This window comes from Xanthomonas sp. F14, from assembly GCF_014199865.1.
Window position 1 is genome coordinate 369,908 of sequence record NZ_JACHOM010000001.1, and the last position, 57,671, is coordinate 427,578.

Consider the following 57,671-nt stretch of genomic DNA (forward strand, 5'->3'; position numbering starts at 1 on the left):
TGCGCTTGTCGCTGTGCAGATCGGGCGCGTCCTGCACCAGCAGGCCGTGGCGATCGGCCAGGCGTTGGCGCAGCCGCAGCGGCAGGTTGTCCGAGGTCAGGCCGAGTTCGGCATACAGCGCCTCGGCGCGCTCATCCAGTTCCGGCAGATAGTTGTGCGCGCGGTTGAAGTAATCGCGCACCTGCTCGCCCGGCGACAGCGAGGGTAGTGCGGCGTGGTCGGCGCCGATCTGTATTTCCAGTGCGGCGGTGCGCTCGAGCAGGTGCTGGTGGGCGCGGTGCAGGTCCAGCAGGGCCTGGGCCACCTGCGGCAGGTTGCCGGTGAGCACGCGCAGTTCGGCGGCCGAGAGGCTATGGCCCAGGCTGCGCAGCGATTCGTCCAGCGGCTCGACCAGCGCGGCCGGGTCGTCCAGGTCGAGCAGGCCGTCCAGATCGCCCAGGGTGGCCTTGAGCCGCTGCTGGATTGCCAGGGTCAGGGGGCGCTGGTTGCGCTCGATCTGGTTGAGGTAGCTCGGCGACAGCCCGAGCCGGCGTGCCAGCTCCGCCTGGGTCAGGCCGTGGCGCTGGCGCAGCCGCTGCAGGCGCAGGCCGAGCTGGTGGCGGAGCGGGAGGGACGACTGCGGCATTCGCAAGATTCGCAAAATAGTGGCGGCAGCTTAGCGCGATTAAGCAGTCTCGGGCTGGGAATGCCAGGTCCCGGTGCGAACAATGCGAAGCATCCGTAGCGACCTTCTGCGAGCGACCCTGCAATGAGTGATTCCGTCCCGCGCGTTTCCCTGTTGATCGACGGCCAGTTCGTCACCTCCGCCAGCACCCACTGGCAGGACGTGGTCAACCCGGCCGATCAGTCGGTGCTGGCACAGGTGCCGTTCGCCACCACCGGCGAAGTGGCCGCGGCGGTGGCGGCGGCCAGCCAGGCCTTCGTGAGCTGGCGCAAGACCCCGATCGGCACGCGTGCGCGCATCTTCCTCAAGTACCAGCAGCTGATCCGCGAGCACATGCCCGAGCTGGCCGCGCTGCTCAGCGCCGAGCAGGGCAAGACCCTGGCCGATGCCGAAGGCGATGTGTTCCGCGGGCTGGAAGTGGTGGAACACGCCGCGGCGATCGGCAACCTGCAGTTGGGCGAGTTGGCCAACAACGTTGCCAACGGCGTGGACACCTATAGCCTGCTGCAGCCGCTGGGCGTGTGCGCGGGCATCACCCCGTTCAACTTCCCGGCAATGATTCCGTTGTGGATGTTTCCGATGGCCATCGCCACCGGCAACACCTTCGTGCTCAAGCCATCCGAGCAGGACCCGATGGTGACCATGCGGCTGGTGGAATTGGCGCTGGAGGCGGGCATTCCCAAGGGCGTGCTCAATGTCGTGCACGGCGGCGAAGACGTGGTCAACGCGTTGTGCGACCACCCGGACATCAAGGCGCTGTCGTTTGTCGGTTCGACCAGGGTCGGCACGCACGTCTATCGGCGCGCCTCGCTGGCAGGCAAGCGCGTGCAATGCATGATGGGTGCGAAAAACCATGCCGTGGTGCTGCCGGACGCCAATCAGGAGCAGACGCTCAATGCGATGGTCGGCGCCGCCTTCGGTGCGGCCGGCCAGCGCTGCATGGCGGCGTCCACGCTGGTGCTGGTGGGCGAGGCGCGGCAATGGATTCCGGCGCTGGTGGCCAAGGCCAAGGGCCTGACCCTGGGCGCGGGCAATGCGCCGGGCACCGAGGTCGGGCCGCTGATCTCCTGCGCGGCGCGCGAGCGTGTGGAAGGCTTGATCGCCTCCGGCGTCGAGCAGGGCGCCACACTGGAACTGGATGGGCGCGCGCCCAGCGTGCCGGGCTTCGAGCAGGGCAACTTCGTCGGCCCGACGATCTTCTCCGGCGTGCGGCCGGGCATGCGCATCTACGACGAGGAAATCTTCGGCCCGGTGCTGGTGATCCTGGAGGCGGCCACGCTGGACGAGGCCATCGCCCTGGTCAATGCCAACCCCAATGGCAATGGCACCGCCTTGTTCACCCAGTCCGGCGCGGCGGCGCGACGTTTTCAGGAAGACATCGACGTGGGCCAGGTCGGCATCAACGTGCCGATCCCGGTGCCGGTGCCGCTGTTCTCGTTCACCGGATCGCGTGCCTCAAAGCTCGGCGACCTGGGCCCGTACGGCAAACAGGTGGTGATGTTCTACACCCAGACCAAGACCGTGACCGCGCGCTGGTTCGACGACGAAACGCTGGGCCACGGCGTCAACACCACCATCTCCCTCAAGTGACACGATCGCCATGAATGCAGCCATCCAGCTACACGCCAATACAGCCGATTTGAGTGACGAGCAGGAAGCCTTCCGCGCTGCCGCGCGCGACTTTGCCGACAAGGAACTCGCACCGCACGCCGCGCAGTGGGATGCGGAAAGCCACTTCCCGCGCGAGGCGATCGCCAAGGCGGCCGAGCTGGGGTTCTGCGGCCTGTACACCGATGAGGGCGTGGGCGGCCTGGGCATGCGCCGGCTCGATGCCGCGGTGGTGTTCGAGGAACTCGCCACGGTCGATCCATCCACCTCGGCGTTCATCAGCATCCACAACATGGCCACCTGGTTGATCGCCAGCTACGGCAACGACGCGGTGCGCGCGCAGTGGGGCGAGGCGATGACCAGCGGTGCCAAGCTGGGTTCGTACTGCCTCACCGAGCCGGGTGCCGGCTCGGACGCGGCCTCGCTCAAGACGCGTGCACAGCGCGATGGCGACAGCTACGTGCTCAACGGCAGCAAGGCCTTCATTTCCGGCGCGGGCGCCACCGATGTGCTGGTGGTGATGGCCCGCACCGGCGACGACGGCGCGCGCGGCATCAGCGCCTTCGTGGTGCCCGCCGATGCGCCCGGCATCAGCTACGGCCGCAAGGAAGAGAAGATGGGCTGGAACAGCCAGCCCACGCGCGGGGTGAGCTTCGAGAACGTGCGCATTCCGGCCGGCAATCTGCTGGGCAAGGAAGGCGAGGGCTTCAAGATGGCGATGAAGGCACTGGATGGCGGCCGCATCAATATCGCCGCCTGTTCGTTGGGAGCGGCGCAAGGCGCGCTGGACGCCGCCCGCCGCTACATGGGCGAGCGCCGGCAGTTCGGCAAGAAGCTGGCCGATTTCCAGGCACTGCAGTTCAAACTGGCCGACATGGCCACGCAACTGGTGGCCGCGCGGCAGATGGTGCACACCGCTGCGCGCAAGCTCGATGCCGGCAGCCACGATGCCACCGTGTGGTGCGCGATGGCCAAGCGCTTCGCCACCGACGCCGGCTTTGCGATCTGCGACGATGCCTTGCAGATCCACGGCGGCTACGGCTATATCCGCGAATATCCGATCGAGCGCCTGCTGCGCGACAGCCGCGTGCACCGCATCCTGGAAGGCACCAACGAGGTGATGCGCATGATCATTGCGCGCCACCTGCTCAACGGCGAGGAGGAACTGCGATGAGCGATTGGGTAACACGCACGCATACCGGTTTACATGTCGAACGCGACGGCCATGTTGCCATCGTCACCTTGTGCAATCCGCCGGCCAACACCTGGACCGTGCACAGCCTTGCAGCTTTGCGCGATCTGGTCCGCGCGCTGGATGCGGACCGCAGCATCTACGCGCTGGTGATCACTGGCGACGGCGAGAAGTTCTTCAGTGCCGGCGCCGATCTCAAGCAGTTTGCCGATGGCGACAAGGCTGCTGCACGGGAGGCCGCGCGTCGCTTCGGCGAAGCCTTCGAGGCCTTGAGCGCGTTTCGCGGCGTGTCGATCGCCGCCATCAACGGCTATGCGATGGGTGGTGGCCTGGAGTGCGCGCTGGCCTGCGACCTGCGCATTGCCGAGCAGCACGCGCAACTGGCTTTGCCGGAAGCCAGCGTCGGCTTGTTGCCGTGCGCCGGCGGCACCCAGAACCTGCCGCGCCTGGTCGGCGAGGGCTGGGCCAAGCGCATGATCCTGCTCGGCGAGCGTCTGGATGCCGCCACGGCGCACCGCATCGGCCTGGTGGAAGAGGTGGTGGGCACGGGCGAGTCGCGCGCGCTGGCCATTGCCTGGGCACAGCGCGCCGGCAAGCAGAGTCCGGCCAGCGTTGCGGCGTGCAAGCGCCTGGTGCAGTCCACCCGCCACGGCACGCATGCCGCCGCGCTGGTGGCAGAGCGCGAAGCCTTCGTCGACCTGTTCGAGCAGGCGGATCAGGCCGAGGGAGTGGCGGCCTTTCTCGAGAAGCGCGCACCGCAGTGGAGCAATGGCTGATGCTGGATGTGAGCCTCCCCGAAGAAGCCCCGGTGCTGTTCGAACAACGCGATTGCGCCGACGGGCATCGCATCGGCATCGCCACCTTGAATGCGCCCAGGACGCTCAACGGCCTGTCCCTGCAGATGACGCGCCTGCTGGATGCACAGTTGCGCATCTGGGCCGACGATACCCAGATTGCCTGCGTGGTGCTGCGTGGCGCAGGCGAGAAGGCGTTCTGCGCGGGTGGCGATCTGCATGGTCTGTACCAGAGCATGCGCGCGCATCGCGAGGCGGTGCCGGATGCGCAGCAACGTCGCGCGCAACCGCAGGGCAATGCGCACGCCGCTGCGTTCTTCGAAGAGGAATATCGGCTCGACCATCGCATCCACACCTACCCGAAGCCGCTGCTGTGCTGGGGCCACGGCATCGTCATGGGCGGCGGTATCGGTTTGATGTCCGGCGCCAGCCATCGCGTGGTCACCGAGCGCTCGCGGCTGGCGATGCCGGAGATCAGTGTCGGCCTGTTTCCCGACGTGGGTGGCAGCTGGTTGTTGCGCCGCGTGCCGCACGGCGCCGGATTATTCCTGGCACTGACCGGCGCGCCGCTGGACGCCAGCGATGCCATTTATGCCGGGCTTGCGGATGTGCGCCTGGAGCATGCGCAATACGCGGCAGTGCTGGACGCCCTGGACGCGCATGCCTGGACAGGCGATGCCAGCGAGGATCGCGCCCAGCTCGGCGCATTCCTGCACGGGATTGCGCAACCGCTGGAGCCGGGCCCGTTGCAGGTGCATGCGGCGCTGATCGCGCAATTGGTGGCAGGCCAGACGCTGCAGGAGGTGGTCGCCGCAATCCTGGCACTGCAAAGCGAAGATGCCTGGCTGCAGGCCGCGCGTGCAACGCTGGCAGCCGGCGCCCCCGGCTCGGCCCGCCTGGCCTGGGAGCTGCAACGTCACCCGGGCACCGGCACGCTGGCCGACACCTTTCGCACCGAGTACGTAGTGGCGCTGCATGCCGCCGCGCATGGCGACTTCGCCGAAGGCATTCGCGCGCTGTTGATCGACAAGGACCGCACGCCGCAGTGGCAGCCTGCCGCGCTCGAACAGGCCGACGCGCAATGGGCGGCGGCATTCCTGCAATCACCCTGGCAGCCTGCACGGCATCCGCTTGCCGATCTTGGTGCAGGTTGAGTCGCTGACACGCCGCTGCGAACGGTCTTGGCGGATGCGGACAATGAGCCGCATCCGCAGTGCAGGGCCGAGGAACGCCACTGCATCCGTTTGCCGCACTGCGCTGCGGCCGGGCACACCATTCAACGGCCGCGCCAGTCGGTGATGGCCGCCCAACCCTGGAAGACCACACCATGAGCAAGATCGCTTTTATCGGCCTGGGCAATATGGGCGGGCCGATGGCCGCCAACCTGAGCAAGGCCGGGCACCAGCTGCGGGTGTTCGATCTGGTGCCCGCTGCGCTGGATGCGGCAGTCGCTGCCGGCGCGCATGCCGCCAGCTCCGCACACGACACCCTGGCCGACGCCGAGATCGTGATCTCGATGCTGCCGGCCAGCCGCCATGTCGAAGCGCTGTACCTGGGCGAGGCCGGGATTCTGGCGCAGATTCCCGAAGGTGCCCTGGTAATCGACTGCAGCACCATCGCACCCGCCAGCGCACGCAAGCTCGCCGCCGAGGCGCAGGCGCGTGGCCTGGCGGTGCTGGATGCGCCGGTCTCCGGCGGGACGGCGGGTGCGGCGGCAGGCAGCCTGACGTTTATCGTCGGCGGCGCCGCGCAGGTATTGGAGCGCGCGCGGCCGGTGTTGCAGGCAATGGGCAAGAACATCTTCCACGTTGGCGACAACGGCGCCGGCCAGGTCGCCAAACTGTGCAACAACATGGCGCTGGGCGTGATCATGGCCGCCACCGGCGAGGCGCTGGCGCTCGGCGTTGCGCAGGGGCTGGACCCGGCGGTGCTGTCGCAGATGATGGCGGTCAGCACCGGACGCAGCTGGGCCACCGAAGTGTGCAATCCGTGGCCGGGCGTGTTGCCCAGCGCGCCGGCATCGCGCGGTTACAGCGGCGGCTTCGGCAACGATCTGATGCTCAAGGACCTGGGGCTGGTCGCCGAATCCGCAGTGCAGGCAGGCGTGTCGATTCCGCTCGGCGAGCTGGCGCGCAATCTGTACGCGATGAACAGCCAGGCCGGCAACGGTGCGCTGGATTTCTCCAGCGTGATCAAGCTGGTGGCCAAGGTTTGAGAGCGGCGAGCAAAAGTGTCTACGCCCACCGTCAAGTAGGTGCGGCTGGAGTGGTGATTCGTCTCTGTCTGGAGAGTTGATCGAACTAGGGGTGTCGGCTGTAGAGCGGATGATCTGCGGCTTGGCTGCGAGGTCCTTGCCCGCCCACCATCGCAGGACACGCCGCAAGTACGTCCTTGTAGGCTCTTACGCGGCATCCTTGCCGCGTAAGGTCCCGCGACGGTGGGCGGGCAAGGACCAGTCGAGTTGATCGGTGTGCATGGTGTCCAACAAAACAGCCGCAGCCGGTGCAGTGTCCTCGCCGCGCCCTCTACGCTGTGAGTTTGCTGCAGGCCCTTGCCCGCCCACCATCGCAGGACACGCCACAAGTACATCCTTGTAGGCTCTTACGCGGCATCCATGCCGCGTAAGGTCCCGCGACGGTGGGCGGGCAAGGACCAGTCACGATGGTCGGTACGCACGGTTGTAAGCAGGGGCAGGCGGTGCATGCAGCGCATGCAGCGCAGCCGTCCGACGAGGTGCGGTCTGATCGGCTTCTTTCTATCGAGCAACGTCACTGCCAATACGACATCACTCCACCCGCTAACGACAGCGCGGGTGGCCGACGCGTTGTCGCTATCGCTGCGGCGTTCGAGAGGTTCTGTTGGCCGCTCCAAGTCGCTACCCGCCCTGGGCAAAGGTGCAGCGCCGCGCTCGCGTGATGTGATGTCATCACGCCCGGGTGTAATAGTCTCCGCCATCGCGTGCGCCTAAGGTGCGCGCATTGCACGAGGCCACCGCATCCATGGGACACGACCACAACCACGCACCCAGCGACATCCGCCACGAGACACCGTTGTGGTGGGCGCTGGGACTGACCGCCACGTTCCTGCTGGCGGAAGTCATAGGTGCGTTCATCACCAACAGCCTGGCGCTACTGTCTGACGCCGCACATATGGCCACCGACACCGTCGGCCTGATGATCGCCCTGCTTGCCGTGCGCCTGAGCCGTCGTCCTGCCGATGCGCGCCGCACCTATGGCTATGTGCGGCTGGAAGCGCTCGGCGCGCTGGCAAACGGCGCGCTGTTGTTCGCAGTCGGCGCCTACATTCTCTGGGAGGCCGCGCAGCGCTTCCGCGCACCGCAGGATATTTCCTCCAGCGGCATGCTGCTGATCGCCGGCTTCGGCCTGGTGATCAATCTGATCGCCATGAAGTTGCTGCACGCCGGCAGCGGCGAGAGCCTGAACGTCAAGGGGGCCTATCTGGAGGTCTGGAGCGACATGCTTGGCTCGGTGGCGGTGATCATCGGCGCGTTGCTGATCCGCTGGACCGGTTGGCAGTGGATCGACCCGGTGCTGGCCGTGCTGATCGGCCTGTGGGTGCTGCCGCGCACCTGGGTGCTGCTGCGCGAGGCGATCAACGTGCTGCTGGAAGGCGTGCCCAAAGGCATCGATCTGCCGCAGGTGCAGCAGGCGCTGACCAGCTACCCCGGCGTCGAAGACGTGCACGACCTGCATGTCTGGGCACTGGCCTCCAGCACGCCCGCACTCACCGCACACGTGGTGGTCAGCGAAACCACCGACCGCGACCGCCTGCGCGACGCCCTCGCCGAGCTGCTGCACGCGCGTTTCGAGATCACCCACGTCACCTTGCAGGTGGAGAGCGGCGACTGCGGCACCGAGCCGTGTGGTGCGGTGCCGGCCGCGCAAGGCGCCGCGCATGACGATCACCGTGGTCACGCGCACTCGCACGGCGGCCACGCGCACTGACGCGGACCACGCCGCCAGTGGGCTTGTTCCCCGACTGGCGGCGGCATGGCGTTGCCTGGAGCAGGACCCAGTCAGGCCAGCCTGTCCGATCGAGGAAAGAGCCGTCCTGCTTCCTCGCTGCCGCCCAGGTCGTATGATCGAGCCGGGGAAGACTGCGAGGCCGGCGGCGCGATGGCGGTACAGATCGAACAACGCAACGAACGCATCGCCGCGCTGATCGCCGAGGCGGGCGCGGCAGCATCGGCCGGGCAATGGCAACAGGCCGAGCAATTGTGGACACAGGTGCGCCAGTTGGCGCCGACGCACCCGCAGGCTTTGTACAGCCTGGGCGTGCACGCCTACCAGCGCGGCGATGCAACGGCGGCGCTGGAATACCTGGCAGGCGCACGCGCAAGCAGCCCGGGCGATCCGATGATCGTGCTGACCATTGCGGTGGTGAAGCAGGCGCAAGGCGATGTGGATGGCGAATGGCAGGCCATCAGCGCGGCGCTGGCGCTGGATGCGTACTTCCTGCCCGGGCTGCTGGCAAAAGCCGCATTCCTGCAGGCACGCGGCCGTCCGCGCGCCGCCGCTAGTGTCTATCGCGATGCGCTGAAGGTCGCGCCGCCGGAGCCGCAATGGCCTGCGGTGTTGCGTCGCAAGCTGGCCCTGGCCACGCAGGCGGTGGAGCAGGACACGCTTGAGCTGGAAGCGCAATTGCGCGCCGTCCTGGACGCTCCTGGCATCGCCGTGGACGCCGCACTCGCAGGACGCTGGGCGGAAGCGGCCGCGATCGCATGCGGGCGCAGTCGCCCGTTCCATTCCCAATCCAACCGCTTGTACATCCCGCGATTGCCAGCCCTGCCGTTTCACCCGCCGGACGCGTTTCCCTGGATCGCTGCAGTACAGCGTCACACCGCGGCGATCGCGCAGGAACTGCGCGCCGTCATGCACGAAGACAAGGGCGGCTTTGCGCCGTACATCGCCTACGCGCCGGATCAGCCGGTCAATCAGTGGAAAGACCTCAACCATTCGCCAGCATGGAGTTCCTATCCGCTGTGGGCACATGGACAGCCGGTGGATGAACATCTGCGGCAGTGCCCGGCAACCGCCGCTGCGTTGGCATTGGTCGATGCGGCGCAGATCGACGGCGTGTGCCCGAACGCGATGTTTTCGGTGCTTGCGCCGCAGACGGTCATTCCGCCGCACCACGGCGAGACCAACGCACGTCTGGTAGCGCATCTTCCGTTGATCGTGCCGGAGGGCTGCAGCTTCCGGGTCGGTTACGACTGGCGGCAGTGGGAGGTCGGCAAGGTGCTGGTGTTCGACGACTCGATCGAGCATGAGGCACGCAACACGAGCGCGCAGCTGCGTGCGGTGCTGATCTTCGATGTCTGGAACCCGCTGCTGAGCCAGGAGGAGCGGCAGATGGTCAATGCCATGGAGACGGTGATTGCGCACCACCGTGCGGGGTGAGGTGGTGCCGGTAGTCGGCCGGTTCAGTCCGCAGGCATGATGCCGAACCGGGCAAGTGTGTCGCGCAGCGGAGCGAGCTGGGTCGCGTAGGGTTTCCAGCGTCCGGACGCATCGCCATGCAGGGGTTGGCGCACCTGCCAGTAGCTGGCTGTTTTGACGGCTCCAGGCGCCTTGTGGAAATCCAGGCAATCCGGTTCCCAGGGCAACTGCAAAAAGTCCAGCAGTGCGCGCAGGCTGGGCTCCGGCGCGGCGACAAAGGCGTCGTAGTCGAACGTGTGGATGCTGTCCGGATACAGCGACAGCCAATGCGCCATCAGTCGCTGGTAGGCGGCATAGAAATGCCCGATGTCCTCCAGCCGGCCCGCATAGTCAAAGCGTTGCGGATTGAGCTGCTGCATGAAGATCGACAGCCCGTTGTCCAGCGGGTGACGACGTGTGTGCACGATCCTGGCCGCCGGAAACAGCTGTTTGATCAGCCCGATCAGCAGAAAGTTGTCGGGGCGCTTGTCGGTGATGAAGCGCAGTTGCGCATGCCGGGGAACGGCCGCAGCCACGCGTTGACGATAGGCCGCGGCCAGCTGCGCCAGCGTGTGCGAGGACAGATGCTGCGCGGCTTGCGGGAATGGCGACAGCGACTGTGCAACCAGTCGCGGCAACGCATCCAGTTCGCCCCCTGCGGCGATGCACGAGTGGCGCGACAAGGCCTGTTCGATCAAGGTGGAGCCGGAGCGGAACATGCCGCAGATAAACAGTGCCGGCACCGCGTCGCCGACAGCATCCATGGGTGGTGGCTGGCGCGCGTCGCTTGCATCGGCAAATACCGCAGCGATGCTGTCGAACTGCTGCTGTGTGCGGATCGGGTCATAGCGCCGCGCATGTGCATGGCCATGCCGGTTGGCGGCACTGGCCGCAGCGAATGCTTGGCTGTGCAGGCCGAGGCGGTCGTAGGCATGGGCCAGTGCATGCAGCAGCGTGGCCGTCAACGCAGGATCCTGTCCCGCGACCGAGCCTGCCTGCGCAAGTGCAAGCAGGCGTGTGTCCTGCGCATGCGTGGGAGGATCCAGGTGCAGCAGGCGTGCGGTGGCTTGCAGCTGCAGCGCCCGTGTCTGGGCATCGACAGAAGGACTGGCGAGCAGCCGGCGATAGGCGGCGACCGCCTGGTCGCGTGCGCCCAGCTCTTCCTGCAGGTTGCCCAGATTGAGCAAGGCCGGGGCGTAGTCCGGCCGGCACTGCAGTGCCAGATCAAGTTCCTTCAGCGCTGCCGCCTCCTGATGTAGATGGTCGCTCAGCAACGCGGCGCGATTGAGATGGATTTGCTCCGGCAGCGCGGCACCGTGCTGCAATGCCTGCGCATAAGCGTCCAGTGCGGCGGATGCCTCGCCGGTCTGGCGCAGCAGATATCCCAGGTTGTACCAGGCATCGGCGCAGCGGGGCTGCGCCTGCAGGATGCGGCGATAGGCGGCGATCGCCTGCGCCAGATGGCCTTGTTGCAGTAAGCGTGCGGCGTGCTGCAAGGACGGGTCCAAGGCGTTTTCCAGGCATTCTTGCAGCGGGTGGGAGAGCTGCAGCTTAGGCGGCGCCAGCGGTGCGTTCAATCGCCCCGCGGCCGGACGGTGATGAGCGGTCTTTCCTGCGTTCGCCGCTTGCCTTGTATGCTCTGCTGCAATCGACGAGTGAAGATGCGCGCATGCACAAGCGAGTGGTGTTGGGGCTGACGGTGTTGAGCTGCGCCTGGGCGGCATCGGCGCAGGACGTGCCGACGCATCGCTGTGCCGCAGTACTCGATCCCTTGCCGCGGCTGGCCTGCTATGACGCCAGCTTCCCGCCAACGCAGGCGGTGCGGGCGGCGGAGGCGGACAGGGCAGTCAGGGCATTCGGCCGCAGCAGCCAACAGGCCTCGGCAGCGACAGGCGCGCAGCAGTCAGCGCCTGCGCAACTCACCGCAAAGGTGCTTGCAGTGGCGTATCAGCCAGACGGTACGCGCATCGTGTCGCTGGACAGTCGCCAGCGTTGGGCGCTGACGGAAGCGACCAGCCGCGGGCCGCTGGCCGACGGCGAGATCGTGGTGATCCGCAAGGCCGCAATGGGAAGCTACATGCTGGTGACCGCTGCCGGTGTGGCACTACGTGCCCGCCGCATCGACTAGCCAGGCCACCGACGGCATCGCAACAGACAGAAGAGAATGGATGACTGAGAGACCGCTACGCGCCCTGTTGCACAACGGGTATCAACTGCTGCGTCAGGGACGTTATGCCGAGGCAGCTGTGTTCGCCGACCGCGCCTGCGCAGAGCAGCCAGGCAATGCGCATCTGCTGGAGCTTGCCAGCGAAGCCCGGTTGGCCAACGGCGATCCGCAGGCCGCAGCCGACCGCATCGCACAGGCTGCGGCGGTTACAACGTCACCGCTCCCGCTATTGATCAAACACGCCAGTTTGCTGCTGCAGCTGCGTCGCCGCCGCGAGGCCCGGCTCGTCGCCGGCCAGGCACAGGCGCTGGCCGCCGCCGACGGCGCTGCATGGTGGCGGATCGGCGCGCTGTACAGCGGCTGCCACGAGGTGGCGGCCGCCCGTGATGCGTACCGGCATGCGATGACATTGCTGGGAGAACAGCCCGGCTTGCTGTACGACCTCGCCACCATGCAGTTCTTTGGCGGTGAATTCGATGCGGCTGAGCGCACCCTGGAGCGGCTATTGCAACTGGCACCCGGCACGGGAGATGCCTTGTACCTGCGCGCCACGCTCCGGCGCCAGACCGGGCAGCACAACCACCTGGACGATCTGCGTCACCGCTTGACCACGCTGTCGGAACCGTCCGCCCGAGCGGCCGGCCTATACGCCCTGAGCAAGGAGCTGGAGGACCTGGGCCAGCATGCGGAGTCGTTCGAGACATTGACCGCCGCAGCGGCCTGCAAGCGCAAGACTCTGCAGTACGACGTTGCTGCCGAGTGTGCGCATATTGCCCAGGTGCGCGACGCATACATCCCGGCTGCCTTGAGCGCACTGCAGCCCGGTCATGCGGGCGAGGGAGCGATCTTCATCGTCGGTTTGCCACGCTCCGGCACCACCTTGCTGGAGCGCCTGCTGATCCAGCGCGGCGGTGCACGCTCGGCCGGGGAGCTGATGGATTTCGGTGTGCTGCTCGGCAGTGCGACCTCCGGCGTACTGTCGACCAATCCCGAACTGACCGCCGCCCAGGCATCGCTGCAGATCGATTTCGCGGCGCTTGGGCAGGAGTATCTGCGCGGCGCCCGTGAGCTAGTGCACGACCATCCGGTGTTCATCGACAAGATGCCGGTCAATTACCTGTATTGCGGCATGATTGCTGCCGCGCTGCCACGCGCGCGCATCATCCATCTGGTGCGCGATCCGCTGGACACCTGTTATGCGATGTACAAGACCTTGTTCTACAACGCCTATCCGTTCTCGTACGCGCTCGATGAGCTCGCGGATTACTACCTGGCCTACCAACAGACCATGCGGCACTGGCATGCGGTGCTGCCCGGCGCCATTTTCGACGTGCACTACGAAGAGTTGGTGCGCGACACCGACCAGCAGATCACGCGGGTGCTGAGCTGGTGCGGGCTGGCGCGCAGCGACACCATCGCCGAACTGGAGCATGTGCCGTTCGTGACCGCGAGCGCGGCGCAGGTGCGCGGCGATGTCCACCAACGCTCGGTGCATAGCTCTCGCCGGCATCTGGACGGACTGCTGCCGTTGTTGAGGCGACTTCAGGCAGCTGGCGTGATCGTGCCCGGCACCGAAGTGGTGTAGCGATTGGCGCTGGCCGATCCACCGGTCCAATCCTTCGAGTGAGCGCGCCGCCGGCTCGCGAGCCACGAGCGAACACACGTGGCGGCATCGAGCCCTACATCAGACACCGGCGGCAAAGGGCCACTTTTGCCTGACTTCCGCACTGTTTTGGGGATTCGTCGCACCGATTCGGAGCATTTCTGAATGGCGCTTTAATTCTCCTCAACGTGGTCTTAACATCGGGTTGGCAACGTTTTTTCGGGCGCTCTTTCGTCCGGCCGTTCGCCAGTGTGGAAGCGCAGGTTGATGCGCTTGCCAACAACGTCGCAGCACGTGCCGGCATTGCCTCAGATGCCGATGCAGTGCGTCGCGCTCACCCGTTCGAACTTCTCGGAGAGAGAGATGAGATTGAAGACCACCAAGCTGCGCGACGCCATCCGGGTATCGCTCACGGTTGGCGCTGCCGCATTTGCCCTGTCGGGAACCGTGATCGCGCAGGAGCAGCCCTCGACGGAACTCAAGAGCCTGGACGCGATCAGTGTCACCGGTACGCGCATCAAGAGCCAGACGATGACTGCCTCCAGTCCGGTGGCAGAGATCAACAAGGAGGAATTCCAGTACACCGGCTCGACCAAGGTCGAAGATCTGATCAACCAGTACCCGCAGCTCTCGGCGAGCTTCGACAACTTCGCCAACAATGGCTCGCAGGGGTATGCGACCGTCGATCTGCGTGGATTGGGCGCGCAGCGCACCTTGACCCTGGTCAACGGCAGGCGCATTCCCAAAGGCATCGGCGAGAGTCCGGACATCAGCATCATTCCGGCAGCGCTGGTGCGCCGCGTGGACATCCTGACCGGCGGCGCCTCGGCGGTGTACGGCTCCGATGCCGTCGCCGGCGTGGTCAATTTCGTGCTCGACGACGAGTTCGAAGGTGTCAGTGTCGACATGGGCTACAACGCCTACCAGCACGACAACGGCAACACCTTGATGCGCGGTCTGATGGACGACGCCGGTTACGATTATCCGACTGGAAACTCCGGTTTCGACGGCATCTCCCGCAATGTAGACCTGGCCATCGGCGGCAGCTTCGGCGAAGCGGGGCATGCCACCGCATGGGCCACCTGGCGCGAGAACGATCCACTGCTGCAAGGCCAGCGCGATTACTCCGCATGCGCATTGAGCAACCGCGGCACCGCCTGCGGCGGCTCTGCCACCGCAGATCCGGCCAACTTCTACGTCGTCGCTCCGTCGGCTGGCGCGTTCTACGTGCAGCCCTCAGCCGGCGGCACCTGGTCGCAGGTCGCATCCCCGAATCTCTACAACTTCGCGCCGTTGAATTACTACCAGCGTCCGGATACGCGCTACACGGCCGGCACCAACATCAAGTACGAGGTCAACGAGCACTTCAAGCCCTATCTCGAAACCCTGTTCGTCAACCGCAAGAGTTCGACCCAGATCGCGCCGTCGGGCGCGTTTTTCACTGACCTCAACGTCAACTGCGCCACCTCGGTGATCGGTAGCCTGTGCAACGATGTGGGCATCACCGACGACGAGTTCACCGTCTACGTGGCCAAGCGCAACGTCGAAGGCGGCCCGCGCATCACCGACTCGGATACCAACAGTTTCAGCATCACCACCGGCGCCCAGGGCGACATCAACGACAACTGGTCGTACGACGCCTCGTTCACCTACAACCGCAGCACCACCAAGTCGGAAAACAGGAACGACTTCGTGACCACGCGCGTCCGCGATGCACTACTGGGCTGCCAGCCTGGTTCGTTCGATGGCTGCGTGCCCTACAGCGTGTGGACCGACAGTGTCACCGCAGCAGAGGCAGAGGCATTGCAGGGCGTGGGTATCGTCAACTACGAAACCTCGATGCGCGTGTTCAACGCCTATGTGACCGGCAATTTCGGCTACAGCCTGCCGTGGGCCGGCGATAACCCGATCAGTCTGGTCGGTGGTGTCGAGACCCGCAACGAGACCTTCAAGCGGGTGGCCGACAGCAACATGCAGACCGGCAACTTCACCGGCCTGGGTGGCCCGACCTCCAATGTGTCCGGCGACATCGGCGTCAAGGAACTGTTCCTCGAAGGCGCGGTGCCGCTGGTGGCGCAGGCCGGTAGCCTGGATCACCTCGACATGCAGCTTGGCTATCGCTATTCGGACTACGACACCTCCGGTGGCGTGAGTACCTACAAGGCCGGTCTGGGTGCAACATTCGTCGATGGTAAGTACCACCTGCGCGCCGGCTGGAACCGTGCGATCCGCGCTCCGAACGTGACCGAGCTGTATAACGAAAATACGATCGGGCTATGGAGCGGTAGCGACCCGTGCGCCGGTGCCAATCCGGTCTTCACCCAGGCCCAGTGCGCCAACACCGGTGTGACTGCGGCGCAATACGGCCGCGTTGCAGCCAACCCGGCCGGCCAGTACAACGAGATCGGCGGCGGCAATACGACATTGCAGCCGGAAACGGCCAATACCTGGACCGTCGGTTTTGCCGCCAGCCCGATCAAGGGGCTCGATCTGAGCGTGGATTACTACGACATCAAGATCGACGACGCGATCCGCAGCATCGGCTCTTCCAACATCCTTACCGCATGCGGCGTGACCGGTAATGCGGATATCTGCAGCCGCGTGCGCCGCAATGCCACCACGGGCGATCTGTTCCGCGGTAGCGACCCGGACGTGTCCGGTCTGATCCTCAATTCCCAGGATAATTTTGGTTCGCTGCATTTCCAGGGCGTGGATCTGACCGCATCGTATGCCTGGAGCGTCGGCGCCGGGCGCCTGACCGCCTCGATGATGGGCAGCTACGCCATCAAGCAGGAGTACGAGCCGGTTCCGGGTGTGCAGGAAGTGACCTACGACTGCGCGGGCGTGGTCAACGTGGCCTGCAACAGTGCCGAATGGCGGCATGTGCTGAGCACGCGCTACAGCTTCGATCGCTACACCGTCGGGCTGCGCTGGCGCTATATCGGTGAGCTGGATTACCAGAACACCGACGGCACCCGTGGCACAACCGACGTACGCCTGGTGAACCAGGGCAACAAGGTGTCGGCATACAACTACTTCGACCTGTCCGGTTCGATGCAGTTGGGCGATTACGTCACCTGGACCTTGGGCATCAACAACATCGCCGACAAGGAGCCGCCGCTGGTGGGCGGCAGCCTGACCTTCAACGGCAACTCGCTCGCCGGTTACGACCAGGCGGGTCGTTACTTCTTCACCAGTGTGGGTCTGCGTTTCTGAGGCACGTTGCAAGCTGGTAAAAACAACGGCGAGCCTCGGCTCGCCGTTGTTGTTTGTTGCCTGCGACCGCGTGTGTCGATGGCTTGCCGCGCTGCAACCTGCAGATCACCCCAGTCGCCGATCGCCCCCCGCTTGCGTGTCTGATCGACGTCGAAGACAGCGTCGACGGCTCACGCCACCGGTTCACGCAGCAACGGCGACCGCCAGCCCGGGCGCGGTGCGAAACGCTCGCCATAGCGCGCCTGCAGTGCCTGCAGACGTGCCAGCAAGGCGTCGGCGCCGACACTGCGGATGTGCTGGATCGGGCCGCCGCGGAACGGGGCAAAGCCGGTGCCGAAGATCACGCCGGCGTCGAGCAGGTCCGCATCGGCCACCACGCCGTCGTGCAGGCAGGCGACCGCTTCGTTGAGCAGCGGCAGGATCAGGCGATCTTCCAGGTCTGCCGGCGCCTCGTAGCCGCTGGCGACCTCGGGCTTGACCGCGCGCCCGTTCTCCCACTTGTACAGGCCCTGGCCGTCCTTCTTGCCGCGCTTGCCCGGCTCTACAGTGGCCAGCGCCGCCGGAATCGGCAGGTGCAGGAACGGTGCGAGCTCCGCGCCCACGCCGGCGGCAACGTCCAGCCCCACCGTGTCGATCAGTTCGATCGGCCCCATCGGCATGCCGAACTTCACCGCGGTCTTGTCCAGCACCGGGCCCGGTACGCCTTCGGCATAGGCGGTGGCCGCTTCGAGCAGGTACGGGAACAGCACGCGATTGACCAGGAAGCCCGGCGTGCCGGCCACCGGTACCGGGAACTTGTCCAGCGCCTTGCAGAATGCCGCCAGGCGCGCGACGTTGGCCGGATCCAGCCCGTCGTGCTGCACGATTTCCACCAGCGGCATCATCGATACCGGATTGAAGTAGTGCAGGCCGGCAAACTGCGACGGGCGCTGGATATGCCCGCGGAGCTCGGTCAACGGAATCGACGAGGTGTTGGTGGTCAGCAAGGCATCGGGCTTGAGCTGCGGCTCGATGGACTGATACAGCTCGCGCTTGGCCTGCGGGTTCTCGATGATCGCTTCGATCACCAGGTCCGCCTGCGCCACGCCCGCGCCGGCCAGGTCGCCACGCAGGCGCGCCGCCACCGCCGGCCGCTTGGCCTCGTCCTTGACGCGCTTGGCGAACAACTCGCCGCCGCGGCCCAGCGCCGTATCGATGAAGCGCTGCTCGCGATCCTGCAGCGTCACCTCGAAGCCCTTGTACGCCGCCCAGGCCGCGATATCGCCGCCCATCACGCCGGCGCCGACCACATGCACATGGCGGATCGGAGCCAGCGCCTCAGCGCCGGCATCCTTGCCGCCCAGTGCCTTCAGGCGCTCGGTGAGAAAGAAGATGCGGATCAGGTTGCGTGCGGTCGGCGTGCTGGCGAGCTTGACCACCGCCTTGCGCTCGGCCGCCAGGCGCGCCTGGATGCCGCTGCCGCCGGCCCGTTCCCACACGTTGATCAGGGCGTAGGGCGCCGGGTAATGCTCCTTGCGCGCCTTGCGTGCGACCTGCTTGCGCATCTGTGGCGCCAGCAGCTTGCGCGCGAGCAAGGTATTGGTGGCCCACGCGGTGGCGCGCTGCTTGAACGGGCGTTTGCTGCCGGTGAGCGCCAGCGCGGCCGCGACATCGACCAGCACTGCGGGCGCGGCGACCTTGTCGACCAGGCCCATCGCGCGTGCGGCCTTGGCCGCGACGGTGCGGCCGGTCAGCATCAGGTCCATCGCCGCCGGCGCGCCGATCAGGCGCGGCAAGCGGGCGCTGCCGCCCCAGCCGGGGAAGATGCCGAGCTTGGTTTCCGGCAGGCCGATGCGCGTGCCGATATCGTCGGAGGCCACGCGATACCGGCAGGCCAGCGCAATCTCGGTGCCGCCGCCCATGCAGAAGCCATGGATCGCCGCCACCGTGGGGCAGGGCAGTTCGGCCAGCTTCTGGAAGACGCTCTGGCCGCGATGGATCGCATCGTTGACGGTGCCCTTGCGGTCGAACTCCTGGAATTCCTTCAGGTCGGCGCCGGCGATGAAGCCGTTGGGCTTGCCCGAGCGCAGCACCACGCCCTTGGGCGGGTCCAGCGCCAGACGTTCGACCAGCGCGCCCAGCTCGAGCAGCACCTCCTGCGAAAACGCGTTGACCGGTGCGCCCTGGCGATCAAGGCTGAGCACGACCACGCCGTCCTCGCGCAGGTCGGCCTGCCAATGGCTGAATCGGAGCCCGTCGAAACCTGGAAGCATGCGTCTGGCCGTCCGGAGATATAAGGAAAGGTCGTTATCATCCAGAGGTTGTTTCCTTCACGTCAAATACCCATACCTGTCGGCAGGGCGGCGCGCGCCTCGTGCGAGGCGTCGCCAGTGGCGCATCGGTGCAGCTAGTCTGATGCGTGACGATCGTCCGGGTCGGTATGAACTTTTCTTTTCATTGGTTGTCTCATTGCCCGACTTCGGTGGGCTGACAGGAGTGCGGCCCGACATGGCCGAAGTCGATATACCTCAGGAGCTGGACCTGGAACTGGTCCGGCGTGTGCAGCGCGGCGAGAGCGCAGCGTTCGATGTGCTGGTGCGCAAATACCAGCACCGCATCGTTGCGTTGATCGGGCGCTACATCGCCGACTGGAGCGAGTGCCAGGACGTGGCCCAGGATACGTTTGTGCGCGCCTACCGCGCGATCAACAGTTTCCGTGGCGACTCCCAGTTCTATACCTGGTTGCACCGCATTGCCGTCAACACTGCCAAGAACCATCTGGTTGCGCACAACCGCCGCCCGCCCACCGACGATATCGAGATCAGCGATGCCGAACAGTTCGATGGTGCCACCCGCCTGCGCGATACCGACACTCCGGAGCGCGAATTGATGCGACAGGAGCTGGAACAAACGGTGATGCGTGCGGTCCAAGCCCTGCCGGAAGAACTTCGGTCGGCCATCACCCTGCGCGAGGTGGAGGGGCTGAGCTACGACGAAATCGCGCGAAAGATGGATTGCCCGATCGGAACGGTGCGCTCGCGCATCTTCCGGGCGCGCGAGGCCATCGACATCGAGCTGCGGCCTCTGTTGGAGACCGAAAGCGCCACCCGTGAGCGACACCGTGTATGAGCCATAACCCTGCCATGTCCACCACCGACAAGTTCGAGCGTCACTACCGTCAGCAGCTGTCTGCGCTGGTGGATGGCGAATTGAGCGCCGACGAGTCGCGCTTCCTGCTGCGCCGCCTGGCCCACGACGAGGAACTGGCCGGCTGCCACGAGCGTTGGCAGCTATGTGGCGATGTGCTGCGCGGTGCGGCCAGCGCGCCGGCACCGCTGGATTTTGCCGCGCGCGTGCGCAGTGCCATTGCCGATGAGCCGGTGCCGCAGGCGCAGCCATCCACGCGTCCGGTCACGCGCTGGCGCTGGGGGGGGGGCGCAGCGATCGCGGCATCGGTCGCTGCAATCGCCCTGTTCATGGCGCGCGAGCGCCTGCCCGAGACCGTACCGCCGGCCGAGCAGGTCCCGGTGTTCGCCACGACAGCGCAGCTGCCGGCGGCCACGCAGGCCCCCACCACGCCTGCAGCGCCGAAGGCTCCGGCCGAGCCCGGTCCGGTCGCTCCCGATGAGGTGGCCGCGCTGGCCGCAGCGGTGCCGGCCGCCGCGCTGGCATCCACGCGCCGTGGCGCGGCCACACGCAACCAGCAGGTCGCCCGCAGCGTCGCTTCGCGTCAGCAGCAGTTGCCGACCCGCATGCTGGCGTCCGCTGCTCCTGCTGCGACGACGGCTACGGCCGGTGCGGTGTCGCCATCGAATCCGTTCACGCATCCGGATACCACCTTGCAGGCACGCCCATGGCCGCGCGCGGCGCTGTCCGGTGCCGGTGAAAGTCCGCTCAATGCCAGCTTCCGCCAAGGCGGACAGGGCACCGCGTTCTATCCGTTCGAGCCTGCGCCGCAGGGTGTTGCCAGCCCCGCGCCCAACCGGCCGCTGCCGGTGCAGCCGCCGCAGGATTGATGCCGCCGCCGATCTTCATCCGTTCGGCGCCCTCCCTCCCGTTATCGTGCCGGACCCCTGCAGTGGCAGGGGCTTTGGCCCCTGTCGCCCTGCCATCGGAGGCAACCTGATGAACCATCGCATTCGCACCCAGATGTTCGGCCTGATCGCCATGACCCTGCCGCTGGCCGCCTGCGCGCAGCAGTCCGCGCCCACGGCCAAGGATGTTGCCCCGATTGCCGCCAACCGCAGCGCCACCCCGGCTCCGCAGCTGGTGGCCGGCTTGCCGGACTTCACCAATCTGGTCGAGCAGGTCGGCCCGGGTGTGGTCAATATCGAAACCACCATCACTCGCAAGGACGCCATGGCGCGCCAGCGGCGCGGTGGGCAGGACGGCGGCGCGATGCCCGGCGACGAGCAGATGCCGGATTTCTTCCGCCGCTTCTTCGGGCCGGATTTCCAGATGCCGGGCGGGCCGCGGCAGGGGCCGGGCCAGGGCGGCGATGACGATGGCGGCATCGCCGGCAAGTCGATGGGCTCGGGCTTCATCATTTCGGCCGACGGCTATGTGCTGACCAACCACCATGTGGTCGATGGCGCCAGCGAGGTCACCGTCAAGCTGACCGACCGCCGCGAGTTCAAGGCCAAGGTGGTCGGCAGCGACGAGCAGTTCGACGTGGCGCTGCTCAAGATCGAGGCCAAGGGCCTGCCGACGGTGCGCCTGGGCGATTCCAACACGCTCAAGCCGGGCCAGTGGGTGGTGGCGATCGGCTCGCCGTTCGGCCTGGACCACTCGGTCACCGCCGGCATCGTCAGTGCCACCGGGCGCAGTACTGGTGGGCAGGAACAGCGCTATGTACCGTTCATCCAGACCGATGTGGCGATCAACCAGGGCAACTCCGGCGGCCCGCTGCTCAACACGCGCGGCGAGGTTGTAGGCATCAATTCGCAGATCTTCTCCGCGTCGGGCGGCTACATGGGCATTAGCTTCGCGATCCCGATCGACCTGGCCTTCAGTGCTGCCGAGCAGATCAAGGCTACCGGCCACGTGAGTCGCGGGATGCTGGGCGTGCAGGTTGGTGCGATCGACTCGCTGAAGGCGCAGGGCCTGGGCCTGCCGGATACGCGCGGCGCGCTGGTCAACGACATTCCGCCCGGCAGCCCGGCGGGAAAGGCCGGGGTCGAAGTCGGCGATGTGATCACCGCGGTCAACGGCAAGCCGATCGATGTGGCCAGCGACCTGCCGCCGATGATCGGGCTGATGATGCCGGGTACCAAGGTCAAACTCGACGTCCTGCGCGATGGCAAGCAGCGTCAAGTGTCGGTCGTCCTGGCGCCGTTGCAGCAGGATGGTGGCGACAACGCTTCGCCGCGTACTGCAGCGGCCGACGCCAAGCCTGAAGCCCCGGCCAGTGTGGCGTTGCTGGGCTTGCAGGTGGTGGACCTGACCGCCGCCGAGCGGAGCCAGTTAGGCCTGGAAGCGGGCGAGGGCGTAAGGATTGCTGCGGTCACTGGGGCTGCGGCGCGCAGCACCCAGCCGCCGCTGTCGCCGGGCCTTGTCATTGCCCGTGTTGGCCGTACAAAGGTCGGTAGTGTTGCCGAGTTGAATCGCGCACTCAAGGCTTACAAAGCAGGTGATGTAATTATGCTGCTTGTGACAAATGGACAATCAACAAGCTACGTTGCCATCAAAACATTTACTGATTAATCAATCGGTTAGATAAGAAATAAGGTCGACCTTCGTCGACCTTATTTCTTGTGACCTCAGGCCGCGTAGACCCACCAACATCTCAGAGTTTTAGAGTCGCAGCAGTACATCTGGCCGCCACTAGCACTAACTTGGCACAAAACATCTGCATACGACTCAGAAAATCGATCTTGCATTTCCCGCGCGCTGTAATTTCCTTCGAGTTCGGACTTGAGATTAATCGTCGGCTCTTTCGTCTTTTGCTCGCCAGCCATTCCAGTGATAGCTGTAGAGAAAAAAAGAAGCGAAGCTAGAAGGAGTCTCGAATTGGACCTGGTCAAAGATACGTTCACTTCCATTCCTTAGTAGTTAACGGCAAATTTTATCTACTTAAAAACTGCCAGTTTGTCAAGGGATTTTTCTGAGCATCATGAGTGGCCAGCCGTGCGACAATGCTGCGTTACCCTGACGACGGCACCGCCGGCGCCCACCTCAATGTCCTCTGATTCAATGCGGAATATCCGCAACTTCTCCATCATCGCCCACGTCGACCACGGTAAATCCACCCTGGCCGACCGGATCATCCAGCTGTGCGGCGGCCTGCAGGCGCGCGAGATGGAGGCCCAGGTCCTGGACTCCAACCCGATCGAGCGCGAACGCGGCATCACCATCAAGGCGCAGTCGGTGTCCTTGCCGTATACGGCCAAGGACGGGCAGGTCTACCACCTGAACTTCATCGACACCCCCGGGCATGTGGACTTCTCCTATGAAGTCAGCCGCTCGCTGGCCGCCTGCGAAGGCGCGCTGCTGGTGGTGGATGCGGCCCAGGGCGTGGAAGCACAGTCGGTCGCCAACTGCTACACCGCGGTGGAGCAGGGCCTGGAAGTGGTGCCGGTGCTCAACAAGATCGACCTGCCGACCGCCGACATCGAGCGGGCCAAGGCCGAGATCGAAGCGGTGATCGGCATCGACGCCGAAGACGCGGTGGCGGTCAGCGCCAAGACCGGTCTGAACATCGATCTGGTGCTGGAAGCGATCGTGCAGCGGATTCCGCCGCCCAAGCCGCGCGACACCGACAAGCTGCAGGCGCTGATCATCGACTCCTGGTTCGACAACTACCTGGGCGTGGTGTCGCTGGTGCGCGTGATGCAGGGCGAGATCAAGCCGGGCAGCAAGATCCTGGTGATGTCCACCGGCCGTACTCATCTTGTCGACAAGGTCGGCGTGTTCACGCCCAAGCGCAAGGAGCTTGCCGCGCTGGGCGCCGGTGAAGTGGGCTGGATCAACGCATCGATCAAGGACGTGCATGGCGCACCGGTCGGCGACACGCTGACCCTGGCGGCCGACCCGGCGCCGCATGCGCTGCCCGGTTTCCAGGAAATGCAGCCGCGCGTGTTCGCCGGCCTGTTTCCGGTCGATGCCGAGGATTACCCGGATCTGCGCGAGGCGCTGGACAAGCTGCGCCTGAACGATGCGGCGCTGCGCTTCGAGCCGGAAAGCTCCGAAGCGATGGGCTTCGGCTTCCGCTGCGGCTTCCTTGGCATGCTGCACATGGAGATCGTGCAGGAGCGGCTGGAGCGCGAGTACAACCTCAACCTGATCTCGACCGCGCCGACCGTGGTCTACGAAGTGCTGAAGACCGACGGCAGCATCATCCCGATGGACAATCCATCCAAGCTGCCGCCGCTCAACAACGTGGAAGAGATCCGCGAGCCGATCATCCGCGCCAACATCCTCACCCCGCCCGATTACGTCGGCAACATCATCACCTTGTGCGAGGAAAAGCGCGGCACCCAGATCGGCATCAACTACCTGGGCAGCCAGGTGCAGATCAGCTACGAGTTGCCGATGGCCGAAGTGGTGCTGGATTTCTTCGACAAGCTCAAGTCGGTCTCGCGCGGTTACGCCTCGCTGGATTACCACTTCCTGCGTTTCGATGCCGGCCCGTTCGTGCGCGTGGATACGCTGATCAATGGCGACAAGGTCGATGCGCTGTCGATCATCGTGCACCGCAGCTACGCCGACCGGCGCGGCCGCGAACTGTGCGAAAAGATGAAGGATCTGATCCCGCGGCAGATGTTCGACGTGGCGATCCAGGCCGCCGTGGGCTCGCAAATCATCTCGCGCTCCACGGTCAAGGCGATGCGCAAGAACGTGTTGGCCAAGTGCTATGGTGGCGACGTTTCGCGCAAGAAGAAGCTGCTCGAAAAGCAAAAAGAAGGCAAGAAGCGCATGAAGCAGGTCGGCCGCGTGGAGATTCCGCAGGAAGCCTTCCTGGCTGTCTTGCAGATGGATAAGTAGCAGGGATTCGGGAGTCGTGATTGGGGATTGGCAACGACTTGCCAGCCCCGTGCTTTTGCGAATCCCCAATCTCCAATCCCAAATCCCGTTCCGAAGGAACATCAATGAAATGGTTTGAAATTGCCCTGGTTGTGTTGACGCTGGGCACCGGCTTCATCTGGCTGCTGGACAAGCTGTTCCTGGCCAAGCGCCGCGCGGCACGCGCCGGTCTGCTGGACAGCGAGCCTGCCATCATCGACTACTCGCGCGCTTTCTTTCCGGTGCTGGCGGTGGTGTTGATCCTGCGCAGCTTCGTGGCCGAGCCGTACAAGATTCCGTCCAGTTCGATGATGCCCAATCTGCTGATCGGCGATTTCATCCTGGTCAACAAGTTCGCTTACGGTTTCCGTCTGCCGATCACCAATACCAAGTTCATCCCGACCGGCGAGCCCAAGCGCGGCGACGTGGTGGTGTTCAAGCCGCCGCATGCGCCGGACCAGAACTGGATCAAGCGCGTGGTGGGTCTGCCGGGCGACAAGATCGGCTTCCACGGCGATACGCTGTACATCAACGACAAGCCGATGCGCTACACGGTCAAGGGCGAATACATCGGCAAGGGCAAGGGCGCCGAGATGACCGGCACCACCTTGCTGGTCGAGGATTTGCCGGGCCGCACCCACACGGTGCTGGAGTGGGTCGATCGCAACATGCCGGCCGGGCAGGGTGACTGGACCGTGCCGGCGGACAGCTATTTCGTGATGGGGGATAATCGCGACAACAGCGAAGACAGCCGGTTCTGGACCCAGACGCACTTCCTGCCGGAAGCCAACCTGCGCGGCAAGGCGTTCCTGATCTGGCTCAATTGCGAAGGGTGGTTCTGCAAGGGGAGTTTCGATCCGTCGCGGATCGGGACCGGAATCCAGTAATGCACGCACGGCGTGCCGGGGGAAGCACAATGAAGCGCAAGCAGAGCGGTATGACGTTGACGTCGTTCGTGGTGGTGCTGGCGGTGGTGGGGTTCGCGCTGTACATCGGAATGAAGCTGTTTCCGATGTACCAGGAATACTACGCAGTGCGTACGTCGATGAAGGGCCTGGCCAACGAAGGCGGCAGTGCCGACATGGATCCATCCAAGCTGCAGGACATGCTGTTCAAGCGTCTTGATATCAATGCATCCGAAAGCGTCAAGCGTGAGAACGTCAAGTTCGAACGCATCGAAGGTGGCTGGCGCATGAAGGTCAACTACGAAGTGCGGCGTGAGCTGGTCGGAAATCTCGACGTGGTCGGCAAGTTCGATACCACACAGGATCTGACGAGGCGTGGTGGCGAATAGGACTTTCCAGCGCGGCGATCCGATCGGGCATGCGTTTGCCGATCCGGGATTGCTCGCCCAGGCGCTGCGACACCGCAGCGCCGGGACACCGCATAACGAACGACTGGAATTTCTCGGCGACGGCATCGTCAACCTGCTGGTCGCCGAGGCGCTTTACCAGCGCTGGCCCAAGGCCGACGAAGGTGCATTGACCCGCGCGCGTGCCGAACTCGTACGCGAAGGGGCGCTGGCGGTGATCGGCCGCACCCTCAACCTGGGCGAGCGGCTGACGCTGGGCCCGGGCGAGCTGAAATCCGGCGGCCATCGACGTGATTCGATCCTGGCCGACGCGGTCGAGGCGATCGTCGCGGCGATCTATCTGGACTGCGGCTTCGAACGCTGCCGCGCGGTGGTGCTGCCGTGGTTCGAGCCTTCGCTGGCGGCGCTGCCGGTGGGCAAGGCCGAGAAAGACCCCAAGACCCGGCTGCAGGAATGGCTGCAGGCGCGGCAGCTGCCATTGCCCACTTACGCGCTGATCAGCGAAAGCGGCGACGAACATGCCAAGCAGTTCCACGTCGCCTGCATCCTGGAACAGCCCGTCGCCCGCGCCGAAGGCCAGGGCAGCTCGCGTCGCCTCGCCGAGCAACAGGCGGCCACCCTTGTCATCGCACAACTGGATTCCAACACGTGAGCGAAACCTCTTCCCCCCACCGTAGCGGCAGCGTTGCGGTGATCGGCCGGCCCAATGTCGGCAAGTCCACCCTGACCAACGCCCTGGTTGGCGCCAAGGTCAGCATCGTGTCTAACCGGCCGCAGACCACGCGCCATCGGTTGCTGGGCATTGCCACCTTTCCCGAAGGGCAGTTGGTGCTGGTCGACACGCCCGGACTGCATCGCGAGCAGAAGCGCGCCATGAACCGGGTGATGAACCGCGCCGCGCGCGGCTCGCTGGAAGGCGTGGACGCGGCAGTGCTGGTGATCGAAGCCGGCCGCTGGGACGACGAAGACACCCTGGCCTTCAAGGTCCTGAGCGACGCCGGAGTGCCGGTGGTGCTGGTGGTCAACAAGGTCGACCGGCTCAAGGACAAGACCGCGCTGTTCCCGTTCCTGGCCCAGGTCAGCGAGGGGCGCACGTTCGCTGCGGTGCATCCGGTGTCGGCGCTCAAGCGCAAGGGCCTGGAGGCGCTGGTCGGCGACCTGCTCAAGCTGGTACCGGAGGCCGAAGCGATGTTCGGCGAGGACGAGATCACCGACCGCAGCCAGCGCTTTCTGGCCGGGGAACTGGTGCGTGAGCAGTTGATGCGTCAGCTCGGCGAAGAACTGCCATATGCCACCACGGTGGAGATCGAACGCTTTGCCGAAGATGGCGCGCTGCTGCGCATCGGCGCGGTGATCTGGGTCGAACGCGAAGGCCAGAAGGCGATCGTGATCGGCAAGGGCGGTACCCGCCTGAAGGACATCGGCGGCAAGGCGCGCCTGCAGATGGAGCGCCTGTTCGGTGCCAAGGTATTCCTGGAGACCTGGGTGCGCGTGCGCGAAGGCTGGTCGGACGACGAAGCGGCATTGAAGGCGTTCGGATACGAGTGAGGCCCTGGCTGGCGCCAGTGCCAGTGCCAGTGCCGTGCTGACAGCCTGTCGATGCGGTCGCCGGCACCGGCACGGACATGGGGCTGCGATGCAAGCGATGTCCCGATGCACCGGATCGCGCCTGGCCATTGCGGCTGCTGCCGTCGACGGTTGCGACCAAACTGCGCTGCCGGCAGCGGCTCACGGCGGTCATCGCTGCTGGCCGCTCTTGTGTCCTGCAATCGCGCTCCTTGCCGCATAACAGACCATGCTGATCGAACACGAACGCGGTTTCATCCTGCATGTGCGGGCCTGGCGCGAGACCAGCCTGCTGGTGGAAGTGCTGACCGAGCAGCATGGCCGGGTCGGGCTGTTGGCGCGTGGGGTGCACGGGCCTCGCAAGCAGGCCTTGCGGGCCGCGCTGCAGCCACTGCAGTTGATCCAGTTCACTGCGGTGCAACGCGGCGAACTGGCCCAGCTGCGTCAGGCCGAGGCGCTGGACACCGCCCCCCGCCTGGCGGGCGAATCCATGCTGGCCGGCTTCTACATCAGTGAACTGCTGCTGCGCCTGGCGCCGCGCAACGACCCGGTGCCAGAGTTGTTCGATTGCTATGCGCAGGCGCGTGCGCATCTGGCATCCGGCCTGCCGCTGGCCTGGGGGCTGCGCCAGTTCGAGCGCGATGTGCTCGATGGCCTGGGCTTTGCGTTCGATCTGCAGCACGACCGCGACGGCCAGCCGATCGACCCGGCGGCGCGTTACCGTCTCGATCCGCAGGAGGGCGCGCTGCGCGTACTGAGCGAGGCGGTCGCGCAGGACCGGCGCGACACCGTCACCGGTGCGGCGCTGCTGGCGTTGGGCCAGGACGTCATGCCGGCGGCCGACGACATGCCGGGCCTGCGTCGCAGCATGCGGGGCGTGCTGCTGCATCACCTGAGTGGACGCGGGCTCAAATCCTGGGAGATGCTCGAGGATCTGGCGCGGCGGCGTTGAGGGTCGCAAGGCAGGTCTACCAGTCTTGCGAGCAGTCGCCGGATGCGCGTTGAACTCCATGCGGAACCATCGTCATGCATGGTGCTCAATGTCACCAGTTCCGATCGCCAACGCTGCGCCGGGCCCAGGGACACCGCTGCAGTCCTCCTTCAGTGCAGCAGTGCAGCCACCGCTGCAGTCCTCCTTCAGTGCAGCAGTGCAGCCACCGCCGCATGGAACTGGGTCTGCGCCGTGCTGGAATGCGGGTCGCCGCGCAGCAGGCGCACTGCGCCGGCAAGCCGTGCCGCGCCGACAAAACCGCAGCTGGCCTGCAGCCGATGCAGATGGCTGCGCAGTGCCTGATCGTCGCTGACCTGCAAGGCCGAATCCACCGCGTCGCGAGTGCCCGGCAACTCGGCCAGGAACAATTCGCGCAGCGCGTTGAGATGGTGTTGCTGGCCGTTGAGCGCGCTGAGCGCGGCCGCTTCGTCCCAATCGCTGGCGGCAATGTCGATCACGCCCACCGGCGCCACGCTGTAGCGGCCGCGCGCCAGCCCACGACGCACCGCCTGCAGCAGGCGCTCGGAGGTCAGCGGCTTCACCAGTAGCTCCAGAAAACCATCGGACTGCAGGCTGCGTTGCATGACCATGCTGGTGTCCGCGGTATGGGCCAGTGCAGGCACGTCCGGGTGCAGCAGGCGCAGTGCGCGCAGCAGGCCGCTGCCGGTGCCATCGGGAAGATTGACGTCGATCAGCCACAGGTCGTGGCGACGCGCGCGCGCACGGTCCAGTGCCGACGACAGCGAGTCTGCACAATCCACATGGGCGGGAAGACCTTCCAGCACCGCCTGCAGAAAGCCACGGCTGATCGGGTCGTCCTCTACCAGCAAGAGGCGTGGTTGGGGTTCCTGGCGTGTCGCCATGTTCATGCTGCCTCCTTGTCAGCGATGCCGCGTCCTAGCAGCCGCGTGCAGCGGAAGTGTGCCTGTGTTTGCGGGGCACGACAATTGTTCCACCGCGCGAAGCGGCCGGGATCGGTCGCATCTGCGACAATACGCACCCTTTTTGCCCGCAGCTCGTCGCCACGTGGCCAGAACCCGAAACCGCTTCGACCGTACTCCGTTCCAGACCGCGATCACCGACCTCAGCCACGACGGGCGCGGTGTGGCCCGCCGCGATGGCGAGGGCGGCAAGGTCACCTTCATCAGTGGCGCCTTGCCCGGTGAGCTGGTGCGTGCCGAACCCACCGCGCGCAGCCGGCATTTTGACGAGGCCAGGACGGTGGAGGTGCTGGAGGCATCGCCGCAGCGGGTGACCCCGCGCTGCCCGCATTTCGGCGTCTGCGCCGGCTGCGTGCTGCAGCATCTGGAAGAGTCGCAGCAGATCGTGGCCAAGCAGCGCGTGCTGATGGACAACCTGGAGCGCATCGGCCACGTCACACCGCAGGCGGTGCTGCCGGCACTGGTCGGCGATACCTGGGGCTATCGGCGCAAGGGCCGCTTTTCGGTCCGTCGCGTCGAAAAGAAGGACAAGACCCTGGTCGGCTTTCGCGAGCTGGATCCGCGCTTCGTGGCCGATCTGTCGGTCTGCTACACGGTGATCCCGCAGATCGGCGAGAAGATTCCGCAGCTGGCGGCGCTGGTCGAAGGCCTGGATGGCAAGCGCGACGTCCCGCAGATCGAATTCATTGCCGGCGACGAGGCGGTGGTGTTGACCATCCGCCATCTGCAGCCGCTCAGCGAGCGCGACCTGCAGGCGCTGACCGCGTTCGCCCAGGCGCACGGCTTTGCGATCTTCCTGCAGCCCGGTGGCGTTGAGAGCGTGCATCCGCTATGGCCGCAGGAGGTGCCGCTGTCGTTCCGCCTGCCGCAGTGGGATGTGGAGCTGGCATTCCGGCCGCTGGATTTCATCCAGGTCAATGCCTCGCTCAACCAGAAGATGATCGCGCATGCGCTGGCGCTGCTCGACGCCGGGCCGGACGACCGCGTGCTGGATCTGTTCTGCGGGCTGGGCAATTTCACCCTGCCGCTGGCGCGCGGTGTGCGCGAAGTGGTCGGCGTGGAGGGCGATGCCGGGCTGGTGGCACGCGCCCGGGACAACGCGCAGCGCAACGGTCTGACCAATGCGCAGTTCCATGCGGCCGACCTGACCCAGGACCAGCGTAACGCGGCGTGGATGCGGCAGGGCTTCGACAAGCTGCTGCTGGACCCACCGCGCTCGGGCGCGCTGGAAGTGTTGCAGCAGCTGCCGCTGAAAAAATTCGAGCGCATCGTCTATGTGAGCTGCCACCCCGGCTCGCTGGCGCGCGACGCCGGTTACCTGGTCAACGAGCAGGGCTTCACGCTCAAGGCCGCCGGCGCGATGGACATGTTTCCGCATACCGCGCATGTGGAAAGCATCGCGGTGTTCGAGAGGCGGTGATTGGGGATTGGGCATTGGGGATTCGCAGGAGCGCATTCCCTAAGCCCGCCAGTTAGCCGCTGTGACCAATCCCCAATCCCGAATCTCTAATCCCCAAAATCCCATGCCCATCGAAATCGAACGCAAATTCCTGGTCACCGGCGAGGGCTGGCGCAGCGCCGCGCATGCGGTGATCCCGATGGCACAGGGCTATATCAACGATCAGGCGGCGTTGCGCAGCGGTGCGCAGAACGCATCGGTACGGGTGCGCATCCAGGGCGAGAGCGCGTTTCTCAATCTGAAATCGCGTGAGGTGGGGCATACCCGGCAGGAGTTCGAGTACCCAATTCCGGTGGTCGAGGCGCGTGCGCTGCTGGCGCTGTGTGTCGGCGGTCTGATCGACAAGCGCCGGCACCTGGTCCAGTACCAGGGGCATGTGTGGGAAGTGGACGAATTCCTCGGCGACAACGCCGGGCTGGTGGTGGCCGAGATCGAACTCGGCAATGCCGACGAGGCCTTCGCCAAACCCGAGTGGATCGGCGCCGAAGTCACCGACGATGTGCGCTACTACAACCTGGCACTGGCCTCGCATCCGTTCAAGCACTGGAGCGGGGATTTGTAAGTCGGGATTGGGGATTGGGCATTCGGGATTCGTAAAAGCTAACGCGATGCGTCGGAGTTGGGGCTGATTGCGTTGCGCCCCCCCAGTCCCTGCCTTGGTATTGGGTTTATGCTTTGCGAGTCCCCAATGACGAATCTCCAATCCCCGCCCATGCGCATCGATATCTGGTCTGACGTGGTCTGCCCCTGGTGCTGGATCGGCAAGCGCCGTTTCGAGCAGGCGGTGGCCGCACTCGGTGCGCAGGCACCGGCGCTGGACATCCATTACCACGCCTTCCAGCTGGACCCAGATGCTGGCCTGGAGCCGACCCCGCTGCGTGATGCGCTGGCGCAAAAGTTCGGCGGTGCCGCGCGCGTGGAGCAGATGCTGGCGCAGACCCAGGCCACTGCGCGCGCCGAAGGCCTGCCGTTCGATTTCGGGCGTGGGCAGGTGCAGGTCAGCACATTGCGCGCGCATCGGCTGATCTGGCTGGCCAGCCGCGAGGGCGATGTCCAGGCCGTGATCGAAGCGCTGTTCCATGCGCATTTTGCCGAAGGCCAAAACGTTGGTGCCACCGAAACGCTGGTCGCTGCCGGGTCCGCTGGCGGTCTGGACGAGGCCCGCGTGCGCGCGCTGCTGGACTCCGACGAAGGCGTCGTTGCCGTCGAGGCGCAGCTGGCGCAGGCCGCTGCGCTGGGAATCCGTGCGGTGCCCAGTTTCGTCATCGATGGACGCAGCCTGATCCAGGGCGCGCAGCCGCCGGAGAGCTTTGCGCAGGCACTGTTGCAGCTGGCCGCCGAATCGGCGCCGATCGGTGGTCCCGATGCCTGCGGGCCGGACGGCTGCGCGGTGTGAACGGCCGGCGGCGTGTTGCAACGGCCTGCCGCTGACGAGATGACGCGGCCCACTCCATCGAGGACGGTTGCGGTGATCGGCGCCGGGCTGGCAGGACTTGCCTGCGCGCAACGGCTGCAGGCTTCGGGATTGACCGTGACGTTGTTCGAGCAGGGCGACATGCCCGGCGGACGCATGCGCAGCTGTGGCGGCGCTGGCTGGCAGTGCGATCACGGCGCGCAGTATTTCACCGCCCGCGACCCGGCGTTTGCCGCAGTAGTGGAGGCATGGATTGCGCGCGGTGACGCGGCGGTCTGGCCTGCGCGCGTCGCCAGTTGGGATGGCACCGACCTGCGTGCGTCGCAGGGCGGGTTGACGCGCTTTGTCGGGGTGCCGGACATGGGCGCACCGGCGCGTGCGCTGGCGGCAGCCCTGAATATTCGGTTGGGCAGCTCTGTGCGATCGCTGCAGCGCAGTGGCGACACCTGGCAACTGCAGGTGGCAGAAGACCGAACGACACGCAACTGCCGCTTCGACATCGTGCTGCTGGCGGTACCGGCACCGCTTGCAGCTGCATTGCTGGCGGACGGCGCGCCCACGCTGGCGACGACGGCCGCCAACGCACGGATGCAGCCGGCCTGGGCGGTGGTGCTGCGTTTCGACATGCCGGTCGACCCCGGGTACGACGCATTGTTCGTCAACGCCGGCCCGTTGCGCTGGGTGGCACGCAACGCCAGCAAGCCGGGCAGGGATGGCGTGGAAACCTGGCTGCTGCATGCCACTGCCGACTGGAGTCGGGCGCATCTGGACGCAACGCCTGAAACGGTGACTGCCAGCGTGTTGCCCGCGTTGGCCGCGCTCGGCCTGCCCCTGCCGCAGTCCTGCGATGCGTATCGCTGGACGGTGGCCAGCACTGAGCCTGCCTTGCAGATCGGCTGTGCCTGGGATGCGCCGTTGAGCATCGGCATCTGCGGCGACTGGTTGGCCGGTGGCAAGGTCGAAGGGGCCTGGCAAAGCGGTGTGGCCTTGGCTGCGCGTGTGTGTGCCGGCGATGCCGCCTGCAGTGGGCAGGAGTGATGCGGTGGCATGCGCGGCGGGAGATATGCGCTGGCGTGTCGATGCAGAGCGCGTCTGCACGCCAGGCCGTTCGCCAACGCAAACGGGCCGCGCAGGCATGGCAGACCATGTGCCGCTATGCAGTGCGCGCGCGCGTGCAACCTCGATCGCTGCGATGCTTTGTGCGCGTGCACGCGTCCGGCATAGATGAGCAATCCTGACGCGACCGCAGCCGAGCGTCACCCGCAGCCAGCTGCACACACGCTGCGCCTGGTCCTGGGCGATCAGCTCAACCCGCAACACAGCTGGTTCGATGTCACCGATGCGGGCGTGGTCTACGTGCTGATGGAAGTGCGCGAGGAAACTGACTACGTGCTGCACCACGCGCAGAAGATCCTGGCGATCTTCGCGGCGATGCGCGCGTTTGCCGCGCGTCTGCGGCAGGCCGGTCATCGGGTGCGTTACGTGGCCATCGACAATCCCAGCAATCGGCAATCGATTCCCGCCAATCTGGACGCGCTGATCGCGCATTACCGCGCCAGCCAGCTGGAGTATCAGGCGCCGGACGAATGGCGGCTGGACGAAGCATTGCAGCACTGGTGCGCGCGGCAGCCGTTCGCCACGCGCATGGTCGACAGCGAACATTTCCTGACCGAGCGCGATGAGGTGGCCGGGTGTTTTCGCGCTGGCGGCCAATGGCGCATGGAAGTGTTCTATCGAAAGATGCGCCGCCGCCACCTGATCCTGCTCGATGCCGCAGGCGAGCCGGAAGGCGGGCGCTGGAATTTCGATCACGACAACCGTGCGCCATGGCCAGGCGATCCGCCCGCGCCGCAGGAGTGGCGCGCCGCGCACGATCACCGCGCGCTGTGGAGTGTCATCGAGGCAGCCGGCGTGCACAGCTTCGGTGCGCCGAATGCCGATGCGCTGCCGTGGCCGCTGGATCGCGACGAAGCCTTGCAGCACCTGGATGCCTTCATCACGCATGCGTTGCCGCACTTCGGTCGCTACGAGGATGCGATGAGCACGCGCAGCCCGCGTCTGTTCCATTCGCTGCTGTCGTTCGCGCTCAACGTCAAGCTGCTGCATCCGCGCGAGGTGATCGCACGCGCGGAGGCGGCCCTGCATGACGGGCATGCGCCGCTGGCATCGGTGGAAGGCTTCATCCGTCAGATCCTGGGCTGGCGCGAATACGTGCGCGGCGTGTATTGGTCGCAGATGCCCGGTTACGCGCTGTCCAATCGGCTCGACCAGCATGCGCCGCTGCCGCACTGGTTCTGGGACGGGCAGATCGGCATGCGCTGCCTGGCCGATGCGATCGGCAATTCGCTGACCAACGCGCATGCGCACCACATCCAGCGGCTGATGGTGATCGGCAATTTCGCGCTGCTGGCGGGGCTGGACCCGCAGGCCCTGCATCGCTGGTACCTGGGCATCTACATCGATGCGTTCGAGTGGGTGGAGCTGCCCAATACGGTCGGCATGAGCCAGTTCGCCGACGGCGGCCTGCTCGGCAGCAAGCCGTACATCAGCGGCGCGGCCTATATCGACCGCATGAGCGATTACTGTGGTGGCTGCCGCTATCAGCGCAAGGTGCGGGTGGGCCCGCAGGCCTGTCCGTACAACGCGCTGTACTGGGATTTCCTGGCGCGGCAGCGCACGCTGCTGGGCGCCAACGAGCGCCTGGCGCTGCCCTACCGGCAGCTCGACGCCATGGCACCGGAGGTACTGGAGCAGGTGCAGGCGCAGGCCGCGCACTGGCGGGCGAATCTGGAGGTGCTTTGAGCTGCAGCCGAAGGGCAGCGACCGGGCCGAGACGGCCCGAGACACGGGCCTGCCTGAATGCGCGATCTGACGCTGCAACGCGCATCTGCGACAATGCCGCGCTGCGCCAACGTGGCGCCTGGCCCGGGAGTCCCCCAACATGCTTCTGATCGGCGTTGCCGGTACCGAACTCAGCGCACAGGAACGCGACTGGCTGCAGCACGACGCGGTCGCCGGCGTGGTGCTGTTCAAGCGCAACTTCGCCTCGCGCACGCAGGTGGCCGAGCTGTCTGCGTCCATCCGCGCGGCCGCACCGCGCACGGTGCTGATCTGCGTGGACCAGGAAGGCGGGCGCGTACAGCGCTTTCGCGACGGCTACAGCGCCCTGGCGCCGCTGCAGAGCTTCGGCGCGCAGTACGCGCAGGACCCCGAGGCCGCGCTCGCCGCCGCGCGCGCGCATGCGCAGCTGATGGCCAGCGAAGTGCGTGCCAGCGGCGTGGACCTGAGCTTCGCGCCGGTGGTGGACCTGGGCCGCGGCAACCGCGCCATCGGCGATCGTGCCTTCAGCGACGATCCGCAGATCGTGGCCAGCTTCACCCGCGCCTATGTGCAGGCGCTGCACGGCGCCGGCATGGCCGCCACGCTCAAGCATTTCCCCGGCCACGGCACCGTGCTGGAAGACACCCACGTCGACCATGCCAGCGACCCGCGTCCGCTGGAGGTCCTGTTGGCCGAAGATCTGCTGCCGTTTATGGCCGGCATCGAGGCCGGTGCCGACGCGGTGATGATGGCGCACGTGGTCTACCCGCAGGTCGCCCCGGAACCGGCCGGCTATTCGCCGCGCTGGATCGAGCAAATCCTGCGCGGGCAACTGGGCTTTCGCGGCGTGGTGTTCTCCGACGACATCGGCATGGCTGCCTCGTTCAGCGCCGGCGGCGTGGCCGGCCGGGTGCATGCGCATCTGGATGCCGGTTGCGACGTGGTGCTGGTCTGCCACCCGGAACTGGTCGACGAATCGCTGCAGGCCGTGCAAGGCCGCAGCCTCAACACCGCAGCATTGATCGGCCTGATCGGCCGCGGCGCGCTGGGCTGGGATGGCCTGCTCGCCGGCTCCGACGCCTCATTCACCACTCCCCTTTCCGCCTCTTTCGGAACAACTGCCTGATGTCCACGCTCACCATTTCCCAGGCCCTGGCCCAAGCCGATCTGCTGGTCGACCGCCCTGCCATCGATGCGGCCGTCGCCAGCATTGCCGACGCGATCGCGCGCGACTATGCCGGCGAAGTGCCGGTATATCTCACCATCATGCACGGCGCGTTGCCGTTCTCCGGCCAGCTGGCGCTGGAGCTGGGCGCACGCGGCCAGGACCTGCAGTTCGATTACCTGCATGCCACCCGTTACCGCGGCGAAACCACCGGCGGCGAGCTGGTGTGGAAGCACCGTCCGGCCACTGCGCTGTTCGGTCGCCGGGTGATCCTGGTCGACGACATCCTCGACGAGGGCTACACGCTGCAGGGCGTGCGCCAGTGGTGCCTGGAGCAGGGCGCCACCGACGTGCGCGTGGCGGTGTTGACCGTCAAGCGTCACGACCGTTGCGTGCCTGGTGTGGCCGCCGACTACGTCGGCGTGGAAGTGGCCGACCGTTACGTGTTCGGCTTCGGCATGGACGTCAACGAGCAGCTGCGCGGCATTCCCGCCATCTACGCGATGAAGCAGTAACTGCCGCAGTTTGCCCGCGTCGCTGCGGGCAGCCCGGCGCGCAGGGCTGCGCGTCACCATCCTGTCCTTCGTTGCAGAGGTTGCTTGTGTCCTCCACTTCCATCGCATTGGCCGTCATCGGCGGCACCGGCGTCTACAAGCTCGCACAGCTGGATCAGGTGCAGACGCACGACATCGAAACACCGTATGGCGCGCCCTCCGGCCCGATTCGCGTGGGCATGTTGCTGGGCCACCGCGTGGCATTCCTGGCGCGCCATGGCGAAGGCCATTCGCTGCCGCCGCACAAGGTGAATTACCGCGCAAACATCGCTGCGCTGCAGCAAATCGGTGCTGCGCGGGTGCTGGCGCTCAATACCGTCGGCGGCATCACCGATCAGTTCGGCCCACGCGTGCTGGCGTGCCCGGATCAGCTGATCGATTACACCTGGGGCCGCGTGTCCACCTTCTGCGAAGAGCCAGGCAGCGAGGTGCAGCACGTGGATTTCGGCCATCCGTATTCGCCGATGTTCCGCAGCAAGGTCATCGCCGCCGCCAAGGTGACCGGCGTCACGATGGTCGCCGGCGGATGTTACGGCGCAACCCAGGGACCGCGACTGGAAACGATTGCAGAGATCGCCCGCATGCGTCGCGACGGCTGCGATCTGGTCGGCATGACCGGCATGCCCGAAGCGGCTCTGGCACGCGAAAAAGGCCTGGAATACGCATGTTTGGCGATCGTGGCCAACTGGGCGGCCGGCTGTGGCGACGCGCAGGAAATCACCATGGCGGAGGTGTTGGCCAACGTCGATGCCGCCTCGTCCGGATTGCCGGAGCTGATCGGCGAACTTGCACGCGGGTGATTGTCATCGGGGCATAAGCTTTGCATACTCGGCGCGTACGCATCGCCGTACACCACCCATTAATTATTGCAAAGGTCTCGCATCACCATGCCGAACGGTACCGTCAAGTGGTTCAACGACGCCAAGGGATTTGGCTTCATCTCACCGGAGGACGGCAGCGCCGATGTCTTCGCGCACTTCTCCGCGATCAACTCCAAGGGCTTCCGCAGCCTGCAGGAAGGCCAGCGCGTCAGTTATGACGTGACCCAGGGCCCCAAGGGTGCCCAGGCTTCGAACATCACGCCGGTCGAGTGATGTGACTCGATTGTGCGGTTGAAGAACCCCGCCACGGCGGGGTTTTTTTTGCATCGGCCCATGCGGGGGCGGTGCCGTCCAGGGAGCGAAGGACATGCAGCGAGCATTGCGCATTGCGGTAGTGGGTTATGGAACGGCGGGGCAGGCACTGGCCGTGCTGCTGGGCGCCGACGGGCACCGGCTGGACGTGTTCGAACGTGCCGCCACGCCCGGGCCGGTGGGAGCGGGCTTCCTGCTGCAGCCTAGCGGGTTGCAGGTGCTGTGGAAGATGGGCTTGCTGCCGCAGGCGCTCGCGCATGGCGCACCGGTGCGCCGGCTGTATGGCGAAACACCGTGCGGACGCGCGGTGATGGACATGCAGTACCGCGATCTGGATGCGCGGCTGATGGGCCTGGGCATGCAGCGCGGCGCCTTGTTTACGCTGTTGCGCGAAGCCTGGCCAGAGCACGCGCAGCTGCATGTGGATACCCAGATCACTGCGATCGATCACGACGGCGCGCGCGTGCAGGACCAGCGCGGGCACTGGCACGGCCCCTACGATCTGATCATCGCCGCCGATGGTTCTGCATCGAACTTGCGCGCGCAGGCGCAGGGCACGCGGCTGGATCGGGTGTATCCGTGGGGTGCGTTGTGGTGCTTGCTGCCACGCGAGGACTGGCCGTTCGTCGATGAGTTGCGCCAGCGCTATGTCGGCGCGCGCAAGATGATCGGCCTGCTGCCGGTGGGCACGCGCCCGGGCGACGCCACCCCGCGGCTGAGTTTTTTCTGGAGCCTGCCGTGCAGCGATTTTGCCGCGTGGGAACAGCGCGGCATTGCCGCATGGCGGCAGGAGATTGCGCAGATGTGGCCGGATGCATATGCGCGTCTGGAAACCGTGCAAGTGCATGGCGCATTGGCGCGTGCGAGTTATCGCGATGCGGTGGTCACGCGCTGGCATCGCGGCCGCTTCGTGCTGGCCGGCGATGCCGCGCATGCGATGAGTCCGCAGCTGGGGCAGGGCGTCAACATGGCGCTGCTGGATGCGTTGGCGATGCGCGATGCCTTGCGGGTCGGCGCCGATCTGGATGCGGCCTTGCAGCATTATCAGCGCGAGCGCCAGGCGCATGTGGCGATCTATCACCGCTGGAGCCGTTGGCTGACACCGTTGTTCCAGTCCGAACGAGATCTCTGGGCCCACGGGCGCGATCTGCTGCTGCGCCCGATGGGACGCGTGCCCGGCGGACGCGGGCATATGCTGCGGGTGCTCAGCGGCACCCAGCACGGCTGGTTCGGCAAGCTGGCACTGGCGCCGGACTTTGTGGACGCGTTGGCGCAACCGGTGCCGCGTGTTGCCGTCGACAAGGCCGAAGCGGCCGCATAGAAGAAGCGGCGGCCTACGCAGTGCCGCGCCCGCTAACGCACCGGCAATGCCAGCGCATCGTCTTCCACGCAGGCGACCAGGCGCTCGCCTTCGACCAGCGTTGGCACGATGCCCGCGGTGAAATGCGAGAACGCCGGCAGGATGGTGACGCGCTCGCGCAACCAGAACGCCGGCCAGCGACGCGACATGCCGGGCAGTGCGGCCAGCGGATGCAGGTGCCCGCACAGCACGTGTCCGGTCGGATGCGGCAGCGGATCGTGGCGCAGCACGAAGGGACCATCTTCGACCTGTTCGCCGGCCGCTTCGATGTGCAGATCCGCACCGGCCAACGCGCGGTCGTGGTTGCCGCGGATGGCGATCACGCGCAACGCGCAATGGCGCTCGCGCCATGCGCTCCAGCGGCGATGCCAGGCCGCGCGCGGTACGGGGCCGTGCAGCAGGTCGCCGAGGATCCATAACGCGTCCACCGTGCGCTGTTGCAGCAGCGCATCCAGCCGCTCCAGATCGTGCGCGGTGCCGCCGGCCGGCATTCCGATGCCGGCGCGACGGAACACATCGGCCTTGCCCAGATGCAGGTCGGCGATCAGCAAGGCGCGTTGCGCCGGTCGATACAGCGCGCGTTCGCCGAGCAGTTCCACTGTTTCGCCAGCAAGCTGCAACTGCACGCTATCGCCCATGTTTACGCTCCAGTTGTTCGGCAGCGCGCAACACGCGGGCCTTCCAGTCTTCGGTACTCAGTTGGCCGCGCACGCGTTCGGCCCATAATGGAAACGACAGTGGGGTGAGGCTGCGCGGTTTGCACAGGCGCAGTTCGCGCCGCGCGCAATCTTCCAGTGCATGCGCAAGCCGCGCCAGTTCGAGCTGACCTTCGAACACTTCGCGCTCGGCCTGGGCAAGCAGCAGGTGATCGGGGTCGAAACGTTGCAATACGTCGTACAGCAATCCGCTGGAGGCCTGCAGCTGCCGCAGGCTGCGTGGTGCACGGCCAGGCAGCGATGGCGACAGCAAGCCGGCCACGCGCGCGATCTCGCGGAACTGGCGGCGTGCCAGTTCGCCCAGGTTGAGGCTGTCGCGCAGATCGGCAAACAAACCCTCCGGCGACAGCAACGCCTGCAGGACGTTTGCATCGAGTTCCACATCCTGCGCCGGTGACAGCACGAATCCGTAATCGTTGGCAGCAAAACTGAAGGTATTGCGCTGACGCCTGCCCCAGCGCGCTGCCAGCAACGCGGCCAGCCCTTCGTTGACCTGGCGGCCAGCGAACGGATACACGAACACGTGCCGGCCATCGCGCGCCTTGATGCTTTCCACCACCAAATGGTCCGGGCCGGGCAGCGAGGACAGCGAGGCCTGCAGGCGCAGCAACGGCGCCAGCGCCTGCATTTCCGGCGCGTCGCCGGGATCGGCAAACACCGCTTCGACCTCGCGCCCCAGGGCCGACGACAACGGCATGCGTCCACCCATCCATTTGGGCACCACGCCGCTGCCACCCTTGGCCACGCGCACGTAGGCGGTCATGTCTTCCAGCCGCACCAGCTCCAGCAAACGGCCGGCAAACTGAAACCGATCGCCACGGCGCAGGCGGCCGACGAACTGCTCCTCCACCGCGCCCAGGCGGCCGCCGCGCAGGAACTGCACGCGCACGCTGCCGTCGCTGGTGATCGTGCCGATGGACAGGCGATGCCGCAGCGCGACGCGCCGGTCGATGACCCGGTACACGCCTTCCTCGTCGCGCACGACCTTGTGGAAATCCGGGTAATGCGCCAGCGCGCTGCCGCCCTGCACGATGAAGTCCAGCACCGCCTGCCAGGTGGCGTGATCCAGTGCCGCAAACGCATCGGTGCCGCGCACCTGCTCGAACAAGGCATCGGCCTGAAAACCGCCGCCCAATGCCAGGGTCACGCAGTGCTGCGCCAACACGTCCAGCGACAGGCGCGGCGGCGGCCGTGCCTCGATCTGGCCATGCACGATGGCGCGTCGCGCGGCAGCGTATTCCACCAGTTCCAGCGCATGCGAGGGCACGCACACCACATGCCCGGATTCGCCCGGACGGTGGCGCGCGCGGCCGGCACGTTGCAGCAGGCGCGCAATGCCCTTGGGGCTGCCGACCTGCAGCACCTGATCGACAGCCGGGAAGTCCACGCCCAGATCCAGGCTGGACGTGGCGACCACACAACGCAGGCTGCCGTCGCGCAGGCCTTGCTCGGCCGCCGCGCGCAAGGACGGGTCCAGCGAGCCGTGATGCAACGCGAGCGTGGCCAGATCGTCCGGCCACACCGCACTCAAGGCCTGATGCCACAACTCGGCCTGGGCGCGCGTATTGGTGAACACCAGGCTGGTGCGCTGCTGCATGATCTTCTGCAGCACGCGCGCCAGCTGCGCCAGGCCCAGATGCCCGGCCCACGGAAAGCGCTCGCCGCTGTCGGGCAGCAGCGTCTCCAGGGTCATCGCGCGGGGTTTGACGCCCGACACCAGCGCGGCATCGGGGCGATGCGGCAACAGCACGTCGCGCGCCTGCGCCAGGTTGCCCAGCGTTGCCGACAGGCCCCAGATGCGCAGCTGCGGCGCCCAGCCGCGCAGCCGCGCCAGGCACAGCTGCAGCAGCACGCCACGCTTGTTGCCGAGCAGCTCATGCCATTCGTCGACGATCACGCAGCGCAGTGCCGACAGCTGCGGCGCGGTGTCGGGATACGACAACAGCAAGGCCAGCGATTCGGGCGTGGTGACCAGCACATCGAGCTTGCCGCTGCGCGCCAGCCGCTTGTCGCGCGCGCTGGCGTCGCCGGTACGCAGGCCCACCTGCCAATCCAGCCCCAGGGCCTCCACCGGCTCGCGCAGCGCGCGTGCGGTATCGGCGGCGAGTGCGCGCAGGGGCGTGATCCACAGCACCTGCAGCGTGCGCTGCTGTTGGCGTCGCGCGGCCGCGGCGGGCTTGCTCGCCGGCTTGCGTCCACGCGTGGACAAGGCCTCCAGTAGCGGCCCACCGAAGGCTGCCAGCGTCTTGCCGCTGCCGGTGGGGGTATGCAGCAAGCCGGACTCGCCCGCGAGATAGCGCTTCCACACATCGCGTTGAAACGGCAACGGCGCCCAACCGCGCTGCGCGAACCAGGCACGCCATTGCTGCAAGGGCGTGCCGCGCGTCTGCGCCGCAACACTCACCGTGCCAGCGCCTGCAGGCTGCTCAGGTGATCGGCCTCGTTCATCGGCTTGTCCTGTCGCCAGCGCAGGATGCGCGGGAAGCGCACCGCAATGCCGGACTTGTGCCGCGCGCTGCGGTTGACCGCTTCGAACCCCAGTTCGAAGACATGGTGCGCGGTGACCGCACGCACCGGGCCGAAGCGTTCGGTGGTGTTGGCGCGGATCCAGCGATCCAGCTGCAGGATCTCCTTGTCGTCCAGCCCCGAGTAGGCCTTGGCGATCGGCACCAGCTGGCCCTCGTGCCACAGCCCGAAGGTGTAGTCGGTATACAGCGTGCTGCGGCGGCCATGGCCGGCCTGCGCGTACAGCAGCACCGCATCGATGGTGAGCGGGTCGATCTTCCATTTCCACCAGTCGCCGCGCCGGCGGCCGGACTGGTAGCTGGAGCTGGCGCGCTTGAGCATCAGCCCTTCCACGCCGCGCTCGCGCGCATCCAGCCGCAACTGCGCGGCTGCCTGCCAGTCGCCGGCCTGCACCAGCGGCGAGGCGACGATGCGCGGGTCGGCGAGCGTGCTCAGCACGCCTTCCAGCAATGCGCGACGCTCCTGCAAGGGGCGCTCGCGCAAATCCTCGCCATCGAGTTCGAGCAAGTCGTAAGCGACCACGCGCGCCGGCGCCGCCGCCAATGTCTTCGGCCCGGGCTTGAGCCGCTGGATGCGCGTCTGCAAGGCGGTGAACGGCATCGGCAAGGACTGCTCCGGTTGCCAGGCCAGCAGCTCGCCATCGATGACCGTGCCGTCGGGCAACTGCAGCGCGGCCTGTTCGATCTCCGGGAAACGGCCATCCAGGCGTTCCTCGCCACGCGACCACAACGCCGCTTCGCCAGCGCGCCGGATCAGCTGCAGGCGAATGCCGTCCCACTTCCATTCCAGCAACCAGTCATCGACCGCGCCCAGCGTTTCGACCTCGGCTTCGAGTGGCGAGGCGAGAAAGAACGGGTAGGGCTGCTGGCGATCGCCGGGCAGTTCCTCGGCGGTCAGCAGAGTGGCCAGATAGCCCGGATGCGGCCGCCAGCTGCCGAGCATGCGCTGTGCAATGCGCGCGATCTCTATCCCGGACATCTCCGCCAGCGCCTGCTGCACCAGTCGCTGCGACACCCCCACGCGCAGGGCGCCGGTGAGCAGCTTGTTGAACACCAGGCGCTCATCGAAAGCCAGGCTGCGCCACGCCTGCACGATGCAGGCCTTGCGCACCTCCACGTCCTGGTTGGCGATCGGCAGCAACCGCTGTTCAATCCACTCGGCCAACGGCAGATCGGCCGCCTCGGCGATCGGGTCGTCCAGCAACAAGGCCAGGGTCTCGGCCAGATCGCCGACATGGTCGTAGCTGTCGGCCACCAGCCAGTCGGCGATGCCGGCGGTGTCGGTGATCCATTCGCGCAGTTCGCCGCTGCTGGCGATGCGCATGCGCGTGCTGGCCACCTTGCCACCGGCCAGCAGATACAGCGCCCACGCCGCATCGAACGGTGGCGCACTGCGGAAATACGCGACCAAGGCTGCACGCTTGTCGAGCGTGCCGGTGCTGCGATCCAGGGTGCGGTACAACGCGGCAAATCGCTTCACGCCGCGCCCTGCAGCTTGGTGCGGTTGTCGGCAGCACGCAGTTCCAGCGCGCGCCGCGTAAATGCGCCCAGGCAGCGCAGGCGCCGGTAAGGCCGTGGCGGCCCGATCACCGCCGCCGGCAGTGCGCGGTGCACGCGAAACGCCAATGCGTGGCGACGGAACGCGAGTGCGCCGGTCAAGCGGATCCGTGGGCGCGCGCGCGCATAACGACGTGCAGGCAAGGGGTTCATTCCTCGGCTCCGAAATCGGTACGGAAGGCTTCGGCAGCGACGCCGCGTTCCAGCAGGTGCTGAATCAAGGCATCGGTGTTGCCGTGGGTGGCGATCACCCGCCGTGCGCCGGTGTCTTCGATGGTGCGCAGCAGGTCCGGCCAGTCGGCATGATCGGACACCACAAAACCGCGGTCATAGTTGCGCCGACGGCGATTGCCGCGAATGCGCATCCAGCCCGATGCGAAACCCTGTTGCGCGTGCCGGAAGCGACGGATCCAGGCGCTGCCGGCCGCCGATGGCGGCGCCAGGACCAGTTGCCCGGCATAGTCGGCGCCACGCGCATGTTCGCTGACCGGTTGGGTATCCAGCATCGGGATGCCGGCCTGGCGATACACCTCCACGCCCACCGCAATCGCGCCATGCAGCAAGGCTGGTTGCGTATCCCAGGCGCGCAATTCCGCCAATACGCGTTGCGCCTTGCCCAGGGCATAGCAATACAGAATGGCGGCCTCGCCGCGCTCTGCACATTCGTGGCGCCAGGCGACGATGTCGGCCGCGACATCGGCGGTATCCGGCCAGCGATACACCGGCAGCCCAAAGGTCGCTTCGGTGATGAAGGTGTCGCAGGGCACCACTTCGAACGGTTTGCAGGTGGGATCGTGCTGGCGCTTGTAGTCGCCCGATGCAACCCAGACTTCGCCATCCACCTCGATGCGCACCTGCGCCGAGCCGAGCACATGCCCGGCCGGATGCAACGACACCCGCGCGCGTCCCAGTTCGAAGGCTTCGCCGTCGGCATGCGTGTGATAGACCTGCTGGCCCAGGCGCCACTGCAGGATCGGCAAGCTCTCGTGCGTGCAGTGGTATTCGCCCATGCCGCTGCGTGCGTGGTCGCCATGCCCATGCGTGATCACCGCACGTGGCACCGGCCGCCAGGGATCGATATGGAAGTCGCCCTGCGGGCAATACAGGCCTTCGGGGCCAAGCACCACCAGATCGCCAAGTTGTCCGTTGCCGTTGCGCATGCGGCAACTCTGGCCAAGCCGGTGTGCAGATCCTGAGAATGGGAATGGCACGCATCGACGCACCACTGCGGCAAGGCTTGCAGATCGCAATCGCTAGTCGAGCCAGTGCGCGATCAAGGCAAGGCCATCGACTCGAGCAAGCGCCTGGCGTGGCATGAGCTGTCCGTCAATGCAGCACGCCCGCCGCCAGCTCGCACCATTGCGCATCGGAATAATCAGTCAAGACTCGGAAATCGAACACCCACGCAGGCGCTGGCCCGCATCATCCGCCGCGATTCCCGATTCCCGATTCCCCGCCCCAACAGCTAATGCCGCGACCGCCGCCCAGGCGAACGCACTGCAGTCGCCTCCACCGCCAGCGTGAAGCCGCGCTCCTCGCCGGCCTGCATTGCGCCGACATCCACGACCTGGCGCCGAATCTCCTCGCCCTTGCCGTTACGCACCACCACCACCACGGTGTATTCCCATGGGTCGCCATCGGCGGGATGGCGAATGGTGCCGTCGACCTTGAGCGGCACGATCGGTGCCGGCTGTGCGTGCTGCGCCGCCGCCGAGTCGAAGCGCAGGTGGTGCTTGCACGCAGGGCAGACGCTGGCGCTTTCCAGGATCGTCGCCTTGCAGTGCGGGCAGCTGCGCGTGGCACCGGGCGTGCCCGGGCGGGGCGCACTCATGTGCCGTCGCTGTCTCCGCTGACGACCGGCTTGGCCGCAACGACCGGTTTGCCGGTGTCCTCGCCCCAGCCGAAATCGGCCTGGCCGCGCATGCGCGCACCCGAGGCCACGGTCAGGCTGCCGGCCTTGACGTCGCCGACCAGCACGCCGGAGGTCTGCAGCTCCACCTGCGCGGCCGATTCGATATTGCCCTCCAGCTCTCCGGCGATGATCACCTTGTTGGCGCGCACGCCGCCGTTGAGCTTGGCGCCGCGCTCGATGGTCAGATCGCCCTTGACGTTCACATCGCCCTTGAAGCGGCCGGCCAGACGCACGTGACCGGCGCCCTCGATCTTGCCTTCGATGCTGATGTCGGCGGCGATCAGCGATTCCTTGGCCTCGCTCTGGCGCTGCGGTGTGGCCGCGGCGGGTGTGGCGCTCGGTGGCGCGGCAGCGGGTACTGGCGGTGCCGGGCTGGCCTCGGCAGTGAACAGCCGCCCATCGGCAGCCGGGACCTCAGGGGCTGCGGGAACGCCGTCTTTCTTGTTGGGACCTTGATCGCGCCACATCGACATCGGACTGTCTCGCTCGGGGGTCAAAACCGACTATCGCCGCGCGGACCGATCTTTTGTGTGACGGGTTACGCAAACCAGCACCGATGGCGCGCGTGCTCAGTCCACTGCGGGCGTGGCGGCGCCATGTCGCTCGACCCGGTTACGACCGCCGTGCTTGGCGACATACAGGGCCGCATCGGCCTTCTGGATCAGGCTGGCCCCCAGTTCGCCATCGACCGGGAAGCTGGCCACGCCGATCGAGGCCGTCACCCGCGGCAACGAACGCGGGCCGTCGCTGACTGCCAGGGCCGCGATGTGGCCGCGAATGTCCTCGGCCACGCGCAGCGCCTCGACGCCATCGGCCTCGGGAAGAATCACCGTGAACTCTTCGCCGCCGTAGCGGCAGGCGACGTCTTCGGCACGCAGCCGGGTCAGCAGCAACTCGCCCAGCGCCGCCAGCAGCAGATCGCCGCCGGCGTGGCCCTGGCTGTCGTTGAATTGCTTGAAGTGGTCCACGTCCAGCATCAGCACCGACAACGGCAGGCCGCGGCGTGCGCAGCGCGCCAGTTCGTGGCTGAGCGATTCTTCCAGATAGCGGCGGTTGTACAGTCCGGTCAGCGGGTCGCGAATCGACTGCCGGCGCAGCGATTCGCGCAGGCGCAGATTGCTCAGCGCCAGCGACAGCTGTTCGGCGGCCGCCTCGGCGATTTCCAGGCGGGGCATCGGCCCCGGACCCGGCGAAGACAGGAACAGGAAGCCGAGCTGGGTGCCTTGCGCGGACATCGGCAGGCATGCGGTGGTGACTGCGCTGCCGGGCTCGGGCGTACCGATATGCGCGCACAGCGCATCCCGGCCCAGGTCGTCGACGATGTGCGGTTGTCCACGGCGCAGCGCCCAGCACTCTTCAGGCAACAGATGTGGCGCGCTGTGCACCAGCGGCTCGCCCCAATGGCTGATCGCCTCGGCGCGATCCTGCGAGGCACGCAGCAGATACACGCTTCCGGCAACGCCCGGCAGCAGGCTGGCCAGGGTGCGGCTGCTCACCATCAGCGCCTCTTCTGCGCTGATGCAGCTTTGCAACAGGCCGGTATAGCGGCTGAGCAGATTGAGATCGGCGGTACTGCGTTGTAGCGCAACGACGCTGTCGCCCAACTCGCGATTGGCCTGCGCTGCCAGTTTCTCGGCCTGCGAGCGATGCCGCAGTTCGCGCATCAGCAAGGCATAGACGGTACCGACCACCGCCAGCCCGAACGGGATGCCGGCCAGTGCCAGCACCAGCAGCAAGGCCGCACTTTGTCGGCTGCTTTCGGCGCGCTGGGTCAGCAGCTCCTGCTCGCGTTGCACCATGGTCAGCGCCTGCTCGCGGATCGCGCTGGTGGTGCGGAAGGCGGTCTGCCGGATGCCCGCGCGGGCCGGCTCCAGGCCCTGCTGCGCGTACACGTCGAGCACGTGCTGGATCTGCTGCAGGCGCGTTTCCACCAGTCGCTGCAAGGTGTCCAGGTGCTGCACCTGGTCGGGATTGTCGTCAATCAGGCGACGCAGGTTATCGAGCAGGATCGGCAAACGCTCGACGCTGGTCTGATAGTCGAGCAGATAGGCATCGTTGCCGGTGAGCAGAAAGCCGCGCTGCGCCGATTCGGCATCCAGTACGCGCGCCTGGATCTCGTCGACCCGGCCAATCACTTCATGCGTATGCGAGACGAGTGCTGCATCGGCCAACGAGCGACGGGCACCGACAAAGATGCCGATACCGATGGCGATGAAGATCAGGGCAGAGAACGCCAGCGCCAGCTGGTTGCGGCGGCGCGCAGTAAAAGAGGAGGGCATGGACGAATGCTAGCCTGCCAGCCTCGACAACACGAGGTCGCCGTTGGCGGGAAACAAGCGCGCCGGCCCAATTTGGCCGGCGCGTTCGCAAACTGCTGATACGGTCACACGGTCAATCAATGCTGCTGATGTTCGGCGTCGTGCCTGTCGGCGTTCTGCTCGGCCTTGTTGGCCATCTCGCGGGTCTTGTCGGCAGTGGCGTCTGCGGCATTGGCGGTTGCGCGGCTCGCATCGGCGGCCAGTTCGCGTGCAGCCACGCGTGCATCGGCGGTGGCGGCCTTGGCCTGCACGGCGGCGCGATCGGCAGCTTGTTCGGTCGCGGCTGCGGCGTGCTTGGCAGCGGAGGCGGCATCGCGTTGCGCCTGCTCGGCGTCAGGGCCCTGGCAAGCGGCGAGGGTGAGAGCGGCGATGGCGCTCAGCGACAGCATGCGGATCGTCTTCATGGGTGGTCCTGTTCCTGTTCCGGTGTTGGAAGAGCGAGCTTATGCACGGGCCGATGCAGCCGGCGTCAATGCGCGGCCGGCCATTCAGCCAACGGGCGGCATGCACCGTGCACGTCGCGACAGGGAGCCGCTCCGGTGCAGGAACGGCAACGCTGGCCAGGCGCCTATAAATCGCGGGCAAAGAAAAAGCCGCTGGAAACCAGCGGCTTTTTCCGAACTCGCTTGGAGCTAAGAAGTGATTACTTCTTGGCTTCTTCGGCGGTGTCCTTAGCAGCTTCGGCGGTGTTTTCAGCCGTCTTGGCAGCGTCGGCAGCCTGCTCAGCAGCAGCGTCGGTGGCGGCGCCGGAAGCAGCCTGGGCAGCGTCAGCAGCGGTGTCAGCCGAAGCAGCGGCGGTGTTGGCAGCAGCCTGAGCGGCGTCAGCCGACTGCGAGCCCGAGGCAGCAGCCTGGTCAGCAGCGGTCTGAGCGTCGGCAGCAGCTTCGTTAGCCGAAGCAGCAGCGTCCTGAGCCTGTTCCGGCTTCGAGCAAGCGGTCAGGGCCAGGCCCAGAGCCATTGCGATCAGCAGCTTGTTAATGGTCATTGTTTCAATCCTCGTCGTTAGATTAGGCAACGCGCTGTTGCGCGCCCCCGACATGATGACGGTCCAAAGACCAGTGTCAAGCGTGCGCGCATTCAGTTTTGCAAAATCGCCGTTAAAAACAATTAAATCAATTCGATAGCGATGGCAGTCGCCTCACCGCCGCCGATGCACAGGGTCGCGATTCCGCGCTTGCCACCGCGCGTGCGCAACGCATTCACCAATGTCACCACCAGGCGGGCACCGGATGCGCCGATCGGATGCCCCAAAGCGCAGGCACCGCCGTTGACGTTGACCTTGTCGTGCGAAATGCCCAGCTCGGCGATCGGCGTCATCGCCACCACCGCGAATGCTTCGTTGATTTCGAACAGATCCACCTCATCCAGTTGCCAGCCGATCTTGCCGATCAACTTCTGGATGGCAGCGACTGGCGCAGTGGTGAACCACTCAGGTTCCTGCGAGTGGGTGACATGCCCCACGATGCGCGCCAACGGTGCGATGCCACGCCGCTGCGCCTCGTCTGCGCCCATCAGCACGGTGATCGCCGCGCCATCGGAGATACTCGACGAGCTGGCGGCGGTGACGCTGCCGTCCTTCTTGAAGGCCGGCTTCAGGGTCGGGATCTTGGCGATGTCGGATTTGCCAGGTTGCTCGTCGCTGTCGACGACCACCTCGCCCTTGCGTGTGGCCACGGTGACCGGAACGATTTCATCGGCGAACGCGCCGCTGCGCTGGGCAGCCTGCGCGCGTTCGACCGAGGCGATCGCAAACGCATCCTGATCGGCGCGGCTGAAACCGAACTTCTCGGCGGTGGCCTCGCCGAACACGCCCATCGCCTGGCCGTCGTAAGGGTTGGTCAGACCATCCCAGGCCATGTGGTCGACCGCCTGGAAGTTGCCGTAGCGGTTGCCGGTGCGCGAATTGGGCAGCAGATGCGGCGCATTGCTCATCGACTCCATGCCGCCGGCGACCACGATGCTGGCCGAGCCTGCCTTGATCAGATCGTGTCCGAACATGATCGCCTTCATGCCCGAGCCGCACACCTTGTTGATGGTGGTGGCGCCGGTGGAGGTGGGGATGCCTGCGGCAATCGCCGCCTGACGTGCGGGCGCCTGGCCCAGGTTGGCCGGCAGGACGCAGCCAACGATGACTTCTGAAATGTCGGCCGGCGCGACGCCGGACTGCGCCAGCGCGCCGCGGATCGCAGTGGCGGCGAGCGTCGGCGCCGGCACACCGTTGAATTGACCAAGGAACGAGCCGATGGCAGTGCGTTTGGCAGCAACGATGACGATGTCGGACATAAAGGAGATACCGTTTAAAGTGAAACGATTATCTGCCTCATGCTCGGTTCGCGCCAGCACGCCCCCCGGCGCTGCGACATTCGCTACGCAATCAGCTGCGACAGCCGTGTGAGGATGCAGTATAAAGACGGCGTTCGGGCCCGGGATTGGGCCCTATCCATGGAATGGGTTCGGGGAGAGCATCAAATGAACAAGATAGACGTCGCCAGGACTGTCCTGGCCTCGGCGTTGGCCGTGGCGTTGACCGCGTGTGGCGGCGGTGGTGGGGGCGGTGGTATCCGTCCGAGTACACCGACGGCACCGCCACCGACGTCGCCACCGCCGCCACCGCCGCCGACTTCACCGCCACCGCCACCACCTCCGCCGCCGGTGGTGGCACCGCCGACGACCCCGGAACCCGCATTCGACGCGCATCTGGCGCTGACCAACGCACGCGCTGCGCAGGCATTGGGGTTCACCGGTGCGGGCTATCGCATCGGCGTGATCGATACCGGCATCAATTCCAATCATCCGGCCTTGCAGGGGCGGGTCAGCAACAGCTTCATCTATGTGGATCCGCGTACCAACAACGTCGCTGCGGGCGATGTGGTGGGCCACGGCACGGTGGTCGCGCAGCTGGCAGCCGGGCGCGCAGTGGGCCAGTGGCCGGGCGGCATCGCCAGCGGCGCCGGCCTGGTGTCGGCACGCATCATCAGCGACGAAGCGCCGGACGATGACGGCAGCGGTCAGGGCAACGAAGTCGATGGCCCGCTTGGCCTGGGTCCGGTGCATGCCGATCTGATCAGTGCCGGCGTGCGCATCATGAACAATTCCTGGGGCGGGCTGTATTGGAACGACCCGGCGGTGACCAACCAGATTGCGCAGGAATACCGGCCGTTCGTCATCGGCAACGATGGGTTGGTGGTGTTCGCGTCGGGTAACGAATCGCGAGCGCAACCCTCCGATACCGCCGCGCTGCCCAGCCAGCTGGGCCCGAATGGCACGCTGCCTGCCGCCGATCTGGAACGCGGCTGGCTGGTCGTTGCTGCGCTGGATACCGCCAATCCCACGCAGCTGGCCTCGTACTCCAATGCCTGTGGCGTGGCGATGCGCTATTGCCTGGTGGCACCGGGCACCTCGATGTTCCTCGACCCCGATGCGACCGCCAGCAATATCCGCTACTTCTACGGCAGCGGCACCTCGTTTGCGGCGCCGTTGGTCTCCGGTGCGGCTGCGCTGGTGTGGCAGGCGTTTCCGTACTTCAGCAACGATCTGGTGCGGCAGACGCTATTGGGAACGGCCACCGATCTGGGTGCGGCCGGCGTCGACCCGACCTTCGGCTACGGCCTGCTCAATGTCGGCAAGGCGGTGCTGGGGCCGGCGCGCTTTGATTGGGGCACGGTGGATGTCACCGTCAACACCTTGCGTTCCACCTGGGCCAACGACATCAGTGGCACGGGTGGTCTGACCAAACGCGGCACCGGTACGCTGGTGTTGAGCAGTGGCGCCAATACGTTCAACGGCGACACCCAGGTGCTGGGCGGCACCTTGCAGACGGCCAGTCTGCAGAGTGCGCGCGTTGGTATCGCCAATGGTGCGACGTTGATCGGTGCGGGCAGGATCGGCGGACGCGTCGATAACGCCGGCACCCTGCAGGTCAACAGTGCGACGCTGTCGATCGCGGGCAACTACACGCAGGCCAGCAACGGTCGCCTTGCGTTGAACGTGGGCGATCGGGTGAACGTGACCGGGACCGCGACGATTGCAGGTGATCTGCAAGTGCTCGGCCGCCGCGATTACGTGGTCGACAACGCGACCTACACGCTGTTGCAGGCCAGCAGCGGATTGCAGGGCACGTTCGACACGCTCAGCCGCGGCGCGGCCGTGACCTTCCTGGATGCCTCGCTGACGTACGACAGCAATACGGCTTACCTTGCCTTGCGCAGCTTGAATGCCACCGCCGTCGCCGCCACGCTGGGTATGACCGGCACGGCAGCGATGGATTCGGCAATCCGCGTCGAGCAGGCGTTCCAGCAGGTGGATGCGCAGCAACTGCAGGGCACTGGCGGCATCACTAGCGGGTTCATCCGCGCTGCAGCGGCGTTGCAGCAGTCGCCGGATGCCAAGGCTGCCGCCGATTCGCTGCGCAGTCTGTCCGGCCGCGCGCATGCCGAGTCGGCAGCGATGACCTTCGACACCATCGATCTGGGGCGGCGTGCGTTGGCCTCGCATTTCGACGGCTTGTCGCAGCAGCCGCGCATGCTGGGCGTCTGGCAACGTGCGCTCGGTGGGCCGGGCGAGGGTGGCGTGACCACTGCGGGATTCGCCACCTCCGGCTGGATGATGGGCAACGACCTGCGCCTGGCGTCGGGCGCAGTCACTGGCTTTGCCTTCGGCGAAACGCGCTCCAACAGCCTGGGCGATCTGGACGGTGCACGCGGGCGCGATCGGCAGGTGCAGGGGCAGTTGTACTGGGGTACCACGCTGGGGTCTGCGTACACGCTGAGTCAGTTGGGTTTCGGCAACGTCAACCGGCAGATCGAGCGCAGCCTGCAGTTGGGCGAAGACCGCAGCAGTGCCTTCAGCGACTACAGCGGCAGTTACCTCAGCGGCAACCTGGAAACCGGGTATCGCCTGGGTGGCGCGCGCGCCAGCCTGACACCCTACATGGGGCTGGATTACGTGCGTCTGCGCAGCGAAGGATTCCGCGAAAGCGGTGGCGACGGCTTCGGCTTGCGTGCCGATGCCAGCACCTCCTCGCGCACCCAGGTGCTGGCCGGCGTGCGTTCGTCCTATCGCTGGCGCGGCGTGCAGCTCGGCGGTTATGCCGAATGGCAGCAGGCGTTGAGCAGCGAAGGCCTGACGCTGGATGCCAGCTTCATCGGCGTGAACGCATGGGCGCCGTTGCGCGGCATGCAGCCGGCGCGCTCGGGTGGTCTGTTCGGCATCACCGCGGCCGCGCCGTTGGGGCCGCAGAGCCAGTTGCGTTTCGGCTACGACCAGCGGGTGGGCGAGCGCGGGGACGATCGCGCGCTGAGCCTGCGTTACAGCGCCGATTTCTGATCGGCGCGCCTGATCGGTGGTTCATCTGTCCAGGCAAGATGCCTGGACAGGTGGGTCACTCGCCGCGCAGCTTGTGCAGGAAGCGCGGTGCGGTGCGGCCCAGCGGCAGTTTGAGCTTGCTGATGGCCTCGATACGCGCCTCGGCAATCTGGTCGGCCGCCTGCTGCGGCGCGACACCCAGCCGGGAGGACAGGTCGAAGACCTTTTCCAGGTTGTGATAGATGCTGCGGATTAGCCGCATCGCGCGTTCGCGGTTGTAGCCGTCGATCTCCAGCGACACGTTCATTACGCCACCGGCATTGACCACGTAATCGGGCGCATACAGGATGCCGCGCTTGTGCAGCTCTTCGCCGATGGCGGCGCTGGCGAGCTGGTTGTTGGCAGTGCCGCAGATGATCTTGGCCTTCAGCCGCGGCAGCGTGTCTTCGTTGATCGCGCCTTCCAGTGCGCAGGGTGCGAATACATCGGCCGGCACCTGGTAGATCTCCTCGATGCTGACCGCTTCGGCACCGTATTCGGCCACCGCGCGATCCACCAGCGCCGGGTTCAGATCGGCCACATAGAGTTTGGCGCCGCGTTCCTTGAGCAGCTTCACCAGCTCCATGCCGATGTGGCCCAGGCCCTGGATCGCAATGCTGGTCTTGCCGACTTCCTCGTGGCCGAGCCTGCGATTGAGCGAGGCCATCAGCGCCTGCAACGCACCGTAGGCGGTGAACGGGGCGGGGTCGCCGGAGCCGCGATGCACCTGGTGCACGCCGGTGACGTACTCGCTCTCCAGGTAGATCTGTTCCATGTCGTTGACGTCGGTGCCGACGTCTTCGGAGGTGATGTAGCGCCCGCCCAGGGTGTCGACAAAACGGCCGAATGCGCGGAACAGCGCCTCGCTCTTGTCACTCTTTGGGTCGCCGATGATCACCGCCTTGCCGCCGCCGACATTCAATCCCGCCAGCGCGTTCTTGTAGGTCATGGTGCGGCTGAGCCGCAGCGCATCGTCCAGCGCCGCCTCGCTATTGGGGTAGGGGCGCATGCGCACGCCACCCAGCGCGGGCCCGAGACGGGTGCTGTGCAGCGCGATGATCGCTTTCAGGCCGGCGTCGCGGTTGTGACAGAAAATCACCTGCTCGTGGCCGGTGGTGTCGAGGGTTTCGAAAAGCATCGAAGGCTCCGCGGGGCTGCGTGATGTGCCTTCCCTGAGGCCGGGCCGGAACCCGTGCAATGGGAAACAAAAACGCGACGTCTGCAGACCCTGTCCGATCACGTCGCGCTGCAACATTTTAAACCACGTCGGCGGGGGCTAGTGTATGAATCTGTTCACCAATGCCGATAGCGCTGCTGCCGGAACCACAGCGTTCCCAGCCATTTGCTCCCTGCGCTGACCGGCAGGCCGGCGTGCAGCGAGTCGGGGTCGGGGCGGCCATCGGCATGCAGATTGTCGAAGCACACCACCGACCCGGCACGTGGACGCACGCGCACGCCCGCGACCGGGAAGTCGGTGTCGCCCCCCGCGTCGACGTCGTTGAGGTAGACGCAGGCGGTGCGCAGGCGATTGCCGGCAGTGGGGCGGTCAGCGGCGATCGTGCCGGGCGGCAGGTAGTCGCGATGCGCGTGGTACTGCTCACCCGGCGCGTAGCACAGCACCGACAGCGCTTCGGCATGGGTCAGCGGCAGCTGCGCACAGGCCGCCACGCGCGCCTGTGCCGCACGCGCGGCAAAGTCTTCGAGGATGGGGTCCAGGGTGGCGCCGCGGCTGGTGCGGATCGGCGCGCGGCGCGTGCGCGCATCGTCGGGGTCGACCACCTCGGAGGCGCGCAGATGCGGCCGCGCCAGCAACATCAACAGGCGGCACTCGTCGGCAGACAGCACGCCGCAGACTTCTTCGATCATGGGCGCGTCGTGGCGGCGCGTTGCGACATGTCGGGCAGCGAAACGGATGCGGAGGTCGTCGCCGAGCGGATCCGGCGGCGTGATCTGCACGGACGGCGCCGCGGCAATACCCAGCGGCTGCAATTGCCGCAGCAGCTGCGCCGCGGCGTCGGGTTGTGGCCGGACGCCTTCGCCACGTAGCAGGCGCTCGGCCAGTAGCGCGGCAGCCAGTGCGTCACCGGCTGCGGCGGCGCGCTCCAGCAAGGCAACGCAGCTGCGTTGCTGCGCGGGGTGATCGATCCGGCCGTGCTGGATGGCCAGCGCGCGCAGCGCAGGCGGGTAGTTGGCTGCGGCCGCTGCATGCAAGCGGGATTGCGCCTGCGTGTCGAGCATCAACGGGGCGTCGGTGATGGCCACCGTCGCCAACAGATAGCGCGCTGCCGCAACATCCTGGCGCTCGGCGTGTTGCCAGTGCTCCTGCGCACGGGCCAGGTCCACCTCGCAACCCACACCGTAGGCCAGCATGCGGCCGGCTTCGATCTGCGCGCCGGCATCGCCTGCGGCCGCACTGCGCGTGTACCACGCCAGCGCCTGCTCGGGCTGCCCGGTGCGCACCAATGCATGTGCCAGCGCCGTCATTGCTGCGGGGTGGGCGGTCTGCGCGGCCTGGGTGAGCTGCTGGATGGACGGTGCCTGCATGGAGGCATTCTAGGAGAGGCCGGCAACCCTGTCGTGCCTGATCCCAGGCGGGCGCCGCTGCGGCCCGCGTAGGTCGATGGCGGTCTCGCCGAGATCAATGCAGGTCGTGCGTCCCCGGCGGGCGACCGGTGGCCATGGACCGGTGGTCGCAGCGATGGGCTGCCTCGTCTAGCCGGTGCGCGATCACGCGTCCGTGGACAGCGCCAGGTGGGTCAGATACAGGCGCAGGTCGAACTCCAGTTGGTGGTAGTCCGGGTTCATGTGGTTGCACAGCTGGTAGAAGGCCTTGTTGTGATCGGCCTCCTTCAGATGCGCCAGCTCGTGGGCGACGATCATCTGCAGGAACGGTTCGGGCGCATCGCGGAAGATCGAGGCAATGCGGATCTCGCGGCTGGCCTTGAGCCGGCTGCCGTGGACGCGCGAGATCGCCGTATGCGTGCCCAGCGCATGCTTCACCACCTGCAGATGGTTGTCATAGAGCGCCTTGTGTAGGGTGGGCGAGGAGCGCATGTAGCGCTCCTTCATGGCCTTGACGTAGTCGTACAACTGCCGGTCGGTGCGGATGCTGTGGCGATCCGGGTAGCGGCGTGCCAGCACCAGGGCGAGCTTGTCCTGCGCGATCAGCTCGCGCACCTGATCCAGGACGGCAGGCGGGTAACCGGCGAGATAGCGAAGAGTGTCCATGCCAATCGATTGCTGCGAGCTGCGCATGATCGCCGATGCAGGCGCTGCTGGCGAATCTGCACCCGCGAATGTGGCGTCGTGTGTCAGGCGTATTCACGAATGCGGCACATCCGGATGCGTAGCGTGCAGCGCATGTTTTGCGGCACGACTGCGCAAGCACACGACTGAACACGGCACCGTGCCGGATGAGGAGACAACAAACATGATCAAGTGGGCCATTATTTTCGCCATCATCGGACTGATTGCCGGTGCACTCGGGTTTGGCGGCATGGCGGGCGCTGCAATGGGGATTGCCAAGTTCCTGTTCTGGGCCGGCATCATCATCGCCATCGTGCTGTTCGTGCTCGGCATGACGATCGCCAAAAAGGTGACCTGACGCCCGAGGCGTGCATCGGTATGCGGTTCGCATGCCGGCTACATCGCCCGGAGTGCAAAGGAGCGGCCAGTGGCCGCTCCTTTTTTTATTCCTGCAAGCTGATCAACCAAGAAAACGACAAGCCGGCCGCGAGCGAGGTCTAGCGCAGGACACTCGCCGCGCTCTTGCGCGGATCAGACGCCGGTGTCGTCGGCAGTGGTGTGCAGGGCGATGTTGAGTTGGTCGATGGTCACGATCCAGTCGGCATCGTCGAGGCGCTCTTCACGCAGCAGCTGCGCCTGCGCCGGTGTCCAGAAGGGCGCTTCCTCCAGGCGCATGT

50 protein-coding genes (2 of these 50 running past the window's edge) are annotated in these 57,671 nt (G+C 66.3%); 31 read left to right on the forward strand and 19 right to left on the reverse strand.

The annotated features are described in order from the left end of the window. On the reverse strand, positions 1-625 hold the beginning of the coding sequence (locus tag GGR73_RS01625; protein WP_046342092.1) for a short-chain fatty acyl-CoA regulator family protein. It extends 761 nt beyond the left edge of the window; only the first 625 of its 1,386 coding nucleotides appear in the window; its start codon is at positions 623-625; the stop codon falls past the left edge of the window. Between the two features lie 123 nt (positions 626-748). Here GGR73_RS01625 and GGR73_RS01630 point away from each other — a divergent pair, with 123 nt between their 5' ends. From GGR73_RS01630 to GGR73_RS01660, 7 genes are all read left to right on the forward strand, one after another. Next, positions 749-2,254 carry a CoA-acylating methylmalonate-semialdehyde dehydrogenase gene (locus GGR73_RS01630; RefSeq protein WP_046342093.1) on the forward strand — a complete coding sequence of 502 codons (1,506 nt, stop codon included), beginning with the start codon at positions 749-751 and terminating at the stop codon, positions 2,252-2,254. A 10-nt stretch (positions 2,255-2,264) separates the two neighbouring features. Continuing rightward, on the forward strand, positions 2,265-3,446 hold the full coding sequence (locus GGR73_RS01635) for an acyl-CoA dehydrogenase family protein (RefSeq protein WP_184455355.1): 1,182 nt from the start codon (positions 2,265-2,267) through the stop codon (positions 3,444-3,446). Beyond that, a complete protein-coding gene (locus tag GGR73_RS01640; protein ID WP_184455357.1) occupies positions 3,443-4,240 on the forward strand; it encodes an enoyl-CoA hydratase in 798 nt (265 codons plus the stop codon). Before GGR73_RS01635 ends, GGR73_RS01640 begins: the two co-directional genes overlap by 4 nt. Beyond that, positions 4,225-5,412, forward strand: a complete 1,188-nt coding sequence (locus GGR73_RS01645; protein ID WP_184455359.1) for an enoyl-CoA hydratase/isomerase family protein — start codon at positions 4,225-4,227, stop codon at positions 5,410-5,412. Before GGR73_RS01640 ends, GGR73_RS01645 begins: the two co-directional genes overlap by 16 nt. Positions 5,413-5,570: 158 nt before the next feature. Further along, on the forward strand, positions 5,571-6,473 hold the full coding sequence (gene mmsB / locus GGR73_RS01650) for a 3-hydroxyisobutyrate dehydrogenase (RefSeq protein WP_184456463.1): 903 nt from the start codon (positions 5,571-5,573) through the stop codon (positions 6,471-6,473). Between the two features lie 784 nt (positions 6,474-7,257). Further along, a complete protein-coding gene (locus tag GGR73_RS01655; RefSeq protein ID WP_102252403.1) occupies positions 7,258-8,223 on the forward strand; it encodes a cation diffusion facilitator family transporter in 966 nt (321 codons plus the stop codon). A 171-nt stretch (positions 8,224-8,394) separates the two neighbouring features. After that, a complete protein-coding gene (locus tag GGR73_RS01660) occupies positions 8,395-9,678 on the forward strand; it encodes an aspartyl/asparaginyl beta-hydroxylase domain-containing protein (RefSeq protein ID WP_184455361.1) in 1,284 nt (427 codons plus the stop codon). Between the two features lie 23 nt (positions 9,679-9,701). Here GGR73_RS01660 and GGR73_RS01665 read toward each other — a convergent pair whose 3' ends face one another. Continuing rightward, positions 9,702-11,204: a sulfotransferase gene (locus GGR73_RS01665; RefSeq protein WP_184455363.1), complete on the reverse strand. Its 1,503-nt coding sequence runs from the start codon at positions 11,202-11,204 to the stop codon at positions 9,702-9,704. Positions 11,205-11,365: 161 nt separating this feature from the next. Here GGR73_RS01665 and GGR73_RS01670 point away from each other — a divergent pair, with 161 nt between their 5' ends. The 3 genes from GGR73_RS01670 (at position 11,366) to GGR73_RS01680 (ending at position 16,682) form a co-directional block, all read left to right on the forward strand. Next, a complete protein-coding gene (locus tag GGR73_RS01670; protein WP_046345877.1) occupies positions 11,366-11,824 on the forward strand; it encodes a hypothetical protein in 459 nt (152 codons plus the stop codon). 40 nt (positions 11,825-11,864) lie between these two features. Further along, positions 11,865-13,448 (forward strand): tetratricopeptide repeat-containing sulfotransferase family protein, encoded by a 1,584-nt coding sequence (locus tag GGR73_RS01675; protein WP_184455365.1) that lies wholly within the window; start codon positions 11,865-11,867, stop codon positions 13,446-13,448. A gap of 381 nt (positions 13,449-13,829) precedes the next feature. Next, entirely contained in the window at positions 13,830-16,682 is a 2,853-nt protein-coding gene (locus tag GGR73_RS01680; RefSeq protein ID WP_184455366.1) for a TonB-dependent receptor, read from the forward strand. A 170-nt stretch (positions 16,683-16,852) separates the two neighbouring features. Here GGR73_RS01680 and GGR73_RS01685 read toward each other — a convergent pair whose 3' ends face one another. Continuing rightward, a complete protein-coding gene (locus GGR73_RS01685; RefSeq protein WP_184455368.1) occupies positions 16,853-18,934 on the reverse strand; it encodes a 3-hydroxyacyl-CoA dehydrogenase NAD-binding domain-containing protein in 2,082 nt (693 codons plus the stop codon). A gap of 235 nt (positions 18,935-19,169) precedes the next feature. Between GGR73_RS01685 and rpoE the strand changes: the two genes are divergently transcribed. The 9 genes from rpoE to recO all read left to right on the forward strand — a co-directional run bounded on the left by rpoE (position 19,170) and on the right by recO (position 28,492). Next, positions 19,170-19,790 (forward strand): RNA polymerase sigma factor RpoE, encoded by a 621-nt coding sequence (gene rpoE / locus GGR73_RS01690; RefSeq protein WP_046342100.1) that lies wholly within the window; start codon positions 19,170-19,172, stop codon positions 19,788-19,790. Continuing rightward, positions 19,787-20,677, forward strand: a complete 891-nt coding sequence (locus tag GGR73_RS01695; RefSeq protein ID WP_184455370.1) for a sigma-E factor negative regulatory protein — start codon at positions 19,787-19,789, stop codon at positions 20,675-20,677. The genes rpoE and GGR73_RS01695 overlap by 4 nt, the downstream gene beginning before the upstream one ends. 109 nt (positions 20,678-20,786) lie before the next feature. Then, entirely contained in the window at positions 20,787-22,364 is a 1,578-nt protein-coding gene (locus GGR73_RS01700) for a DegQ family serine endoprotease (protein ID WP_184455372.1), read from the forward strand. Between the two features lie 489 nt (positions 22,365-22,853). Next, positions 22,854-24,644, forward strand: coding sequence for a translation elongation factor 4 (gene lepA / locus GGR73_RS01705; protein WP_024938035.1), 1,791 nt, complete (start codon positions 22,854-22,856; stop codon positions 24,642-24,644). Positions 24,645-24,748: 104 nt separating this feature from the next. Further along, entirely contained in the window at positions 24,749-25,549 is an 801-nt protein-coding gene (gene lepB / locus GGR73_RS01710; RefSeq protein WP_011036465.1) for a signal peptidase I, read from the forward strand. Continuing rightward, positions 25,549-25,956 carry a DUF4845 domain-containing protein gene (locus tag GGR73_RS01715; protein WP_102581087.1) on the forward strand — a complete coding sequence of 136 codons (408 nt, stop codon included), beginning with the start codon at positions 25,549-25,551 and terminating at the stop codon, positions 25,954-25,956. The genes lepB and GGR73_RS01715 overlap by 1 nt, the downstream gene beginning before the upstream one ends. After that, positions 25,946-26,626 (forward strand): ribonuclease III, encoded by a 681-nt coding sequence (gene rnc / locus GGR73_RS01720; protein ID WP_039511552.1) that lies wholly within the window; start codon positions 25,946-25,948, stop codon positions 26,624-26,626. Before GGR73_RS01715 ends, rnc begins: the two co-directional genes overlap by 11 nt. After that, on the forward strand, positions 26,623-27,522 hold the full coding sequence (gene era, locus GGR73_RS01725) for a GTPase Era (protein WP_024938032.1): 900 nt from the start codon (positions 26,623-26,625) through the stop codon (positions 27,520-27,522). The genes rnc and era overlap by 4 nt, the downstream gene beginning before the upstream one ends. Positions 27,523-27,769: 247 nt before the next feature. Next, positions 27,770-28,492, forward strand: coding sequence for a DNA repair protein RecO (recO, locus tag GGR73_RS01730; protein ID WP_065031839.1), 723 nt, complete (start codon positions 27,770-27,772; stop codon positions 28,490-28,492). A gap of 185 nt (positions 28,493-28,677) precedes the next feature. Here the strand turns inward: recO and GGR73_RS01735 are convergent, their stop codons facing one another. After that, the gene (locus GGR73_RS01735) at positions 28,678-29,400 is read right to left on the reverse strand and encodes a response regulator (protein WP_104552925.1); all 723 of its coding nucleotides are present in this window, start codon (positions 29,398-29,400) and stop codon (positions 28,678-28,680) included. A 157-nt stretch (positions 29,401-29,557) separates the two neighbouring features. Between GGR73_RS01735 and rlmD the strand changes: the two genes are divergently transcribed. The 10 genes from rlmD (at position 29,558) to GGR73_RS01785 (ending at position 39,338) form a co-directional block, all read left to right on the forward strand. Continuing rightward, positions 29,558-30,892, forward strand: coding sequence for a 23S rRNA (uracil(1939)-C(5))-methyltransferase RlmD (rlmD, locus tag GGR73_RS01740; RefSeq protein ID WP_184455374.1), 1,335 nt, complete (start codon positions 29,558-29,560; stop codon positions 30,890-30,892). A 103-nt stretch (positions 30,893-30,995) separates the two neighbouring features. Beyond that, complete coding sequence (locus GGR73_RS01745) at positions 30,996-31,493, forward strand: CYTH domain-containing protein (RefSeq protein ID WP_154831674.1); 498 nt, start codon at positions 30,996-30,998, stop codon at positions 31,491-31,493. 150 nt (positions 31,494-31,643) lie between these two features. After that, positions 31,644-32,327 carry a DsbA family oxidoreductase gene (locus GGR73_RS01750; protein ID WP_024938026.1) on the forward strand — a complete coding sequence of 228 codons (684 nt, stop codon included), beginning with the start codon at positions 31,644-31,646 and terminating at the stop codon, positions 32,325-32,327. A 15-nt stretch (positions 32,328-32,342) separates the two neighbouring features. Then, positions 32,343-33,383 (forward strand): NAD(P)/FAD-dependent oxidoreductase, encoded by a 1,041-nt coding sequence (locus tag GGR73_RS01755; RefSeq protein ID WP_456362933.1) that lies wholly within the window; start codon positions 32,343-32,345, stop codon positions 33,381-33,383. Between the two features lie 186 nt (positions 33,384-33,569). Further along, positions 33,570-35,147: a cryptochrome/photolyase family protein gene (locus GGR73_RS01760; RefSeq protein WP_184455378.1), complete on the forward strand. Its 1,578-nt coding sequence runs from the start codon at positions 33,570-33,572 to the stop codon at positions 35,145-35,147. A gap of 139 nt (positions 35,148-35,286) precedes the next feature. Continuing rightward, positions 35,287-36,291 carry a beta-N-acetylhexosaminidase gene (gene nagZ / locus GGR73_RS01765; RefSeq protein WP_184455380.1) on the forward strand — a complete coding sequence of 335 codons (1,005 nt, stop codon included), beginning with the start codon at positions 35,287-35,289 and terminating at the stop codon, positions 36,289-36,291. After that, on the forward strand, positions 36,291-36,845 hold the full coding sequence (locus tag GGR73_RS01770) for a hypoxanthine-guanine phosphoribosyltransferase (protein WP_016903731.1): 555 nt from the start codon (positions 36,291-36,293) through the stop codon (positions 36,843-36,845). The genes nagZ and GGR73_RS01770 overlap by 1 nt, the downstream gene beginning before the upstream one ends. An 86-nt stretch (positions 36,846-36,931) precedes the next feature. Continuing rightward, on the forward strand, positions 36,932-37,684 hold the full coding sequence (locus GGR73_RS01775) for an S-methyl-5'-thioinosine phosphorylase (RefSeq protein WP_184455382.1): 753 nt from the start codon (positions 36,932-36,934) through the stop codon (positions 37,682-37,684). An 87-nt stretch (positions 37,685-37,771) separates the two neighbouring features. After that, positions 37,772-37,978: a transcription antiterminator/RNA stability regulator CspE gene (cspE, locus tag GGR73_RS01780; RefSeq protein ID WP_003488188.1), complete on the forward strand. Its 207-nt coding sequence runs from the start codon at positions 37,772-37,774 to the stop codon at positions 37,976-37,978. 94 nt (positions 37,979-38,072) lie between these two features. Next, the gene (locus GGR73_RS01785) at positions 38,073-39,338 is read left to right on the forward strand and encodes an FAD-dependent oxidoreductase (RefSeq protein WP_184455384.1); all 1,266 of its coding nucleotides are present in this window, start codon (positions 38,073-38,075) and stop codon (positions 39,336-39,338) included. 32 nt (positions 39,339-39,370) lie between these two features. Here GGR73_RS01785 and pdeM read toward each other — a convergent pair whose 3' ends face one another. From pdeM to GGR73_RS01840, 11 genes are all read right to left on the reverse strand, one after another. Continuing rightward, the gene (pdeM, locus tag GGR73_RS01790; RefSeq protein ID WP_039528406.1) at positions 39,371-40,015 is read right to left on the reverse strand and encodes a ligase-associated DNA damage response endonuclease PdeM; all 645 of its coding nucleotides are present in this window, start codon (positions 40,013-40,015) and stop codon (positions 39,371-39,373) included. After that, positions 40,005-42,497: a ligase-associated DNA damage response DEXH box helicase gene (locus tag GGR73_RS01795; protein ID WP_184455386.1), complete on the reverse strand. Its 2,493-nt coding sequence runs from the start codon at positions 42,495-42,497 to the stop codon at positions 40,005-40,007. The genes pdeM and GGR73_RS01795 overlap by 11 nt, the downstream gene beginning before the upstream one ends. After that, the gene (locus GGR73_RS01800; protein ID WP_184455387.1) at positions 42,494-44,098 is read right to left on the reverse strand and encodes an ATP-dependent DNA ligase; all 1,605 of its coding nucleotides are present in this window, start codon (positions 44,096-44,098) and stop codon (positions 42,494-42,496) included. Before GGR73_RS01800 ends, GGR73_RS01795 begins: the two co-directional genes overlap by 4 nt. Then, complete coding sequence (locus tag GGR73_RS01805) at positions 44,095-44,328, reverse strand: hypothetical protein (RefSeq protein WP_184455389.1); 234 nt, start codon at positions 44,326-44,328, stop codon at positions 44,095-44,097. Before GGR73_RS01805 ends, GGR73_RS01800 begins: the two co-directional genes overlap by 4 nt. Then, on the reverse strand, positions 44,325-45,335 hold the full coding sequence (locus GGR73_RS01810; protein WP_184455391.1) for a ligase-associated DNA damage response exonuclease: 1,011 nt from the start codon (positions 45,333-45,335) through the stop codon (positions 44,325-44,327). Before GGR73_RS01810 ends, GGR73_RS01805 begins: the two co-directional genes overlap by 4 nt. Positions 45,336-45,640: 305 nt before the next feature. After that, a complete protein-coding gene (locus tag GGR73_RS01815) occupies positions 45,641-46,006 on the reverse strand; it encodes a hypothetical protein (protein ID WP_102583635.1) in 366 nt (121 codons plus the stop codon). After that, positions 46,003-46,560 carry a bactofilin family protein gene (locus GGR73_RS01820; RefSeq protein WP_046342118.1) on the reverse strand — a complete coding sequence of 186 codons (558 nt, stop codon included), beginning with the start codon at positions 46,558-46,560 and terminating at the stop codon, positions 46,003-46,005. The genes GGR73_RS01815 and GGR73_RS01820 overlap by 4 nt, the downstream gene beginning before the upstream one ends. 96 nt (positions 46,561-46,656) lie before the next feature. Continuing rightward, complete coding sequence (locus GGR73_RS01825) at positions 46,657-48,366, reverse strand: diguanylate cyclase (protein ID WP_184455393.1); 1,710 nt, start codon at positions 48,364-48,366, stop codon at positions 46,657-46,659. A gap of 116 nt (positions 48,367-48,482) precedes the next feature. Continuing rightward, complete coding sequence (locus GGR73_RS01830) at positions 48,483-48,809, reverse strand: hypothetical protein (protein WP_184455396.1); 327 nt, start codon at positions 48,807-48,809, stop codon at positions 48,483-48,485. 239 nt (positions 48,810-49,048) lie between these two features. Then, positions 49,049-49,390 (reverse strand): hypothetical protein, encoded by a 342-nt coding sequence (locus GGR73_RS01835; RefSeq protein ID WP_016904096.1) that lies wholly within the window; start codon positions 49,388-49,390, stop codon positions 49,049-49,051. 122 nt (positions 49,391-49,512) lie between these two features. Beyond that, positions 49,513-50,688 carry a thiolase family protein gene (locus tag GGR73_RS01840; protein WP_047125720.1) on the reverse strand — a complete coding sequence of 392 codons (1,176 nt, stop codon included), beginning with the start codon at positions 50,686-50,688 and terminating at the stop codon, positions 49,513-49,515. Positions 50,689-50,874: 186 nt separating this feature from the next. Between GGR73_RS01840 and GGR73_RS01845 the strand changes: the two genes are divergently transcribed. Then, on the forward strand, positions 50,875-53,730 hold the full coding sequence (locus GGR73_RS01845; protein WP_184455398.1) for an autotransporter serine protease: 2,856 nt from the start codon (positions 50,875-50,877) through the stop codon (positions 53,728-53,730). A gap of 55 nt (positions 53,731-53,785) precedes the next feature. Here GGR73_RS01845 and GGR73_RS01850 read toward each other — a convergent pair whose 3' ends face one another. From GGR73_RS01850 to GGR73_RS01860, 3 genes are all read right to left on the reverse strand, one after another. Beyond that, positions 53,786-54,886 (reverse strand): Glu/Leu/Phe/Val dehydrogenase dimerization domain-containing protein, encoded by a 1,101-nt coding sequence (locus GGR73_RS01850; protein ID WP_024938010.1) that lies wholly within the window; start codon positions 54,884-54,886, stop codon positions 53,786-53,788. A 155-nt stretch (positions 54,887-55,041) separates the two neighbouring features. After that, a complete protein-coding gene (locus GGR73_RS01855; RefSeq protein WP_184455399.1) occupies positions 55,042-56,292 on the reverse strand; it encodes a 2OG-Fe(II) oxygenase in 1,251 nt (416 codons plus the stop codon). A gap of 183 nt (positions 56,293-56,475) precedes the next feature. Further along, positions 56,476-57,003: a M48 family metallopeptidase gene (locus tag GGR73_RS01860; protein WP_184455401.1), complete on the reverse strand. Its 528-nt coding sequence runs from the start codon at positions 57,001-57,003 to the stop codon at positions 56,476-56,478. Between the two features lie 175 nt (positions 57,004-57,178). Here GGR73_RS01860 and GGR73_RS01865 point away from each other — a divergent pair, with 175 nt between their 5' ends. Further along, on the forward strand, positions 57,179-57,352 hold the full coding sequence (locus GGR73_RS01865; RefSeq protein WP_003489471.1) for a DUF1328 domain-containing protein: 174 nt from the start codon (positions 57,179-57,181) through the stop codon (positions 57,350-57,352). A 173-nt stretch (positions 57,353-57,525) separates the two neighbouring features. On the opposite strand, the gene GGR73_RS01870 is transcribed toward GGR73_RS01865, so the two are convergent. Beyond that, positions 57,526-57,671 carry the 3' portion of a DUF2789 domain-containing protein gene (locus GGR73_RS01870; protein WP_016904102.1) on the reverse strand. 109 nt of this gene lie beyond the right edge of the window, so 146 of the gene's 255 nt are visible here — the last part of the coding sequence; the start codon falls outside the window, past its right edge — the gene reads right to left on this strand; its stop codon occupies positions 57,526-57,528.

Coding starts and splice junctions, on each gene's coding strand:
- GGR73_RS01630 (WP_046342093.1), top strand. CDS start 749: ATGAGTGATTCCGTCCCGCGCGTTTCCCTGTTGATCGACGGCCAGTTC.
- GGR73_RS01635 (WP_184455355.1), top strand. CDS start 2,265: ATGAATGCAGCCATCCAGCTACACGCCAATACAGCCGATTTGAGTGAC.
- GGR73_RS01640 (WP_184455357.1), top strand. CDS start 3,443: ATGAGCGATTGGGTAACACGCACGCATACCGGTTTACATGTCGAACGC.
- GGR73_RS01655 (WP_102252403.1), top strand. CDS start 7,258: ATGGGACACGACCACAACCACGCACCCAGCGACATCCGCCACGAGACA.
- GGR73_RS01660 (WP_184455361.1), top strand. CDS start 8,395: ATGGCGGTACAGATCGAACAACGCAACGAACGCATCGCCGCGCTGATC.
- GGR73_RS01670 (WP_046345877.1), top strand. CDS start 11,366: ATGCACAAGCGAGTGGTGTTGGGGCTGACGGTGTTGAGCTGCGCCTGG.
- GGR73_RS01675 (WP_184455365.1), top strand. CDS start 11,865: ATGACTGAGAGACCGCTACGCGCCCTGTTGCACAACGGGTATCAACTG.
- GGR73_RS01680 (WP_184455366.1), top strand. CDS start 13,830: ATGAGATTGAAGACCACCAAGCTGCGCGACGCCATCCGGGTATCGCTC.
- GGR73_RS01685 (WP_184455368.1), bottom strand. CDS start 18,934: ATGCTTCCAGGTTTCGACGGGCTCCGATTCAGCCATTGGCAGGCCGAC.
- rpoE (WP_046342100.1), top strand. CDS start 19,170: ATGGCCGAAGTCGATATACCTCAGGAGCTGGACCTGGAACTGGTCCGG.
- GGR73_RS01695 (WP_184455370.1), top strand. CDS start 19,787: ATGAGCCATAACCCTGCCATGTCCACCACCGACAAGTTCGAGCGTCAC.
- GGR73_RS01700 (WP_184455372.1), top strand. CDS start 20,787: ATGAACCATCGCATTCGCACCCAGATGTTCGGCCTGATCGCCATGACC.
- lepA (WP_024938035.1), top strand. CDS start 22,854: ATGCGGAATATCCGCAACTTCTCCATCATCGCCCACGTCGACCACGGT.
- lepB (WP_011036465.1), top strand. CDS start 24,749: ATGAAATGGTTTGAAATTGCCCTGGTTGTGTTGACGCTGGGCACCGGC.
- GGR73_RS01715 (WP_102581087.1), top strand. CDS start 25,549: ATGCACGCACGGCGTGCCGGGGGAAGCACAATGAAGCGCAAGCAGAGC.
- recO (WP_065031839.1), top strand. CDS start 27,770: ATGCTGATCGAACACGAACGCGGTTTCATCCTGCATGTGCGGGCCTGG.
- GGR73_RS01735 (WP_104552925.1), bottom strand. CDS start 29,400: ATGAACATGGCGACACGCCAGGAACCCCAACCACGCCTCTTGCTGGTA.
- GGR73_RS01745 (WP_154831674.1), top strand. CDS start 30,996: ATGCCCATCGAAATCGAACGCAAATTCCTGGTCACCGGCGAGGGCTGG.
- GGR73_RS01750 (WP_024938026.1), top strand. CDS start 31,644: ATGCGCATCGATATCTGGTCTGACGTGGTCTGCCCCTGGTGCTGGATC.
- GGR73_RS01760 (WP_184455378.1), top strand. CDS start 33,570: ATGAGCAATCCTGACGCGACCGCAGCCGAGCGTCACCCGCAGCCAGCT.
- nagZ (WP_184455380.1), top strand. CDS start 35,287: ATGCTTCTGATCGGCGTTGCCGGTACCGAACTCAGCGCACAGGAACGC.
- GGR73_RS01770 (WP_016903731.1), top strand. CDS start 36,291: ATGTCCACGCTCACCATTTCCCAGGCCCTGGCCCAAGCCGATCTGCTG.
- cspE (WP_003488188.1), top strand. CDS start 37,772: ATGCCGAACGGTACCGTCAAGTGGTTCAACGACGCCAAGGGATTTGGC.
- GGR73_RS01785 (WP_184455384.1), top strand. CDS start 38,073: ATGCAGCGAGCATTGCGCATTGCGGTAGTGGGTTATGGAACGGCGGGG.
- pdeM (WP_039528406.1), bottom strand. CDS start 40,015: ATGGGCGATAGCGTGCAGTTGCAGCTTGCTGGCGAAACAGTGGAACTG.
- GGR73_RS01805 (WP_184455389.1), bottom strand. CDS start 44,328: ATGAACCCCTTGCCTGCACGTCGTTATGCGCGCGCGCGCCCACGGATC.
- GGR73_RS01810 (WP_184455391.1), bottom strand. CDS start 45,335: ATGCGCAACGGCAACGGACAACTTGGCGATCTGGTGGTGCTTGGCCCC.
- GGR73_RS01815 (WP_102583635.1), bottom strand. CDS start 46,006: ATGAGTGCGCCCCGCCCGGGCACGCCCGGTGCCACGCGCAGCTGCCCG.
- GGR73_RS01820 (WP_046342118.1), bottom strand. CDS start 46,560: ATGTCGATGTGGCGCGATCAAGGTCCCAACAAGAAAGACGGCGTTCCC.
- GGR73_RS01825 (WP_184455393.1), bottom strand. CDS start 48,366: ATGCCCTCCTCTTTTACTGCGCGCCGCCGCAACCAGCTGGCGCTGGCG.
- GGR73_RS01830 (WP_184455396.1), bottom strand. CDS start 48,809: ATGAAGACGATCCGCATGCTGTCGCTGAGCGCCATCGCCGCTCTCACC.
- GGR73_RS01835 (WP_016904096.1), bottom strand. CDS start 49,390: ATGACCATTAACAAGCTGCTGATCGCAATGGCTCTGGGCCTGGCCCTG.
- GGR73_RS01840 (WP_047125720.1), bottom strand. CDS start 50,688: ATGTCCGACATCGTCATCGTTGCTGCCAAACGCACTGCCATCGGCTCG.
- GGR73_RS01845 (WP_184455398.1), top strand. CDS start 50,875: ATGAACAAGATAGACGTCGCCAGGACTGTCCTGGCCTCGGCGTTGGCC.
- GGR73_RS01850 (WP_024938010.1), bottom strand. CDS start 54,886: ATGCTTTTCGAAACCCTCGACACCACCGGCCACGAGCAGGTGATTTTC.
- GGR73_RS01855 (WP_184455399.1), bottom strand. CDS start 56,292: ATGCAGGCACCGTCCATCCAGCAGCTCACCCAGGCCGCGCAGACCGCC.
- GGR73_RS01860 (WP_184455401.1), bottom strand. CDS start 57,003: ATGCGCAGCTCGCAGCAATCGATTGGCATGGACACTCTTCGCTATCTC.
- GGR73_RS01865 (WP_003489471.1), top strand. CDS start 57,179: ATGATCAAGTGGGCCATTATTTTCGCCATCATCGGACTGATTGCCGGT.